Raw genomic sequence first — 56,024 nt, 5'->3', positions numbered from 1 at the left:
GAGTCGTACGTCGTGGGCCCGTCCGTGCCGAGCCAGTCCTTGTCCGTGATCAGCGTGGTGGCGGAACCGTCGGTGTAGGTCACGACGAGCTTCGCGCGCAGGCGCGGCTGGCCGGCGTAGGGCGCGAGCTGCCAGTACCACTCCTGGGGCGTGGTCACGCCGTACCAGCCGCGGCCGAGTTCCGCGGCGACGACGTTCTCCTGTCCGGAGTGGAGCAGTTCGGTCACGTCGAAGGTGTCGTAGAGGACCGTGCGGTCGTAGGTGCTCTGGTCGGTGAGCAGTCTGGGCACGTTGGTCCGGCTCGTGGTCGCCCGCTCGCCGTCGACGGTGATCGGGTCGCCGTTGACGGTGAACGTGACGTTGCCCGCCGCGCTCAGGTGCAGCCGGGCCTTGGCTATGCGGCGGCCCTTGGGAAGGGCGAACGCTCGGCGCAGGACAGGTGCCGGGTTGGCGATGGGCAGCACGCTGTTCTTGGACGGGATGAACGGGTTCTTCGGGGGGAAGGTGAGGCCGGCGAGAGTGCCGATGCCGTTCTCGAACGGGTTCGTGCCCGTGGTGAGGTCGACGGAGAAGTCGGCGGCTCCGGTGCCGGTCACCTCGACGCTGCGGACGGTGGCGCTGGTGCCGCCGGCGAAGCCGAAGCTGCCGTGACGGCGGATCTGGTCGCCGGTGAGGGTGCGGCTGTCGACCTCGACGCCGTTGACGGTGGTGGTCACGGTGAGGCCGGTCACGGCGACCACCACCGTGTGGTCACGCGTGGCCCAGGTGTCCTTGGTCAGTCCGGTGGAGGCGGGGAGGGTGACCGTGCCGACCGGGACGCTGCGGGTGCCCGCGGTGGTGGGGTTGGTCTCGCTCTGCGGGTCGTAGTGGTTGACGCCCCAGTCCGGCTCCGAAGTGCCGTCGTCCACCCAGGTGTTGCCGGCGTAGTGGCTGGTCCTCATGACCAGCTGCATGTCGTCGCCGCTCTGCCGGACGGTCCAGTTGAGACCCTCGCCCCAGGTCTTGCCGATGGGTTCGGCGCGCAGGAGCAGGGACAGCCCGCCGGCGGGGTCGGGGCCGCCTCGGAAGACGACGGTTCCGGTCAGGTCCTTCCAGTCGTGGTCCCGGGTCTCGCGTCCGCCAATCCACCGTGCGCCCGACCAGTCCTTCTCGCCTCTCAGCAGGCCGGTCTCCCACGTCGCCGGCTCACTCCACGGGCCGGGGGCGCCCTTCTCGTCCCAGGCCCGCACCCGCCAGAAGTAGGCCCGCCCCGAGTCCAGCGGCCCGCCCTGGTAGGCCACCTCGACGCTGTTCGAACTCGCCACCTTGCCGCTGCGCCAGACGTCGGCCCTGCCCGGCCCGGTTCCGACCTGGATCTCGTACGCCGTCTGCCCGGCCACCGGAGGCAGCCAGCTGAACGCCGGCGGGGTCTCCGTTCCCACGGGAGCGACCCGCGAGTTGACCTGCAACTCCGCCGGTGCGGCACGGTGCCCGCGCGCTGCCGTCGTGCTCGCCGCCTCGGCGTCGGGCGCGGCGGCGAGCGGGAGCGAGGCCCCGGCCGCCGCGGCCGTCATGATGCCGAGCATGTGTCGGCGGCTCAGCGCACGTCTGTTCTCCTCGGTCACGGCTCAGATTCCCTTCGTAAGCACACAGCGCTGGAAGCAGGGGTGTCCCTCCCCCCGAAGGCATTGAAACGTTTCAATACCTTCCATGTGGAAAGCTTACGAACAGGTTCGGACAAAACACAATGGTCTGGAGCGACGGCTCACGGCGCGGAAGCCGGTCAGAGCGTCTGCCGGGCCATGTCGGCCTCGCCCTTGGACGCCCACGCTGTCTCCACCGCGTCCGCGAGGGCCTCCCCCTTGGCGAAGCCGTAGTACGCGGCGAACTGCAGCACGATCTCGTCCATCTCCTCCTTGCCGAGGTCTCCGGAGTGGAGCGCGGCCCTGACATGCGTCTGGAGGGGGACGGGCGAGTCATCGAGGGCGACACTGGCGACCGTGACGATCCGGCGCTCGCGCCGGGTCAGCCCGGGGCGCTGCCAGACGTGCCCGAACACGAAGTTGAGAATGCCGGCGTGCCGGTACGGCGAGTTCGGGGGCGGTGCGGGCGTGAGGTTGACGTCGATGAACTCCTCCACGCCGCGTGCGAGCCGTTCGTCCCAGGCTGCGGGGCCGAGGGTGTCGTCGCCCAACTGCGGCCAGGGAGGGGTCTGTTCGCCGCGTTCGCGGTGGATGCGGTCCCACTGCCGAGCGATGGCCCCCTCCACGTGGGACGCCTTGGGCCAGCCGCAGTACACCGCGAAGTGCAGGACGAACTCCAGCATGGCCTCGAGGCCGATGTCGCCGCTCGCGAGTGCCGCGTGGACGTGGTCCTCGATGGGCTGAGGCGAGTCGGCAGCGGCCACGCACGTCAGGGTGACCCAGCGGCGGTCCCGGCGGCTCAGGCCGGGGCGTGACCAGACCTCGCCGTAGAGGAAGTCCCGTGCGGCGCGGCCGAACGGGGTGGCAACCGAGGGTGGTTCGTGGGCGGGCAGGACCTCTGCCAGGGTGCGGTCCGCCTGGGTGTAATCCATGAGGCCTCCGTAGGTTGTGGGGTGGCCCGGGCGGGCCGGGTGTGGCTCGGGAACACATCACGCCAGAACGACGAGTCGGCGATCCTGGCCTCCTGCGGCCGGATGGCGCACCGCCTTACGCGCGGATGAAGACGTTCTTGGTCTGGAGGAACTCGTAGAGGCCCTCCTTGCCGCCTTCACGCCCGTAGCCGCTCTGCTTGTAGCCGCCGAACGGGGCGCCCGGCGGCTGGCCCGAGGCGCCGTTGACGAGGACGGTGCCCGACTCGAGGTGCGGGACGATGCGCTGGACGCGGGACACGTCATGGGTGTGTACGGCGGTGCCCAGGCCGTAGGGCGTGGAGTTGGCCAGTTCGACCGCCTCGTCCTCGGTCGTGAAGGGGATCAGGGACAGCACGGGACCGAAGACCTCGTGCTGTCCGACCTCGCTGTGCGGGTCGACGTCGGCGAGGACCGTCGGGTCGATGAAGTAGCCGTCGCGGTTGTCCGGGGGCAGCGTGGAGGGGTCGGTGGCGTGGCCGCCGGCGATGACACGGCTGTCCTTGGCGGCGCGTTCGATCATGCCGAGGACGCGCTCGTGGGCTGCCTTGCCGACGACCGGGCCGAGGGCGGTCGACTGGTCGAAGGGGTCTCCGACGCGCAGGACGCCGGCCGCCTCAGCGGTGGCGGTGACCACCTGGTCGTACACCTCGCGGTGGACCAGCATGCGGGTGGTGAGGTTGCAGCCCTGGCCGGAGAGGGTGTAGCAGGAGCGGACGGTCTCGGCGACGGCCTCGTCGAGGTCGGCGTCGGGGAAGACGATGTCGGCCGTCTTGCCGCCGAGTTCGAGCAGGACGGGCTTGAGGGTGTGGCGGGCCGCGTCGAGGATCTTCTTCGCGGTCGGGATGCCGCCGGTGAAGGAGATCTTCGCGACGTCGGGGTGACGGACCAGTCGCTCTCCGGCCTCCGGGCCGCCGGGCAGGACGTGCAGCACGCCCGGGGGCAGCCCGGCCTCCAGGGCGATCTCGGCGAACCGGGCCACGGTGAAGGGGGCCAGGTCGGGGGACTTGACGACGACGCAGTTCCCGGCGGCGAGCGCGGGGGCGATCTTCATGCCGACCGACATGATCGGGCCGTTCCAGGTCAGGATGATGCCGATGACGCCGTACGGCTCGGGGACGGTGTAGTCGAGGCCCGGCACCATGCGCGGGCTGGCCGGGATGGTGGCGCCCTCCAGCTTGTCGGCCCAGCCGGCGTAGTAGCCGAACCAGCCGGCGGACAGGTGGGCCAGCCCCGCCGACGTACGGAAGGGGACGCCGAGTTCGAAGGTGTTGAGCCGGGCGAGTTCCGGCACGCGCTCCAGCATCAGATCCTCGACGCGCTGGAGGATGCGGCGGCGCCGGTCCGGGGACATCGCCCGCCACTCGGGGAAGGCGTTCTTCGCCGAAGCGACGGCCGCGTCGACCTCCTGCGGTCCGGCGAGCAGGACGGTGCCGTTGGCGCGGGCGGTCGCGGGGTTGATGTGGTCCTGTCGGCCGGCGGACGTGGTGTCGAGCCAGGTGCCGTCGACGAGGGGGCCGGTGGTGCCGAGGTCGTGGGACAGGGATGTGGTCATGTCGGTGCCGCCTTGGGGTCGTCCGGGTGGGGCGGTGGTCAGGGCGCCGGACTCCGGTCCAGCGTCGACAGGGTGTGCGTGGTGAGGTCCGCGAGCGTCCGGGGCCGGGGAGCGCGGGCCGTGTCGGCGACGTCGAGCAGGAGGCCGACGTCCTTGCGCAGCAGCGGCAGGGCCCGGCGCAGCCCGTCGGTGTTGAAGCCGGAAGCGGCGAGGATCGCGGCGGCGCGGCTGCCGCCGGTGCCGTGCGCGAGCACCTGTGCGACGGCGGTGCGGTCCATGCCGAGTCCGTCGGCGAGGGAGTAGGTGTCCAGCGCCAGGCCGACCTGGGCGGTGAACACGAAGTTGTTGAGCAGCTTGGCGAGTTGGCCGCTGCCCAGCGGTCCGAGGTGGATGACCGGGTCGGCGAACGTGTCGAACACCGGGCGGCAGCGGGCGACGTCCGCCTCCTGTCCGCCGGCCATGACCAGGAGCCTGCGTTCCGCGGCCGCTCCGCCTCCGCCGCTGACCGGAGCGTCCACCACGGCGACCTCCCGCTTGGCGGCCTCGTCGGCGACGCGTCGGCAGGTGTCGGGATGGATGGTGGAGTGGAGGACGACGACCCCGCCGGGAGCCATGCCGGTCAGTACGCCGTCGGGTCGCAGGAGGACGTCCTCGACGTCCGCGTCCGCCACGACGCACAGGCACACGATGTCGCTCGCCGCCCCCAGCTCGGCCGGGGTCGCCGCCACCGTGGCGGCCGTATCGGCGAAGGCGTCCGTGGACGTACGGCGACGCGCCCACAGCGTCAGAGGGAACGACTCCTCGGCGATGCGGCGGGCCATCGGCGCGCCCTGGCTGCCCAGTCCGATGAAACCCACCCGTGTCCCGGCGCGCGTCACAGCCGGGTGACCCAGCCGCCGTCGACGCTGATGGCCTGGCCGTTGATCCATTCGCCGGCCGGGGAGGCGAGCAGCAGCAGCGTGCCGAGCAGGTCTTCGGCGGGCGCGGACTTCTTGCCCGGGATGGCGGCCGTAAGGGCGGCGCGTGCGGGGTGGTCGGCGGGGAGGCTGCGCAGGCCGGGTTCGTTCTCGACCAGGCCGGGGGCGATGGCGTTGACGTTGATGCCGAGCGGGCCGAGCGAGCGGGCGAGGCCGACGGTGATGTTGACCAGGGCAAGTTTGCTGACGCCGTAGATGCCGCCGCCCATGAAGGCGCCTGCGGAGACCTGGTTGATGATGCGTCCGCCGCCTCGCTCGACCATGGAGGCCTTCACCGCGCCCGCGCAGATGACGGCGCCGAGGACGTTGACGCGCATGACGCGGTCGAACCAGTCCGTGGGCAGGTCCAGGATGTCGACCTGGGGGATCTCGGCCATCAACGCGGCGTTGTTCACAAGGATGTCGATGCCGCCGAAGGCGTCGGTGGTCTTCGCTGCCAGGTCGGCCGCGGAGTCGCGGTCGGTGATGTCGACCTGCACGCCGCGCGCGCGCAGTCCGTCGGCGGCCAGTGTCTTGGCGGCCTGCTCGGCGCCTTCGCCGTTGAGGTCCGCGAGGACGACGGCGGCGCCGGCCTCGGCGAGTGCCCGGCCGTAGACCTGGCCGATGGCGCCGGCGCCCCCGGTGACGACGGCGACCTTGCCGTCCAGGCGGAGCCGGTCGAGTGTGCTGCTCATGGGGCTTCCTTCGTCAGACGGGACAGATAGGCGTCGACATCGGCACCGTGCTCGCGCAGCTCGTCGGCGGCCTGCGGTGCGGTGAGGATGAGGAAACGGTCGTGGGTGACGCCCTCGGCGACGAGTTCGCCGACCGAATCCGCGTCCAGGACCGGGAAGTCGGGGCCTCGGGGCGGTGCCGGTTCCCCATAGAAACTGATCTGCTCGACGATGTTGGTGGCGACACCGGCCGGGCACAGACAGGAGACGCCGATGCCGCGCGGGCGCAGGTACAGGGCGAGCGCCTCGGACAGACCGACCACCGCGTGCTTGGTCGCGGTGTACGGCAGTCGGTCGAATCCGTAGGGCAACAGGCCTGCCGTGGAAGCGGTGTTGACGACGTGACCGGATCCCTGCTCCAACAGGTGTGGCAGGAACACCAGGTTGCTGCGGACGACGCCCAACAGGTTGACGTCCACGACGCGTTGCCACGCGTCCAGGGGAATGTCCTCGACGGGGCCGACTGCCAGGATGCCGACGTTGTTCATGACCAGGTCGATGCGGCCGAAGCGGTCGAGGGCCAGTTTCCGCACCGCTTGCAGGTCGTCGAGGCTGGTGACGTCGCACTCCAAGGCGGCGCCCAGGTCGCCGAGTTCACCGGCCACGGTGTGTGCGCGCTCGCCGACGAGGTCGGTGACCACGACACGCGCGCCGCGCCGGGCGAAGGCGTGGGCGGCGGCACGGCCGATCCCGCTGCCGGCGCCGGTGATCACCGCCACGGCGTTGTGCAGATCGATACTCATCGGGACGTCGTTCCTCCGCTCGTGGGTGGGAGGGCGGCTGTTCAGGGATGAAGCGGCAGGACCGGTTCACTCGCTCCGGTCCCGGTCCCGGTCCCGGTCCCGGTCTCGGTCTCGCCGAGCACGGACGAGGTCGTCTGGGACACCGGGGCCTGGAGGAAGCCGACCAGGCCGTCCAGCAGGTCCCCGACATGGACGGCGAAGGACAGCACGTGCCCGCCGCGGGCCCGGGTGCGTTCACGTTCGGAGGCGGCATGCACGCCGAAGGCCAGGGCCTGCGAGATGCGGTGGCCGCGCAACGGCTCGGGAAGGTGCGGCAGCAGGGTGCCGATCCGCTCGACGAAGTCGTTGGTGGGCTTGCTCAGTTCGGCCGAAAGGCGTTCGAAGACGTCCCGGCGGCCGTGCTGCTGGAGCATCGCGACGAAGCTGAGGTAGTGACTGCCCTCCTGTTCGCCCTGTTCCAGGACGGGCAGGAGGTGGCACTCCACCCAGGTCCTGAGATCGTCCGGGCGCCGGCGCGCGACCAGCAGCCTGCGTCGTTCGTTCAGCTCCGGCAGCCGGTACTCGAAGATCTCCTGGACAAGGTGCTCCTTCGTGCCGAAGTGGTACTGCACCGCCGTGTTGTTGCCGTTCCCGGCCGCCGCGCTGATCTGACGCAGAGACACCCCGTCGAGGCCGTGCTCGGCGAAGAGCCGCTCGGCGGCCAGGACGATCTGTTCCTTCACGGACGGTTGAACCACGACACCAGACTCCTTGAAGAGCAGTGTTGCGCAGATTTGAGAACGTCATTTCCGCATGACAGGAATCTAGTTTCGCCATGGCGTGAAGTCAACTGCCTTAGCAGTCAGTCAGTTGGAGAAATGTTCAGGAGCCCGGCGGCGGGAAGACCTGCTCACCGGTGTCCGCGTCCCTGATACCGATGGCCTCGATCGGGCACGACTCGGCCACCTCCAGCACCTCTTCGGATGCCGGAAGGGTGGCGGACCTCGCATGCCCCTGGCCGTTCGCGTCGAGTTCGAAGTGCTCGGGCGCGGAGGCGGCGCACAGCCCGGTGCGGACGCACATCCGTGTGTCGACGGTGACGTTCCACCACTCGGTCGTCATCGGGCTCCTTCGACGACAAGCGGCAGGGTCTTCCAGCCGCGCACGGTCGAGGTCTGCGCCAGCTCGGCGTGGTCCCAGTCGACGTCCCAGCCGGGGAACCGCTCGAGGATCTCCTCCGCCGCGATCCGGCCCTCCAGCCGGGCCAGGGCCGCGCCCAGGCAGTAGTGGGCGCCGACGCCGAAGCTCATGTGCTGGGTGACGCGGTGGATGTCGAAGCGGTCGGGGTCGTCGAAGCGGCGGGGGTCACGGTTGGCGGCGGCCTGGATGAAGAGGACGGCGCTGCCGGCCGGCACCGTGCGGTCGTACAGCTCCACGTCCTTGGTGACGTACCGCCCGGTGAACGGGCCGGTCGGCTCGAAGCGCAGGATCTCCTCGATGGCGTTGGGGATGAGGGTGGGGTCGGCCGCCAACTCCCGGCGGGCTTGCGGGTATCGGGCCATGAGCGCGCCGAACCAGCCGATGAGGCGGCCCGTGGTCTCGTTGCCTGCGCCGGCAACCACGGAGCAGTAGGTCAGGACCTCGTCGTCGGTGAGTGTGCGCGTGATGCCGTTCTCGTCCTCGAACTCCGCGGTCATCAGCTCGGTCATGAGGTCATCGGAGGGGTGCCGCTTGCGCCACTCGATGTAGTCCTTGAAGGCGTCCGTACTGAGGATGTCCTCGTGATTGATCTTTCCGCCGCCCTCAGTGCCCAGCGTCTCGTCGGTAAGGTCGCGGATGGCGGGCTGGTCGGCCTCCGGGATCCCCAAGAGCATCCCGATCACCCGCATCGGCATCTCGGCGCCGACGGCCTCGACGAGGTCGAACCGCTCGGCACCGGTCACCGGCTCCAGTGCGCGTCGGCAGTAGGCCCGTACACGCGGCTCCAGGGTGGCGATGCGGCGGGGTGTGAACACCCGGGCGAGGAGCTTGCGGTGGATGTCGTGGACGGGCGGGTCCTCGAAGATGAGGGTGCCGGGCGGGAGTTCGATGTCCGCCTGGATGATTTCGAGGATGTCACCGCGGGACGAGGAGTAGGTCTGCCAGTCCGCGAGGCCGCGCTGGACGTCGGCGTGGCGGCTGACGGCGTAGAACTTGTGCTGCTCGTTGTAGTAGAGCGGCGCCTCCTCGCGCATCCGTGCGTAGAGGGGGTAGGGGTCGCGGGCGAGGGCCGGGTCGTAGGGGTCCCAGTAGACGGTGTCGACAGTGGTCATGGACGCATCTCCCTGTGGTGTGCGGCTCACTTGAGCAGGGCGCCGGCGTCGATCGGCAGGGTGACGCCGGTGACGAAGCGGGCCTCGTCGGAGGCGAGGAAGAGGACGGCGTTGCTGATGTCCAGCGGCTCCACCCACGGGGTGGGGAGCATGTGCATGCCCTGGGACACCGCCGCGAAGTCGTCGACGGTGGGGTTCTCCAGGTCGGGGCGGAACATGCGGTAGGTGGCCTCGTGCATCACCATCGGGGTGTTCACCTGGGTGGGGTGCACGGTGTTGACGCGGATGTTGTGTGCCCCCAGCTCCCCTGCCATCGTGCGCATCAGGCCCACCACGCCGTGCTTGGCGGCGATGTAGTGGCCGATGTTCGCGTAGCCCTTGAGGCCGCCGACGGAGCTGGTCAGGATGATGGAGCCGCCTCGTCCGCCCGCGACGATGTGCGGGATGGAGACCTTGGCGGACAACCAGACGCCGGTCAGGTTGACGTCGATCATGTCGCGCCAGGTCTTCTCCTCCATGGCGTCGAGCGTGGCGCCGTCGCTGCCGAGGCCGGCGTTGGCCGCGACGATGTCCAGCCGGCCGAATTCGGCGACGCCGTCGTCCACGGCTGCCTTGAGCGCGTCGTGGTCGCGGACGTCGGCCTGTACGGCGTGGATCCGGCGGCCCAGCTTCTGGACCTGGTTGACCGTCTCCTCCAGGTCTTCGGGGGTCGACATCGGGAACGTGACGCCGTCGAGCTGCTTGCACACGTCGACGGCGATGATGTCGGCGCCTTCCTCCGCCAGCCGTACGGCATGGCTGCGGCCCTGACCTCGGGCGGCGCCGGTGATGAAGGCGACCTTGCCTTCCACTCGTCCGGGCATGAGTGACCTCGTTTCGTGAGTAAGGGATGGGATGGGATGGGTCGGGGCGGGGCGGGGTGACGGCGGCGGGGAGGCCTGGTCACCGGTCGGTGCGTCGGCGGCCGCGTACCAGGAGCACGAGAAGGAGCAGCGCGGCGAGTGCGGTGGCCGGCGGTGCGATGCGCTTGAGGGCGCTCGCGCCGGCGGCGTCGATGAGGTCGATGGGTTCGGCTACGGCGGGATCGGAGGGACGTGTCACGGGATCCGGCTCGGCTACGGCGAGTTCGGCGGCCAGGTTCTCGGCGAACCGCCCGATGAGGGTGCCCGCGACCTCGGCGAGGGTGCCGCGGCCGAACTGGGCGGGCTTGCCCGTGATCGCGAGGTCGGTGTCCACGAGGACGTCGGTGGAGTTCGTGCCCGACGCGACCAGTCGGCACGTCACCCGCGCCTTGGCCGTCCCGTTGCCGCGGATCTCCCTTCCGCCGGCCTCCAGCACGACTGTCCTGTCCGCCTCGTTCCGCGAAAGGAAGGTGACGGTGCCGTGATAGGTCAGGCTGACGGGGCCGAGCTTGACCTTGATCCGGCCCTGGAAGCTGTCGCCGTCGCGGGAGGTGAGCGTCGCACCGGGGACGCACGGAGTGACGCGTTCGATGTCGAGCAGGACCCGCCAAGCCTCGTCCACGGACGCGGGAACGGTGAGCCTGTTCTCCAGTTTCATACGGAGTCCTCGCGGTCGGCGGCGGCCCGGACGGCGTTGACGATCCCCTGGTATCCCGTGCAGCGGCACAGATTGCCGGACAGGGCGGCGCGGATCTCCTCGTCGGTGGGTTTGGGGTTCTCGGCGAGGAAGGCGGTGACCGAGACGACGAAGCCCGGGGTGCAGAACCCGCACTGGAGCCCGTGGTGTTCACGGAACGCGGCCTGTACGACTGAGAGTTCACCGTCGGGCGAGGCGATCCCCTCGACGGTGGTGACGTCGCTTCCGTCGGCCTGTACGGCGAACACCAGGCAGGCGCGCACGGCTTCGCGGTCCAGCAGCACCGTGCAGGCGCCGCAGACACCGTGCTCACACCCCAAGTGCGTGCCGGTGAGGCCGCAGTTGACGCGCAGGAAGTCGGCGAGGGTGAGCCGGGGCGGAACGGTGGCACGACGTGGAAGGCCGTTGACCCGTATCCGGATGTCGATGTCGTCAGCCATGGACCGCCTCCCGTACGGCGCGCCGCCAGGCGCGGGCCACCATGGCCGCACCGACGCGTTTGCGATAGCCGGCCGATCCGTGCAGGTCGGACGGGATGGAGTCGAGGTCGGCCAGGGCCTGGCGCCCGATGTCGTCGGCCATGTCCTCGGCGGGTTCGCGTCCCATGGTCCCGGCCTCCGCGGTGTGGGCCCGGCATGCGCTCGGACCGAGTCCGAACAGGCCGATGGCACACCGGTCGACCCGTCCGCCGGCGTCCAGGCCGACGGCGACAGCGGCACCGGCGAGCGCGAAGTCCCCGCTTCTGCGGGCGAATTCCTCGATCGCGAAGCCGCGGGGCCGCCGCCAGACCGGGAAGGTGACGGCTGTGAGCAGCTCGTCCTCGGCCAGGGCGGTGGTCCAGGTCCCGGTGAGGAAGCGTGCGGCGGGGATGGTCCGGCGCCCCCGCACCGACAGCGCTTCGAGCTCGGCGTCCAGGGTGAGGGCCACCGCCGGGTACTCGGCCGCGGCGTCGGCGTGGGCGAGTGAGCCGCCGACGGTGCCGCGGCTACGGATCTGGAAATGGCCGATCAGCGGGGTGGCTCGGGCGAGCAGCGGCACCAAGTCCCTTATGTCCTCGGAGCGTTGGAGAGTGGCCTGGGTGGTCGTGGCACCGATGCGCACCGTCCCGTCGCGTTGTTCGATGCCTCGGAGTTCGTGCACGCGGCGCAGATCGACGAGGTGTCCGAAGGTGGCAAGGCGCAGCGCCAGCATGGGGACCAGGCTCTGGCCTCCGGCGATGGTCTTCCCTTCGTCGCCCAACTCGGCGAGCAGCGCGACCGTCTCTTCGGCGCTGGTGGGTGCGTGGTACTCGAATGCTGCCGGCTTCATGGGGTCATCACCCCTGCCTGCTCGACGAGTTCGACGATCGACGCCGGGGTCAGTGGCAGTCGGCCGATCTCCACACCGAGCGGTGCGAGGGCGTCGGCGACCGCGTTCACGATGGCTGGGGCGGAGCCGATCGCGCCGCCCTCCCCCACACCCTTGTGGCCACCGGGTCCCGGGCTCGGTGTCTCGATGTGCCCCAGTTCGATGACCGGCACCTCGGTGGCGGTGGGCAGGAGGTAGTCCATGAAGGTGGTGGCGAGGGGGTTGCCGTCCTCGTCGTAGGCGAGGTGCTCGTAGAGGGCACCACCGATCCCCTGGACGGTTCCGCCGTAGATCTGGCCCTCCACCACACTGGGGTTGATCATGGGGCCGCAGTCCTCGCTGACGATGTAGCGCAGGAGCTTCACGCCGCCGGTGACGATGTCCACCTCGCAGGTGCACAGGTGTGTGGCGTTGGCCCAGATCATGAGGTGCGGTGAGCGGTAGCGTCCGCTGGCTTCCAGGCCGGCCGGCACACCTGGCGGCATGGCGTGGGGCTGGAAATAGGCGATGTCCGCGATCTCGGCGAGGGTGAGGGACTTCTCGGGGTCACCCGTCACGGACGCCCGGCTGCCTGTCAACTCCAGCTTCTCCACGGCGACTTCGAGTCGGTGACCGGCGATCGCGAGGATCCGGTCACGTAATCCGGCCGCGGTCTCGGCGATTGCGCCTGCGGTCATGGGACCGGACCGGCTGCCGCCGGTCCCGGCGCCGTACGGAGTGAGTGCCGTGTCTCCCTGGATGGTGCTGACGTCCTCGATGGCCGCGCCGAGCGCGTCGGCGGTGAGCTGGACGACGGTCGTCTCCAGGCTGTTGCCGCACGATCCCCCGGCGACGTAGACGTTGACCTTGCCGGAGGGCTCGATGCGGATGGTCGCGCCCTCGGTGCCGTGGAACGGGGTGGCCCCGGCGGTCGGTTCGACGTAGGTGCAGGTGCCGAGGCCCAGGTAGCGGCCCTGGGCGCGGGCCTGCTCCTGCTCGCGCCGGAACGCCGGACAGTCGAGCATCTCCAGGGCCTGCTCAAAGGTCTCGTACGGGGTGATGTGGTCGTAGGGCATGCCGTTGAAGTTCGCTGTCGGCAGGTCCTCGCGGCGCAGCATGTTGCGGCGGCGCAGTTCGACCGGGTCCATGCCGATGCGGCGGGCGGCGGTGTCGAGGAGGACCTCGCGGGCCATCGACTCGAACTGCCAGGGGCCGCGATAGGCCACCCGTCCGCTGGTGTTGGAGAACACGAACCGGGAGCGGAAGGTGCCCTGGGGGATGCGGTAGGGGCCGGGGAAGAGCAGGCCGACGGCGAGGCCGCTCTGCACGGGGGATGGGGTCGGGTAGGCGCCGGCGTCCTGGACGTGGTCGAGGGTGGCGGCGAGGATCCGGCCTTCGTCGTCGAGGGCCAGTCTCGCCTCGCCGTGCTCGTGGCGGGCCTGGCCGGCCGCCATGAGATGTTCCTGGCGGTCCTCGATCCACTTGAGCGCGGCGGGCAGTTTGGCGGCGGCGAGCAGCACGCACATGTCCTCGCGCTGCGGCAGCACCTTCTGTCCGAACCCGCCGCCGGTGTCCCGCATCACCACCCGCACCCGGTGCTCGTCGACACCGAGCAGACGTGCGCAGAAGGAGCGGACCTCGTGCGGGGACTGGGTGGCCGCCCAGACGGTCATCTCCCCGGCGGGCGCGGACCACTCCGCGACGATGCCACGGGTCTCCAACGGCACAGGGCAGTACGCCTGTTGACGGATCGTCACGCCGACCACGTGCGGCGCGTCCTCGAAGACCGGGGCGAGTTCCTCCATCGGGCGTCCGGCGAGTTCACCCACCAGATTGCCCGGATGAGTGGCGTGGACCGACTCGGTCGACTCCAGGGCGGTGGCGTAGTCGACGACCGGCGGGAGCTCGTCGTAGTCCACGACCACCAACTCGGCGGCGTCCTCGGCCCGGTAGCGGTCCACGGCGACGACCATGGCCACCGGGTCGCCGACGAACCGCACCTCGTCCGCGGCCAGCGGCGGGCGTGGCGTGTCGGGATCCTCGGGCCCGTTCAACGTGTACCACTGCTCGTGTACGCCGGAGTTGAGGTCCTGGGCGACGAACACGGCGTGCACGCCGTCCAGTCGGAGCGCCTCGGACACGTCGATCGCGGCGATGCGGGCCCGCGCGACGGGGCTGCGGACGAAACAGGCGTGCAGCATTCCGGGCCGTACGACGTCGTCGACGTAGGTGCCGGTGCCGGTCAGCAGTCGCGGATCCTCGACGCGCGGAGTGCGGGTGCCCGTATAGGGAGCCATCAGCAGGTGCCCTCCGTTCGTTCATGTTGAACGAGTGTTTAACACGAGCGCTGAACACTTGTTTAACAGCGCCCCGGGGAGCCGTCAAGGACAATGAGCGGCATGACTGCGCCTCGCCGTATGGGCACCGAGAACTCGAAGACGCGCCAGGTCCTGCTCGACGTCACCGAGCGGCTGATGCTCGAGGAGGGGTACGCCTCCGTCGGCGTGCGCCGGGTGGCCCGCGAGGCCGAGGTGGCCCCGGCGCTGGTGCTGTACTACTTCCGCACCCTCGACGACCTCTTCCTCGCGGTGCTGCGACGACGGGGCGACGAGGAGCTGGAGCGGGTGGCCCGCCGACTGGACGGCCCCCAGCCGATACGCGCCCTGTGGCAGGTCACCAGTCACCCGGGGAACGCGCTGACCACGGAGTTCACCGCGCTGGCCAACCACCGCAAGGCGATCCGTGCCGAACTCGCCGCCCGCGCCGAGCGCTACCGCGAGGTAGAGCTGGAGGCACTCACGCGACGGCTCGCGGAGACAGGCGTCGAGCTGCCGCCGGGGGTGTCCCCCACCGTGCTGCTCATGCTGGCCAACGCCCTCGGGCGGATCCTCATGATGGAGAACACGATGGGCATGACTACCCGGCACGCCGAGGCCCTCGATTTCGTGGAAAAGTTCCTCCAACGCTACGAAAGCGCCCCCGCCGACGACTGAAGGGCATGGCCGGCCCCCCGACCGACTCGGCGGCCAACTCTTACCGCACGGTTGGTTTCCGGTCAGACGTTAGACCCGCGCGACAGACAGGGGAAGGGTGTGCGCAGACACGAATCTTGACCATGTGGGAAGCTTTGAGGTCTCAGCAGCCGCGCAGGACCGTCCCGGACCAGGCTTCGTCGAGGAGAGTGAGCGCACCGTGGGCCAGGCAAAAGCGCGTGGACCGTATGCCAAGACGCCTGCCCGCAGGACGGAGATCGTACGAGCGGCGCGCGACAGTTTCGCCGAGAACGGCTACGCCAAGGCCTCCCTGCGCGACATCGCGGAACGAGCAGGCATCACCCACGCCGGCCTCCTGCACCACTTCCGGAACAAGGACGAACTCCTCGCCGAGGTGCTCGCCGAACGCGACGCGGAGGAATGGCAGCAGGGCCTGGAGGCGGTGGACAGCCCGGACCAGCTCGCCCCCTATCTCGGCGAGCTCATCCGCCACCACCAGAAGGCGCCCGAACTGATGCGCCTGTGGATCGAGCTCGCCGCCGCGGCCGCACGGCCGGACCATCCCGCCCACGCCTACTTCGTGGAACGCTACGAACGCGGGCGCACGCAGTTCGCCGAGGGACTCGACAGCGAGGCCGCGCACAGCAGGCTGCGCGAGGGCGTCACCCCGGAGAACGCGGCGGTCCTCTTCCACGCCGTGCTCAACGGACTCCAGTTGCAGTGGGTGCTGGACCAGGACCTCGACATCGCCGGGCCCGTCACCGACTTCGTACGCCTGCTCTTCGAGAACGACCGCGGCGACCGGTGAACGTGTCGCCGAGCAGCGCATCGCGCACCCTCTGAAGGCACGCCCGCGCACGACCTCGCGGGCGGCCCGAGGGACCTCACTCACACCTGGCGGCCACGAAACGCGCTCCTCGCAGGAGCGACGGTGCCGCCATGGGTTGGACGTGTACCGCTTCCGTCCGCCCACTCCGGGCTGACGGCCACCCTCACCGGCCGAGACGTCGCCGCATAACGTTCTGATCACGAAGCCGAGCGGCAGCCTTCCCGCCCTTGTGATCCCGGTCTACCGTCCCAACGAAAACTAACCACACGGTAAGAGTTGGTCGGCCGGACACCGGCACTCACGAACCGACGAACCGGCAAGGCCGCAACCCGCTCTGCCGAGAGCTCGCTCAACCCCCAACGCCCCTCCGCACTCGGGCCGTTGCCCACCCGCGCCCGAACGGCCGGACCGTGGCCCAGGTGCCACGAGGCCCACACCACCGACACTCAGGAAAGCAGTCGACGATGACCGAATTCCCGCCCGCGTTCCTCTGGGGAGCCTCCACCGCACCGCACCAGATCGAGGGCAACAACCTCAACAGCGACTTCTGGGCGAACGAGGGACGCATCCCGGGCATGGAGCGCAGCGGCGACGCCTGCGACAGCTACCACCGGTACCGCGAGGACATGCGGTTGCTCGCGGACGCCGGGCTGAACGCCTACCGCTTCGGCGTCGAATGGGCCCGTATCGAGCCGCTCCCCGGCCTGGTCTCGCGCGCCGAACTGGCCCACTACCGGCGCATGATCGAAACAGCCCTCGAACTCGGCCTGACGCCGGTCGTCACCCTGCACCACTTCACCAGCCCGCTCTGGTTCGCGGAGGAAGGCGGCTGGCTCGGCAACCGTGCGGTGGACCGGTTCCGGACCTACGTCGAAACGGTCGCGCCGATCCTCGAAGGGGTCGAGTGGGTCGTCACCATGAACGAGCCGAACATGCTGGCCATCATGGTCGGTATGGCGCGGGCCTTCCAGAACCCGCAGGCCGGCGAGGAGTGGCAGAGCCCCACCCTCGACAACGAGGGCCCGCGCCCGCAACTGCCCGCCCCCGACGTGGTGATCGGTCAGCGGCTCGTCGAGGCACATCAGGCCGCGCGAACGGTGCTGCACGAGCGGACCGACGCCAAGGTCGGCTGGACGGTCGCCAACCGCGCCTTCGTGGCCCGTCCCGGAGCGGAGAACAACAAGCGGGATCTGGAGTACGTGTGGGAGGACCTCTACCTGGCGGGCTCGCGCGGCGACGACTTCGTGGGCGTGCAGTCCTACTCCAGCCAGTGGGTCGATCTGGACGGCATCGAGCCCCACCCGCAGCACCCGGACAACACGCTCGTGGGCACCGCCTACCGGCCCGACGCCCTGGGCATCGCGGTACGGCACACCGCCGAGGTCACCGGCGGCCTGCCGATCCTGGTCACCGAGAACGGCATCGCCACCGGCGACGACGCCCGTCGAATCGCCTACACGGGCGAGGCCCTTGAGCACCTCGGCAAGGCGATCGCCGACGGCGTGGACGTACGCGGCTATCTGCACTGGAGCCTGCTCGACAACTACGAGTGGGGTCACTGGGCGCCGACCTTCGGTCTGGTCGAGGTGGACCGCGAGACGTTCGAGCGCCGCCCCAAGCCCTCTCTCTTCTGGCTGGGCGAGACCGCCCGCCGCGGCCGGATCTGACCCGCACTTCCAACGGAGGGACACACCGTGCAGATATCCGTACCCGACGTCTCGTCCAAGTCCCTGACCGAACTCGTCTCCCTGGCCGGGCGGCGCGCCGTCGTGACCGGCGCGGGCCAGGGGCTCGGCCGGGCCGTCGCCGAGCGGCTGGCCGAGGCGGGAGCCGATGTGCTCGTCGCGGACATCCATGACGAGCTCGCCACCGCCGTCACCGAGGAACTCGGCGCCCGAGGCCCCGGCCGTGCCCTGGCCGCCCGTCTGGACGTCACCGACCCCGACAGCGTGGTGGCCGCCGCCGACCTCGCGGTCCGGGAGCTGGGCGGCATCGACATCTGGGTGAACAACGCCGGGATCTTCCCCAGCGTGCCCGCGCTGGAGATGTCCGCCAAGGCCTTCGACGAGGTGTTCGCGGTCAACACCCGCGGCGTCTTCCTCGGCTCCCGCGAGGCCGCGCGCCGGATGAGCGACGCCGGACACGGGGGCGTCATCGTCAACGTCGTCTCCACGGCCGGGTTCCGCGGGACGGCCCCCGGGCTCGCCGCGTACGTCGGCTCCAAGCACGCGGCACGCGGCCTCACCCGCCAACTCGCCCTGGAGTTCGCCCCGTTGGGCATCCGCGTACTGGGCGTCGCACCGACGTTCGTACCGACCGAGGGGAACATGGCGGCGGCCGCCGCGGCCGGAGTGGACGCCGACTCCTTCATGTCCGTGATGCAGCCGGGCCCGCTCGGCCGGCTCGGCGTGCCCGACGACATCGCCCGGGTGGTGCTGTTCTGCGCGAGCGATCTCTCGGCCTTCATGACGGGCAGCACGCTCCTCGCCGACGCCGGCGAGACCTCGTAACCGCGCGCCCCCCACCCCCACCGCTCCGACGACCCGGTAGGAACCCCATGCTCTCGCCCCGCACCACCCCCACCCGCGACCTCGTCGGTCTCGACGGCCTGTGGCGGTTCGCTCTCGGCACCCGGGCCGGCGCGACCCCGTGGGCGTCGCGTCTCGCCCCACCGCTCGAAGTCCCCGTGCCCGCCAGCTACAACGACCTGTTCGTGGACCCGGAGATCCGTGACCACGTCGGAGTCGTCTGGTACCAGCGCGACGTGCGCGTGCCGCGCGGCTGGACCGGCGAACGCGTGGTCCTGCGCTTCGGTTCCGTCACCCACGCCGCGCAGGTCTACGTCGACCAACGGCTCGTGGCCGAACACACCGGCGGCTACACACCGTTCGAGGCGGATCTCACCGGCGTCGTCGAGCCCGGCGCCGAGTTCCGGCTGACGGTCGGCGTCGACAACCGGCTGACGAACGTGACGATCCCGCCCGGCACCGTCACGACCGGCCCCGACGGCCGGGAACGGCAGTCGTATCTGCATGACTTCTACAACTACGCGGGCATCGCGCGCCCGGTCCGCCTGTACAGCACGCCGACGACCTTCGTCGAGGACGTCACCGTCGTCACCGGACGGGACGGCGCGGCCGGCACCGTCGAGTACCGCGTGGAGACCGTCGGCGAGCGCGCCGACACGGTCACCGTGCGGGTGCGTGCGGTGGACGAGTCCGGCCGGACCGTCGCGGAGGGCCACGGCCCCGAGGGCGTCCTGCGCATCGAGGACGTCACGCTCTGGCAGCCGGGCGCCGCCTATCTCTACGACCTCGTCGTGGAACTGGCCGTCGACGGCGAGACCGTGGACAGCTACGCCCAGCCCTTCGGCGTCCGTACCGTCGAGGTACGGGGCACCGACTTCCTCATCAACGGCGAGCCCTTCTACTTCACCGGCTTCGGCAAACACGAGGACACCCCGGTCCGCGGCAAGGGCCACGACGATGCCTACCTCGTGCACGACTTCCAGCTGATGCAGTGGACGGGCGCCAACTCCTTCCGCACCTCCCACTACCCCTACGCCGAAGAGGTCCTGGACTTCGCCGACCGGCACGGCATCGTCGTCATCGACGAGACCGCCGCCGTCGGCCTCAACCTGGGAGTCCAGGGCGGGCTCACCGGTGTTCCGCCGACCCCCACCTTCGCGCCGGAGAACTTCGGCGGAACGACACGGGACGTCCACGCCCAGCACCTGCGGGAGCTGATCGAGCGGGACAGGAACCACCCGAGCGTGGTGATGTGGTGCCTCGCCAACGAGCCGGCCTCCAACGAGGACGGCGCGCGCGACTACTTCGAGCCCTTGGTCGAACTGGCCCGCAAACTCGACCCGACCCGGCCCCTCACCTACGCCGCCGTCATGTTCGCGACCCCGCAGAACGACCAGATCGGCGACCTGTTCGACGTCCTGAGCATCAACCGCTACTACGGCTGGTACCTGTTCACGGGCGACCTCGCGACCGCCGAGGGGTATCTGGAACAGGACCTGCGCGGGTGGGTCCAGCGCTTCGGCAAGCCCGTCATGATGTCCGAGTACGGCGCCGACACCCAGCCCGGCCTGCACTCCGTCTGGGACACCCCGTGGAGCGAGGAGTACCAGAGCGACTTCCTCGCCATGTACCACCGCGTGTTCGACCGCATCCCCGAGTTCGTCGGCGAACACGTCTGGAACTTCGCCGACTTCCAGACCTCGCCCGGCATCCACCGCGTCGACGGCAACAAGAAGGGCGTGTTCACCCGCGACCGCAAGCCCAAGTCCGCCGCGTTCGCCCTGCGCCGACGCTGGCACGGCCTGGCCGGCCGCAAGCCCGGCGAGGCCACGGCCGACTGACAGCTCTGGGGGCGCGCGGCGTCGCGCTTTCGTTGCGCAGCAGGGGGCTTGCGTTGCGCAGCGCTGGGCTGCCGCTGCGCCGCGCGACCGAGAAGGCGGCCCATGTCTCGACCCCGGGACCGGTCGGCGGTACGGCATCGACCGTGCCGCCGGCATCCTCGCCCGCCGTCCCGGAGGCGGCCGTCCCTGGCGCCCGCCGGCTGCCGCCACCCCTCGTGACCATGTGACAAAGGAGTCCTCATGCCTCACGCCGACCGAGACGTCAGCGTGGTGGTGCCCCCGTTGACGGTGTCGCCGCAGGACGCCGCCGGGGTTCCCACCGAGCCGCCCGCCGAGCCCGAGATCGAGGCACCGCCGCTCCAGAAGGTCGGCAGGGACTACCTCCTCTGGCTGATGATCGCCAGTTTCGGCGCTTCCCTGGCCCTGATGGTGCCCCTCTCCTACTCGCTCGCGGTGCGGATCTCCGACCTGGCGCCCGGGCACGAGGAACAGCTCGGCTACGTCACCGGGTCCGCGCAGTTCGTCTACCTGGTCCTCAGCCCCATGATCGGCCTCTGGAGCGACCGGACCCGTTCCCGGCTCGGCCGCCGGACCCCCTTCATGATCGGCGGCGCCCTGCTCGGCACCGTCGCGCTCGTCGGAGTGGCCCTCGCCCCGTCGGTCCTCCTGCTGGGCCTGGCGTGGGTGGTCGGCATGATCGGCTGGTCCACGACCGGGCAGGCCGTCCAGAACGTCCAGGCGGACCGGGTGCCCGAGGAGCAGCGCGGCCGGGTCTCGGCGCTGACCAGTGTCATGGCCCAGATCGCCCCCGTGATCGGCATCGGCCTCGCGTACGGGGTGGCCTCCAGCACGTTTCTGGTGTTCCTGGTCCCGGGCGTGCTGGGCGCGGCCCTGGTGATCCTGTTCCCGGTGTTCAAGCCCGAGGGCGACTCCCGCGCGCTCGTGCGCGCCGGCGGCGTGACGGTGCGGAACGTGGTCGCCAGCTACGGCTTCAACCCGCGCAAGTACCCGGATTTCGGCTGGAACTGGCTCGGCCGGTTCGTCTTCTTCATGGGCCTGTACTTCAACACCACCTTCGGCACCTTCTTCTACGCGCAGCGGCTCGACCTGCCGGTCAAGGAGGTCGCCGGGATCGTGGCGGTCATCGGGACCGTGGGTGTGATGGCCGCCGCCGGCGGTGCCATCGGGGGCGGCTTCCTCTCCGACAAGCTCGGCCGGCGCAAGCTGTTCGCCCTGATCGGCTCCGCGGTGTTCGTCACCGGGGCGGTCACCGAGGCGTTCGCCCACTCGCTGGCCCAACTGGTCGTCGGCGCGGTGCTGATGCAGTTCGCCATCGCGTTGTTCAGCGCCGTCGACCAGGCGATCGTGTTCGCCGTCCTGCCGGACCGGGCCGAGGCGGGCCGCTATCTCGCCGTCGTCGCCTTCGCGCAGAAGATCCCCAGCGCCGTCGCCCCGCTGATAGCCCCGCTCGTCATCACCCTCGGCGTCAGCGACGGCGGCGAGAAGAACTACACCCAGCTCTACCTGATCGGCGCGGTCCTGGCCCTGGTCGGGGGCCTCATCGTCAAGTTCAAGATCAAGTCTGTCCGGTAGCGGCGCCCCGGCCGGCGTCCCAAGAACCGTCCTGTTCCACTGAGTTCCGAGAAGGCACAGCATGCACAACGCACCGTACGACCTGAGCATCGACAGCGGCGGGGACACCTTCCCCGTGTCGGGGCCCACGCCCCGGCTGTCGTGGAAGCCGCCGTCGGACGCGGCACGCCCGGTGGCGTACGAGGTGGAGTGCACCGTCGACGGCGAGGCGCGGCCCGCAGTGACCACTGCGGTGGGCGCGCACCGGTTCCTCCCCTGGCCGTGGGCGGTGCTGGACAGCGGCCGTCGGGTGGCCTGGCGGGTCCGGGCGCTCGGCGCCGACGGCGATTCGCCGTGGTCGCGGTGGCACACGTTCGAGAGCGGTCTGCAGGCCGCCGACTGGCGGGCGCGCTGGATCAGTCCCGCCGAGTCCGGCGACCGCGGATACGGCAGGCGGCCCGCATACGCGCTGTCGGCCCGGTTCTCGGTGCGGGCCGGGGTGCACTCGGCACGGCTGTACGCGACGGCACTCGGGCTCTACGAGGCGTACGTCAACGGCGAGCGGGCCGGCACCGCCGAACTCACCCCCGGGGCCACCTCGTACGACCGTACGCTCCACGCCCAGGCCTACGACGTCACGGACGCCGTCGTCACGGGCGACAACCGGATCGAGATCCTGCTGTCCGACGGCTGGTACCGGGGCCAGGTGGGCGCCTTCCGCCAACCGGCCGGCTGGGGCACGGTGCCCGGCGCGCGGGCCGAACTCCACCTCGTGCACGAGGACGGCACACGGCAGGTCGTCCGCACCGACGGGACGTGGACGAGCGCGGAGTCGGCCATCACCCGGGCCGACCTCATGGACGGGCAGACCACCGACTTCGGCGTCGGCCCCGGCACCGAACGGCCCGTCCTCGTGGACCGGGTCGAGGCACCCGCGATCACCTGGTCGCCGGCCCCGCCGGTGCGGGTCGTGGAATCGCGCCCCGCACAGTCGGTCCAGCGGATCGGGGACGGGCTCTGGATCGCCGACTTCGGTCAGAACGCCTCCGGCCGGATCACTCTGAGCGACCTCGGACCGGCCGGGACCCGTACCGTCATCGACTACGGCGAACACCTTGGCCCCGACGGCGACCTGACGACCCGTCACCTGGACGCGACCCGGCCGGGCCAGGCATCGATCCCCTTCGTCCAGCGCGACGAGGTGGTGTCCGCGGGCGGCGGTGAGACGTTCGAGCCGCGCCATACCGTGCACGGCTTCCGGTACGTCCGGGTCCGCCGCGACGGCGCCCCGCTCGACCCGGCGAGCCTCGTCATGCGGGTCGTCCACTCCGACCTGCGCCGTACCGGCACCTTCACCAGCGGCCACGAGGATCTCAACCGCCTCCACGAGATCGCCGAGTGGAGCTTCCGCGGCAACGCCGTCGACGTGCCCACCGACTGTCCGACCCGTGAACGGCTCGCCTGGACCGGCGACTACCAGGTCTTCGCCCCCACCGCGACACGTCTGTACGACGTCCTGGGCTTCAGCCGCAAATGGCTGTGCTCCGTCCGCGACGACCAGCTGCCCGACGGCCGGATCGCCAACTTCTCGCCCGACGGACGCCGTATCAAACACCACCTCGACGACCAGTTCGCCCTGATGACCGGCTCGGCCGGCTGGGGCGACGCCGTCGTCGCCGTCCCGTGGGAGCTGTACGAGTCGTACGGCGACCGGGAGGTGCTGGCGGAGAACTGGGAGGCGATGGTCGGCTGGGTGGAGTGGGCGCTCACGACCGCCCGTACGCTCCGTCACCCGTCCCGGACCGAGCGCTCGGCCGAACCGCGGCCGCACGAGCGGTACTTGTGGGACGGCTCCTTCCACTGGGGTGAGTGGACCGAGCCCCGGGTGAGGGCGGCCGACGGGAGCCGTGTCGACCCGGTCAAGGACGATCCCGTCGCCTGGTTCCTGGCCGACAAGGGCGAGATCGGCACGGCCTTCCTGTACCGCTCGACGGCGACCCTGGCCCGCGTGGCACGGGTGCTGGACCGTACCGAGGACGCGGACCGCTACGCCGAGATCGCCGAGCGGGTACGTGACGCGTGGCGCACCGAGTTCCTCTCCCCCGACGGACGCACGGTCGGCGACACCCAGGCCGGTTACGTGCGCGCGCTGTCGCTCGACCTCGTCCCCTGTGCACTGCGTGAGGCCGCCGCCGCGCGCCTGGTCGAGCTGATCCGCGCGGCCGGCACGCATCTCGGCACCGGCTTCCTCGCGACCGGCGACCTGCTTCCCGTCCTCGCCGATACGGGTCACCCCGACGTCGCCTACGAGTTGCTCCTCCAGCGCAGCGCGCCGTCCTGGCTGTACATGGTCGACCGCGGCGCGACGACCATCTGGGAGGACTGGGAGGGCGTCGACGACACCGGCACCGCGCACGATTCGCTGAACCACTACAGCAAGGGCGCGGTGGTCCGCTTCCTGCACACCCACGTCCTGGGTCTGCGGCAGACGCCGGGGTCGGTCGCCTGGGAGTCCTTCGAGGTCGCGCCCGTCCCGCACCCGTCCGTGCCGTGGGCCCGGGGCACGCACGAGTCCCCGCAGGGCACGATCGCCGTCGAGTGGCGGACGACCGGCGATCTACTCACGGTCACGCTCGACGTCCCCCCGGCCACCACCGCACGCGTCGTCTTCCCGGACGGCACCACGGTGGAACCCCTCCGTTGCGGCAACTTCAGCGCCACCCGCCGCGTGGGGAAGACGAGTTGAGCCGAGCGGCGGGCAGTCCCCGAGGACGGCAACCCTTCAGGACGTGGCGTCCGGCGGAGCCTCGCGCATCGCCACCACCCTGGACTGCCGCGAACCGGTAGTCCGGCACAGGCCTACGCCTCTCGAAGCGGTCGACGATGTCAGGGGACGGTCAGGCCGCCTGCCAGGAGCGTTTGCCGGTTGGCCGCGAGAAGTTCGAAGCGGTCGGCTTCGGTGCGGTCGATCTCCGTGATGTGCCAGCGCAGATGGGTCCCGGCGCGCAACGCGGCCGGAATGTCGATGTCACCGGTGCCGATGGGCGTCTGCGCGGTGTCCAATGTGGCGGGGCCGTCCTTGACGTGGGCGGCCACGGCGCGCTCTCCGAGACGTTTCAGGACCTCGGCCGGGTCCTGGCCGGCCACGGCGGCCCAGTAGACGTCGACCTCGGCGAGGACCTCGGGGTCGAGCAGATCCCACAGCACGTCGAAGGCGTGGGCGCCGCCCGGCAGCCGGGCCCACTCGAAGTGGTGGTTGTGGTAACCGAGCCGGATCCCCGCCCCTGCCAGCTCCCGTGCCGCCTCGTTGAGACGGCCGGCGAAGGCGCGCACCCCGTCGTGGCTCTCCAGGGACCGCTCGTCGAAACCGTCGACGAGCCACGGAATCGGCACGAAAGCGGTGTCCGTGCCGAGGATGCGGCAGACCTCGACCGCGGCTGCCTGGCCGTCGGCCGAGACGGCGATGTGCACCGAGCCGACACCGAGACCGGCCTCGTCCAGGTCCGCGCGCAACGCACGTGCGGTGGCGGCCAGTTCATCGGGAGGCGTGTTCCACAGGCCGAGCGCGAACGGCTCGACGTGACGGAAGCCGAGCGCGGCCAGGCGCGCGAGCGTGCCGGGGCGGTCGGCCTCCAGGGCGTCGATCACGCTGTACAGCTGGACGGCGAGAGTGCCACGTCTCATTCTGCGTCCTCCGGTGGTGCGGCCTGCGGGAAGGTCATCCTCATGAAGGCCCGGACCGGGCCGACGATGTCGAGATCCTGGTCGAGCAGCCATTGCAACTGCAGGCCGTTGAGCACGGCTTGGAGCAGGGTGGCGGCGTGTTCAGGGGCGAGCGCCTCGTGCAGTTCTCCGCGGTCGGCCTTGCCGCGCATGCCCCGCGCGAACTGATCGCTTCCCCAGGCGTAGCGCCGCACGAAGTAGCCGTGTGCGGGATGCTCCGGACGTGAGGCGGCCGCCGCGAGCTCGATCCACAGCCGCATCAGCTCGGGGGCCTTCTGGTGGTGGCGCAACATGTCGCCGAGGTACGGCGCCAGATGGTCCATGTCCGGGACCTTCGACTCGGCGTACCGCCGTTCCTCGGTGTCGCGTTCGGCGAGCACGGCGGCGAGCAGGTCGTCCTTGGTGCGGAAGTGGTGCAGCAGCCCGGCGTGGGTGATGCCGGCCCGCTCGGCGATGTCCCGCAGCGAAGCCTTCGTGAACCCGTGTTCCGCGAAGCTCTCGCGCGCCGCCCGGACGATCTCCGCCCGTCTCGCCGGGGTCTTGGTGTACGGGCCGCGGGCCTTGGCCGGGGTCACAGTGCGCTTCCTCTTCCCGCATCCCGCATCACCATTCCAAAAACCTTCCAAGCCTTAACATTTCGCGGTCTGCTCGGAGTGTGGGCGGCGGCGGCCCCGAGCGCAAGAGGCGGGACGCGGCGAGTTCCCGCCGGATAACGCTCTGATTACGAACGCGGTCCCCACTCTTCCCGCGCTTCCCGCCGGGGCTTACCTTCCGAATGAAATTCGACCACGTGGTAACTGTTCGCGTGACAGGGTGCGCCGGCGGAGCAACGACCGGCGCAGCGGGCCCTGTTCACCACCGCATGCCGACGTCACTCAGGGCTCCGCCGCACACCCCCACGCGTGTGTCGCCCCACTCGTGCACCCGTGCATGACCGCACCGGCCTACCGACACACCGACGAAGGCCTCGGCTCTCCAGGTTCCAGGACGAAGGAATCCACCCATGCGCATCCGCTTCTCGCCTTCCCGGCCCGGGCCACGGCCGCGACAGCGCTCCCAGGCACTGGCCGCCGTCGCCGCCGTCGCCCTGCTGGCGACGGCCACCTCGGCGTGCGACAGCAGCACCCCGACCTCCGCGTCGGACTCCGGCGCCGACCGGACCCTCGCGCTGTCCATCCTCGGCACACCCAACTCGTTCGACCCCGCCCAGCTCGTCGAGGGCCAGCAGACCTACGTCTGGGACTCGATCTTCGACACACTCCTTCTCCAGGACAACAAGGGCGAACTCCACCCCGGCGCCGCGCAGAGCTGGTCGTACTCGAAGGACGGCCGCACGCTGACCCTGAAGATCCGCCCGGGCATGAAGTTCAGCTCGGGCGACCCGGTGGACGCGAACGCGGTGAAGGCCACCCTGGAGCGGATCCGCTCGACGCCGGGGCAGAGCCAGCTGTCGTTGGCGTCCGTCGCTTCGGTCGAGGCCCCCGACGCCTCGACGGTCGTCATCAACCTCAAGCAGCCCGACGCCTCACTGCTCGCCGCGCTGTCGACGTCGCCCGGTGTGATCGGCGACCCGAAGACGATGGCGAACAAGAGCACCGCCCTGAACCCGGTCGGCTCGGGGCCGTACACCCTGGACCCGAAGACCACGGTCAACGGCTCGGTGTACGTCCTCAACCGGCGCGACGACTACTGGAACAAGAAGGCGTACCCCTTCAAGACGGTCAAGATCCGGGTGATCACCGACCCGACCGCGTCCGCCAACGCCCTCAAGGCGGGCGAGACCAACGCCGGCACCGCCGACGTCTCCCAGCTGCCCGCACTCAAGGCGGCCGGCTTCCGGATCACGCATGTGCAGGCGACCGCGGGCGCCTTCCTGGTCCTGGCCGACCGTGCGGGCACCAAGCTGAAGCCGCTCGGCGATCTGCGCGTCCGCAAGGCCATCAACATGGCCTTCGACCGGCAGAAGATGGTCACGCAGGTGCTGCGCGGCTCCGGCAAGGCCACCGACCAGCTGTTCAACCCGAAGAGCAAGGCCTACGACGAGGCGCTCAACCAGCTGTATCCCTACGACGTCGCCGGGGCCAAGAAACTGCTCGCCGAGGCCGGTTACCCGAACGGTTTCAAGGTCACCATGCCGAGCCTCGTCTTCACCAAGTCCTTCGAGCCGCTGTTCACCCAGGCGCTCGCCGACATCGGCATCAAGGTGACCTGGGAACCGGTGCCGGCCCAGCAGACCACCACCGCCGTCGCGTCCGGCAAGTACCCCATGTTCCTGCTCGTGGAGGGCCTCGCCTCCGACGCGGTCATGACCCGCAGCTTCTACACCCCGACCGGCTTCCGCAACGTCTTCCGCTCCACCGACCCGAAGCTGACCGAGCTCCTCGGCCAGGCCGCCCGGGAACTCGACCCGGCCAAGGCCGGCGGAATCTACCGGGAGATCAACAAGTTCGGCGTCGACAACGCGTGGCTGGCGCCCGTCTTCTACCTGGGCAGCGACTGGGCCACCAAGAAGGGCATCACCTACCTCGGCGACGGCTCCTCCACGATGTCCACCGTCCGGCAGTTCGGCGTCGCCGACTCGTCGCGGTCCGGAGGGTGAGCGGCCACCCATGACGGTCTATGTACTGCGTCGCCTGACCGCGGGCCTCGTGCTCGCGGTCCTGGTGACCATGATCACCTTCCTGCTGCTCAGCACGTCCTTCGACGACGTGGCGAGCAGTGTCCTCGGTAACGGCGCCAGCCCGGGCCAGATCGCCGCCCAGAAGGCGCAGATGGGCCTCGACCGACCCTTGGCCGTGCAGTACGGCGACTGGCTCTCACACGCGATCCGCGGAGATCTCGGCGCCTCGTACTTCACCAGCGAACCGGTCCGCTCCGCGATCACCGCCCGGCTCGGCGTCACCCTGTCGATCGTCGTCGTCGCGCTCCTGGCCACCTCGGTCATCAGCGTCGCCCTGGGGGTGGCCGCCGCCGCACGCGGCGGCGCCGTCGACCGGTTCGCGCAGGGCGCCGCGATGACCGGCTACCTCGTCCCGAGCCTGCTCGTCGCCATCGCGCTGGTCTATGTGTTCGCCGTCAAGCTGCACGTGTTCCCGGCCACCGGATACACGGACTTCAGCGAGAGCCCGGCCCGCTGGGCGAGTTCCATCGCCATTCCCGTGGTCGCCCTGATGATGGGCGGGGTCGCCAGTCTGACCTCGCAGATCCGCGGCGCCATGATCGGCGAACTGCGCAAGGACTACGTCCGCACCCTGCGCACCCGGGGCATCCCCACCCGCTCCATCGTGCTGCGGCACGCCCTGCGCAACGCCGCAGGACCGGCCCTCACGGTCCTGTCCCTGGAGTTCATCCAGATGCTCGGCGGGGCCCTGATCATCGAGCAGATCTTCGCCCTGCCGGGCTTCGGTCAGTACGCGTTCAACGCCTCCTTGCAGGGCGACGTGCCGATCATCATGGGCATCAGCCTCTTCGGTGTGCTGCTCGTCGTGGCCGTCAACCTCGTCGTCGATCTCCTCAACGGATGGCTCAACCCGAAGGCGAGGATCGTCAGTTGACCACACCCCATGCGGACACGCGGCGCCGCTCCACCCTGCGACGCCTGACCGCCGACCCCCAGGCCGTCGTCAGCGCGAGCCTGCTCGCCGTCATCGTCCTGCTCGGGCTGCTGGCCCCCGTCCTCACCTCCCACGGTGCCAACGAGGCGAACCTGGACGCGGTCAACGCCGGCGCCGGCGACCACGGCTATCTGCTCGGCGGCGACAAGAGCGGCCGCGACATCTTCGCCAGGCTCCTGTTCTCGATCAACACGAGCGTGGTCTCGGCGCTCATCGGCACGAGCATCGCCCTCGCGATCGGGATCACGTCCGGGCTGGTCGGCGGGTACTTCGGGCGGCGCGTGCGCGGAGTCGCCGAGTGGGTGTTCAGCCTGATCATGACGTTCCCCGGGCTGCTCCTGCTCATCGTGCTGATGCCGGTGACCAAGGGCGACTACAAGGCCACCATGGTCGTCTTCGGCGTGCTGCTCTCCCCGGGCATCTACCGGCTCGTACGCAATCTCGTCCTCGGCGTGAAGAACGAGCTGTACGTGGACGCCGCCCGGGTCTCCGGACTCCCCGACCGGCGCATCCTGCGCCGGCATGTCCTCACCGTGGTGCGCGGGCCGGTGATCATCGCCACCGCGTTCCTGGCCGGGTCGTCCATCGCCGTCCAGTCGGGCCTGGCCTTCCTCGGCGTCGGCTCGAACACGGTGCCCAGCTTCGGCGCGATGATCTCCGACGGATTCACCAACCTGTACGAGGAGCCCCTGCAGTTCCTGTGGCCGAGCCTCGCCCTCGGGATCATCACCGCCTCGCTCGTGCTCCTCGGCAACGCGCTGCGGGACGCCCTGGAGGGCGGGCGCCCGAAGCCGGCCCGGATCGTCACCGCCACCACGTACCGGGCGCCCGCCACAGAGGGCACCGTCTCCGGGCTGCTCACCGTCGACGACCTGGCGATCGCCTACCCGACACCGACCGGCGAACTGAAGGAGGTCGTCAGCGGCGTCACCCTGAGCGTGGCGGCCGGGGAGACCCTCGGCCTGGTCGGCGAATCCGGCTCCGGCAAGACCCAGACCGCGTTCGCCGCACTCGGCGTACTGCCCGCGGAGGCGGTGGTTACCCGCGGCTCGATCCGCCTCGACGGCCGCGAACTGCTCGGCCTGAGCGAACGCGAACTGCGGGCGGTACGGGGAACGTCCATCGCCTACGTCCCCCAGGAACCGATGTCCAACCTGGACCCGTCCTGCACGGTCGGCGCACAGCTCGTCGAGGGCGTGCGCGCGGCGACGCCCATGTCGAGGGGCGAGGCCCGCGACCGGGTCCTGGCACTCCTGGCCCGGGTCGGCATCCCCGAACCCGAACGCACCTTCCGCTCCTATCCGCACCAGATCTCCGGCGGCATGGCTCAACGCGTCCTCATCGCGGGCGCCGTCGCCAGCCGGCCCCTGCTGCTCATCGCCGACGAACCGACCACCGCCCTCGACGTCACCGTCCAGGCGGAGATCCTCGACCTGCTGCGCGACCTGCGCAGGGAACTGAACATGGCCGTACTGCTCGTGACGCACAACTTCGGTGTGGTCGCCGACATCTGCGACCGCGTGGCCGTGATGCGGGAGGGAACGGTCGTCGAAACCGGCACGACGGAAGAACTGTTCGCGACACCCCGGCACCCCTACACGCGCACGCTCCTCGACTCCATCCTCGACGAGACCACGCTGCGCACCGACCCGCCGGCCACCCCGGCGGGCGCGCTCGAAACGGAGAAGCGATGACCACACTGCTGGAGGTGAGCGATCTGCGCGTCACCTACCCGGGGCGGGGCTTCAGAGCCCGCTCCCACGAGGTCCTCCACGGCGTGTCGCTCACCGTGGGGCAGAGCGAGACCCTCGGCGTCGTCGGCGAGTCGGGCTCCGGGAAGACGACCATCGGCCGGGCCGTGCTCGGCCTGGTCGCGCCCAGCGGCGGCACGGTCCGCTTCCAGGGCAACGACATCACCCGCGCCGGGCGCGCGGAGCGCCGTGCCCTGGCCCGGGACATCCAGGTCGTCTTCCAGGACCCGTACTCCTCCCTCAACCCGGCCCTCACCATCGGTGACATCCTCGGCGAACCGCTCATCGTGCAGGGCAGCGGGACGAGTGAGGCCCGGCGCCGGGTGGCGGAGCTGCTCGACCAGGTGGGGCTGCCGAAGGACGCGTCGCAGCGACTGCCACGGGAGTTCAGCGGCGGCCAGCGGCAGCGCGTGGCGATAGCCCGCGCCCTCGCACCCGCCCCCCGGCTCATCGTCTGCGACGAACCCGTCTCCGCACTCGACCTCACCACCCAGGCCCGCGTCCTCGACCTGCTCGTCGACATCCAGCGCCGCACCGGCGTCGCGTACCTGTTCATCTCGCACGATCTGGCGGTCATCAGGCACGTCAGTCACCGCGTGAGCGTGATCCACCGCGGGGACATCGTCGAGACCGGGACGGCGGGCCAGGTCACCACGGCCCCCGAACACCCCTACACACAAAGGCTCTTGCTCGCGGCCCCGGTCGCGGACCCGGCCGAACAGCGTCGGCGGCGCGAGGCGCGACAACGCCTGTGACCTGTTCGCCGTACCGCGTCGGGCGGACACTTCAGAACCGCTAGCAGAAAGCCCCCCTTGGGCCACGGCTCTTTCAGGAGGACTGTGTCGCGGGCTACGAGGCAGCGTGATGCCGAGTCGTTCCGCGAGTTCGTCGGCGCCGATGCCGTACGTCTCCCGGATCCGTACGCCGTCGGGGCCGACGTCGAAGACGCCGTGGTCCGTATAGACGTGACTGACGCAGCCGACGCCGGTGAGTGGGTAGGTGCAGCGCGGCACGAGCTTGGGCTCACCCGAGCGTCATCATCACGTAGACGTCCTTGGCCCCGGTGGCGAGGTCCATGGCGCCCCCGACGGCGGAGATGTCGTCGGGCTTGGAAACGACCGGTATTTCTCCCCGCCTCACCTGATCCAGTTCTCAACGACCCGGGAGGGTTGGCCGGTATCACGCCGGCGACAAGCAGGTGCCGCGAGGCTGGTCAGGTGCAGCCGTGCCAGCGGCCCTGCCCAAGGCTGTACGAGGCTCCTCCGGGCGGACTTACGCCTCTTCCGCGGGAATGGTCGGCCGTGCCGCGTAGCGGCTGCGCATCGCGTCGCTGGCCGCGGGGCCCGCAGTGAAGACGTAGGCGGCGCTGTCGTCGAGTCGGCGGCCGGTTCTGGCGTCGACGACCACGGGCTCGACCTCCTCGCCGGTGTGCGCGTCGACGAGGATCATGCTGCGTTCCGACGGTGCGAGGCGGGAGTTGCCCCATGCGGCCAGGGCGACGATCACCGGGCGCAGCGAGCGCCCGAGTTCGGTGAGTACGTACTCGTGCCGTACGGGGCTGGTCTGGTAGGGCCGGCGCTCCAGCAGTCCGTCCGCGACCAGAGTCTTCAGCCGGGTGGTGAGCATGCTGGAGGAGATGCCCAGGCTCTCCTGGAACTGGTCGAAGCGGGTGTAGCCGTCGAAGGCGTCGTGGAGGATCAGCAGTGTCCACCACTCGCCGACGTGTTCCACCGTCGTGGACAGCGGGCACTCCCGGTCCTCCAGCCTGATCCGGCTTGCCACGGCGACCATCCCCTCAGTTACTGCTAAAGTCGAAGTTAGTAGCTTCTATTTTAGCAGTCGAGAAGGGAGCGGTGCCCTACGCGCCCGCACCCGGGTACGGAGCACAACGTGACCCCATCCATCAGCGAATCCCTCGAAGGCCGACGCGCTCTGGTCACCGGCGGCACCAAGGGCACCGGAGCCGCGATCGCCCGACGCCTCACCGAGGCCGGCGCGACCGTGCTGGTCACCGCCCGCAGCCGCCCCGACGACGTCGAGGAGAAGACGTTCATCACCGCCGACCTGTCCACCGCCCAGGGCGCCGCCCACGTCGCCTCCGAGGTGGACGCCCGCGTGGGAGGCGTCGACATCCTGGTCAACACGCTCGGCGGCTCCGAGGCACCGGCAGGAGGATTCGCCGCGCTCGGCGAGGACGACTGGGCCAGGGAGCTGAACACGAACCTGCTGGCCGCCGTCCGCCTGGACCGCGCGCTCCTTCCGCACATGATCGCCACGGGCAGGGGCGCGGTCGTGCACGTCACCTCGATCCAGCGCCGCATGCCACTGTGGAACGGCACCCTGGCCTACGCCGCCGCCAAGGCCGCCCTGACCACCTACAGCAAGGGCCTGGCCAACCAGGTCGCCCCGCACGGCGTCCGCGTCAACACCGTCTCGCCCGGCTTCGTCCAGACCTCGGCCGCCGACAATCTCGTCGCCCGGATCGCCCACGACGCCGGCATCAGCCAGGAAGCGGCGCTGGGCCAGCTCATGGACTCCCTGGGAGGCATCCCGCTCGGCCGCCCCAACCGGCCCGAGGAGGTCGCCGAACTCGTCGCCTTCCTCGTCTCCGACCGCGCCTCGGCCATCGTCGGCGCCGAACACGTCATCGACGGCGGCACCACCCCCACCGTCTGAACCCGCCACCACCATCAGGAGCGTCATGCACGACAACCAGCCCCGGACCATCGCCCCGGCCGACCTGCCCGAGGTGATCACCCGCTACCTCGCAGCGCACCGCGCCCACGACACCGCCACCGCGGTCACAACGTTCACCGACGACGCCACAGTGATCGACGACGGCAACACCTACCAGGGCAGCACCGCGATCAAGCGGTGGCTGGACCGATCCGCCACCGAATTCACCTACACCATCCACCTCACGAACGCCCAACAGACCGACACCGCCCACTACATCGCCACACACCACCTCGAAGGCAACTTCCCCGGCGGCACCATCGATCTCCACTATCGGTTCACGCTCCGCGACGACCTCATCGAACACCTCGCCATCGAACCCTGAACCCGCTCCCACACCACCTGCTCCCGCCCATGAAAGAGGCCCCACCCACCCCAGAACGCCCCGTCCCAGCCCCCGTGCCCACCCAGCCACCCGACCAAGAACCAGCCCTCAAGTTCGGCATCCACCCGCAGATCAGCACTTGCACACCTGAGGAATCAAGGCGAGCAACTCCGGGGCCATCCTCAGCACAGGGTGCGGGGAATCAAAGATCCCCATCACCCGATGAAGCAAAGGCGTCGGATAAGCGCCTTCGGGACACTCCCGACAGGCAGTACCAGCAGGCTCATCGGGCCCACGGCCCCCCGACGCTTGGCTCGAGGACAACCACTGTCCACCCCCGGAAGTGGGCATCAGCCAGTACTCCTCCTAGGGTGTCGCCGATTCACTCGGCGAGAACGCCGTCATCACCGGCCAGGTGGCGCGAGGTGCCCCAGTACACCGAGTCCGGCGAGGTGGGGTGACCAGGATCGATGAGGTGGTACGGATGCAGGGGCGCCTCCATGGGTTCCGGGGTGAATCACTGGTCGGCGTTCGGCCCGGTCGCGCCGCGACGGCGCGGGGGCGCCTCGACCGGATCCTCCCAGGTCAGAGCGACGGCCACTGCGGGCGGCAGCGGGAGGAACTGCTCGGCCTCCAGAGACTCGGCGATGTAGACCATCGGCCGGCCGTGCTCGTCCACCGCCTTCTCCACGCCGCCCAGACGGTGAACCATGGGGAAGAATGGGTTGATGGCAAGACGGACGGGTGTGTCGCGGTCACAGGTGGACAGCAGGTCGAGGATGTCGCCAACCGTCATCTCGGGCGAGTGCGGCTCCGAGGCGTTCTCCTAGCGGTAGCGGCCAAGGCCGCGCCTGCAGGGGCAGGGTACGGCGTCGCATACACGTATATAAGGAAGAAAAGGAAGAAGAGGATGCGCCCGTCACAGGGGCCGGGAGTTGACAGGATCCGGGCCACTACGTCGGCGACGATCTCCGCAGGCGTGTCCGTACCGAAGGTCTCGCCGGGGCAGTACGAGATCGCTTCCGGCCTGTTCGGCCACCTCGCACCACGGCTGCGCATCGTGTCGTGCGACGCCGCGTCGCATCTGAAGGCGACACCCGGCGCATACGACGTGCTCTACAGCGTCTTCGGCGCGCTCGACTTCACCGACCCCCGTGAGTTGCTGCCGGTGGCGGTCACCGCTCTCAGGCCGGGCGGACAGCTGGCGTTCTCTCCCCCCCCTTGCGCACTACGGAGACGGCGCTCCCGCGCAGCCCGATGTCGTGGCCGCCTCTGTACCGGCAAGGACTCCCGAGGGGAAGCAACCACGATGAACCGGTGGGTGCTCCAGGAGCACGTCTGGGTGAAGGTCTTGGACGAGGCCGGATTCACCGGGATCAGCGTGGACATACTGCCGTCCGGGGGCCGCGCACCACGGGCACACTGCTGGTGACCGCAACACGCCGACCTTGACCGTTCGCCCGACCCCGGGGTGGGATGGCGGCACAGCCCGCCTGACTAGTAGTGATCAGTCGTCCTTGGCCTGCCGGCGGCCGGCGGGGCCGTAGAGGACATCACGCAGGGCCTCGTGGACCGGAAGGCATCATCCCCTGCCACCTCCCGGCGGTGCCGCGACGGCGCGGCGGCGTGCTCCGGTTCGAGGTCGACGGGCACTTGATGTTCACCCGGCTGGTACGGCACCCGGGCACGAGGCCGAACAACTTCAGGGCGAGGGTGATCCGCCTGGGGCGCTGAGAACCTGTGCAGACGTCCTCGTTGATCTCTTGCTCGGCTGCCCCTCTGCCCGAACCGGGGACGTCCGACGCGACTCCGAACCAGGCTGTCGAGCCGGACGAACCCCGGTCACGGGCCTCCCTCGCCTGCCTCACTGGCACTGCGCAGGGCGAAAGAGGGGCCATGTCCGATGTGCAGGTGCGCCCCTATTCGGAGGGCCGTTGACGCCACTCAGCAGTTCTTCACCCAGTGGACCCAGTACCAGGGCGCGTCGTCGTCCCAGCTGAGGGCACCTTCGTCGTGCCAGCGCGAGACGCCACTGTCGTCCAGGAAGTTGGCAACGGTACCCGTGGTTTGGTTGTTGATCCACGACCCGTCAGCCGTCCACGGGATCCTGTAGCGGGCGCAGCTGTACATGGGGATCGACGAGCCCGTGAAGTTGATGCCGCTGTAGGCGCAGAAGTATCCGTAGGAGACAGACGCGCCGCAGTGGTCGACCAGTGCCCCCTTGGTCATGTCGCGGGGGTGAGCTTCGCCAGGGACAGCCACGAACATCAGGCTCTTGTCGCCCAGGTCGATCACGTTGGCGGCCACCTGCTTTCCGCCTGTCTGGGCGAGATACCGGTCCACTTCGTTCTGGAGTGCCGAAGTCTGAGAGGCGGTGAGTCCCGCCTGCTTGGCCTGGGAGACGTAGGGACTGGTGGCGCCTTCAGCACCGGCTGATGCGACGCCGGCGCCGAAGGTCAGCGCCAGAGTGGCCACGGCAACCGCGAACATCGCCCTGATCTTTGACAATCTGCTTTGCACTGGTACCCCCTTATGAAGCGTGCCAAGGATTGCTGCTCGGAGGTGGATCGCAGGACGCCTCAACTTAGGTGTCGCCGAATGAGGGGCACCAAGCTTTCGACGGTCGTCGAAACGTGTTTGACGGCGAAGCGACCGCCAGTCGCGCGGTGTGCGACGTCTCCGACCGCGAGACCTCCCTGACCCGGTCAGGCGTGCGGCTCCCCTCTGTGGTGGCTATGACGTTGGTTCATCGGCCCCGACATGTTGGCTTCGAGCGGCCCCAGTTGGTGGGTCGCGTGGGCGCATTGAGGGGCGGTGACGGGGCGAAGTGGCCCCACCTCGGCTCGTGCGATGAGACGGTTCCTGTGGTGTACGGCAGGGGCGGTGCGGCTCGTACCCCCGCTCGTAGACGGGTACCTGCTGGCCTGGTCGCTTACGGGCTCCTCGCTGGGACCGGGGCCCTGGTGGACGAGCACCCGAGCGCGGGGCACTGGATCGGCACCGGGGTCTTCCTGGTCGATCGTGTCAATGCCGATCCCCACCGGTTCTGTGGGTCGCCGGCCTGGGCCGGCGCGGCAGCGCGGCGTTCCCGTAACTCCCGTGCTGGGGACCAGGGTTACGGTGCGACGTGCGTGCGCGAGAGCCGTGAAGAGTTCCCGCATGGTTCTGGTGATTCGGTCACGGGAACGGAAAGATCCGGGGGGCTCACTCGGCGCTCGCGAACAGGGCGGGCGCCGCTCCATGCGATGGGAGACCGATCAACGATGTTCACTCCGGTGCGGAGCAGAATACGGACGGCCGCGCTCGCGCTCTCGGCCATGACGGCCCTCGCCTTAGGCGCGACCGCCACGACCGGCGCGGCAGCGGCCCCCACTCCCGCGAAACAGGGACCGACCTCGGTCGCGTACGTCGAGGTGAACAACAACAGCATGCTGAACGTCGGCAAGTACACCCTCTCCAACGGCGGCGCCAACGTCTTCGACGTCGCCGTGATCTTCGCGGCGAACATCAACTACGACGCGGGCACGAAGGCGGGGACCCTGTACTTCAACCCGAACGTGCAGCGCGTTCTCGACAACGCCGCCACGCAGATACGGCCGTTGCAGCAGAAGGGCATCAAGGTCGTCCTCTCGGTGCTCGGCAACCACCAGGGCTCGGGCTTCGCCAACTTCCCGTCCCAGCAGACGGCTTCCACGTTCGCGAAGCAGCTGTCGGACACCGTGACCAAGTACGGCCTCGACGGCATCGACTTCGACGACGAGTACGCCGACTACGGCAACAACGGCACCACCCAGCCCAACGCCAGCTCGTTCGTGTACCTGGTGTCGGCACTGCGCGCCAGCATGCCGGGCAAGATCATCAGCCTCTACAACATCGGACCGTCCGCGTCGCGCCTGTCCTACGGCGGCGTCGACGTCTCGTCCAAGTTCGACTACGCCTGGAACCCGTACTACGGCTCCTGGCAGGTTCCCGGCATCGCACTGCCCAAGTCGAAGCTGTCGCCGGCGGCCGTCCAGATCGGCGGGACCTCGCAGAGTACGGCCGCCGCCCTCGCCGCCCGCACGGTCAGTGAGGGATACGGCGTCTATCTGACCTACAACCTCGACGGCGCCGACCGCAGCGCCGATGTCTCCGCGTTCACCAGGGAGTTGTACGGCAGTGACGCCCGCTACACGCCGTAGGCCGCCTGTGTTCCCCGGCGTCGGGTGCCCCCTCGGGGTGTGCTGCATCCCGTAGGTCCGCGCCCCTGGCAGGCCGCGTTTTCGACAACGATGTCGGAGGCGCGGCGCCGCAGGTACCGTGACCTGCGCTGTACCAAAGTGCCAATTGTCTCTCTGGTTCTGTGCCTCCGGCCGCTGGAGCTGGTTGGCATCAGCGCAGGTCACGAACGTCGCCCGACCAGCAGTCTTCGTCACACCCGCGCGACATGCTCGACGCCCGGCAGTCGGAGATGAAGGCCGTGGCCGACCTCCTCCGAGAGCGCGGATCAACGCCCCGACTTCACCGGTGGAGCCGCCCCCGGACGGCTCACCTGTGGGGTCAGGGCAGTACGTCGTACGCGTAGATTGCGGAGATGTCCAGAACCCCTCGGGGCGTAGCGCCCGCGCCGAGCGGGGAGACGATCGGGTCGTCGATGCGCTCGCCCTTGTAGGTGGCTGCGGGGGCTGTCATGTCGGGGGCGTAGAGACGGCCGTAGCGGTTCATCCAGCCCTCCCAGATCCGGTCCACGTTGCAGTGGTGCAGGAAGAACACCGGGTCGTTGGGTGAGGTGGCGGGTGCCATGTCGCCGCCGATCCACAGATGGACCTGGTTGTGGAGATGGACCGGCTGGGTCGGCGTGCGCGGTATGAAGCCTTCGAGTCGGTTGCGGAAGCCCTGCGAGGAGGAGTTGAAGGAGAGTGTGTCGTACCGGTCCACCGGATTGCCGCCGAGCGGTGTGAAGGCGAGGGCGCTCTTCACGTCCGAACTCGTCGGCAGGGTCGGCCAGCCGACCGGGAATGTCCGGGCGAAGTTCCGGTTCAGGCCCCGTTCGGTCTGGGCGAGCATCCCGTTGAGGTCACTCTCAATGCGGACCGTGAAGCTGGTCGGATCGGCCGGGTCGAACGCGAAGGGGCCGTCGGCGACCGGGGTGCCCTGCCCGCCCAGGTATGCGGGTGTCCAGATCGGGGCGCCCGTCGGCGAGCCCAGGTCCCCGTCGGCCGACCAGTCCCAGTAGGGCAGCGCGAAGCCGGCTCTGCCGAGCACCCGTTGGAGGTTGGCCTCCAGGACGGCCAGCATCACCCTGTGCCACGGCAGGAAGATCGGCCCGCGGTGAGCCGCGTTCCGCGCGAGCGCGTTTCCGCCCGGTGGGATGGGGGTCATCATCGTCAGGCCGTGCCAGATCACGAACAGGTCGTAGGTGTGCACCACAGCGGTCGGGCCCGGGATGTTGAAGTCGGCGGTGGTGAACTGGCTCGCCTCCTGCTTCAGCAGGCCGACGCCACGAACGTAGTCGTCTCGCGAGGCCTGGTCGGTCACGATGCTCTTGCGGACCACGGGCATCTCAGGCACCTCCCCGGAAGCGGTCGGGGTAGTTGGCGATCAGCGCCCGGACGGTGTCCAGTGCCGAGACGAACTGGTAGTTGGGCAGGCCGTGGCAGTACAGCGTGCCGTTGTCGTCCACCTGGAGGTCGGCCTTGACCGGCTCCTCGTCCACGGTGACCTCGTAGGTGGTGGTGACCACGATCCGATGCCCCTCATACTCCGTCGTGCGGACGGTCTTGGCCGGGCCGTGCTGGTGGTGCATGGGAAGCATGGGCAACCCGGCCAGATACCTTCCGAGCCCGTCAGGCGCGGCGGCAGCGGCCAGTTCGGCCGGGTCGAGGGCTGGATCCATGGCGCTCTCCCTTGCGGTGGCGACTCCTGCGGAACCGGCTGCGGGCATCCCTGTTTCCACCATCACGCCGGAACCCGGCCGCCGCATCCGCACCTCGTCGGGGCCGCCCCGGACGCCCGTCATCGCCGTCCCTCGCGGCCTTCGACGCACCAGGCAGACACCGGTGGCAAGCAGGGCTCCCGCCCCCTGCGCTTTTGAGCCCTCTGATTCTGTGATGTGCTGGAGGTGTCTTCGGAGTGCCCGTCGCGGCCACCGGAGCGGCGGGCTTCCACGGGAGGCACGCCATGCCCCATCTCCCTGTCGCCCCGCCAGTGTCCACTCGGCCGGGGGTCCTGTTGCCGAGGCGCGATCTCGCCCTCGGCTGGCTGTTCCTGGTGCTGATCGCCGCTCTGGCCTGGGTGCTCACCACCGCCCAGGCCCGCGACATGGGGATGGAGCCGGGCACCATGGGCCTGGCCCTCCCGCTCTTCTGCTCCTGTGGGTGATCATGATGGCGGCGATGATGCTGCCGTCGCTGGCCCCCGTCGCCCTGACCTGGGTCCAGGCGATCAACCGCAGCACTGCGGGCCGCGTCCGCGCACTGCGCATCACGGAGTTCATCGGCGGCTATCTACTGGCCTGGGCCGGATTCGGAGTGCTCGTGTACGCCGCCCTGGCCGCGAGCGGGCACCTGGTCAACAGCCACCCAGACGCGGGCCGTTGGATCGGCGCGGGCGCGTTCCTGCTCGCGGGAGTACAGCAGTTCGGGCCCCTGAAACGGGTCTGCCTGCGGCACTGCCGCAGCCCGATGTTCCAGCTGCTGCGCTACGCCCGCTTCCGGCCGTGGGCGAAGGACCTGCGCGTGGGCGCACACCACGGGCTCTACTGAGTCGGCTGCTGCTGGGGCCTGATGCTCGTCCTGATCCCGCTCGGAGTGATGAACGTGGCCGCGATGGCGGGACTGGCGGCCGTGATCTTCCTGGAGAAGCTGTGGCGCGGCGGCCCCTGGCTCAGCTGGGCGGTCGGCATCGCCTTCCTCGTGCTGGCCGTGCTCGCCCCGTTCCAGGACTGGCTGCTGCCCGGCCTGCAGATGTCCAGCCCGTCGATGGACCGAATGCTGGGTCCGGCGCTCTGAGCCGGGGCCGCCGCCCGCTCTGTGACACGACAGCAGGTGAAGCGGCCGATGCTCGACGTGCGGAATGGCACAGCGAAGCTCCCGCCTACGCGGGAGAAGGATTCGCGTCCTCCTACCGCCCGGTGGGCGCGCCTTCGAGTTGTTCGCTGGAGAACGCGTACTCGGATGCTTCGCCGTAGGACGGCTCAAAAGTCAGGCCGAACGCCTGCGAACTGCCGCTGGTGGTGCCGATGGTGAACTCGGGCGCGAACCCGAACATCGCGTTCTTCACCGTCGTCGGTCCCCCGTCGGGCCCGCGCAGCGGCTCGAATTCGAGCTGCGTCTTCCCGTTGACGCTGAGCCGGGGCTTCTCGCCGACTCACTCAACGGGCCGACACTTCAGCCCCTGTGAGCCCCTTCTTCTTCAAGCGTAGGCGCGCCTACAGAAGGTGTACAGATCACCTTCCAGTTGCCCGCAGTCAGATGGGAGGGGAACTGGTTGTACAGGGCGAAGTCCACGCCGGACAGGTCCACCTCGTCCAAGTGCCCCTCGGACACGTGGAAGGCGGCGCACCCGAGGCATTCCTCGCGTCCTTGAGGGTCGTGCGGCATCGCGTCGACCGCGCACCCGCAGACCAATGCACATGAGCAACCAACCAGGTAGTTGCCCGAAAGACTCCACGTCATGACTGCTCCTGAGTGCTGGACGGTGATCGTCGTCCGAATGCGCGGACGACGCCGGCATCAGGAGTGGTAGGTGGAGAGCGAGCACCCGGCGGTGAGCGTACACACGACGTCCCGGCCCCGAGCATGCCCATAACGTCTGCCGTTAGCGCCACCCTCCAGGAGAAGCACCTCGAGAAAGGGCGGGTCGTCCCGACGTCGCTCGCGGACTCGCAGCGCAGGAAGTCGCCGGCCGCGGCGAGCCGGGCCTCGGGACTGATCTCGGCGACCTCGCCGCCGGGAGAGTCGACCGGGCAGCCGACGTGGGACCACAGTCTGAGCGGTTTCCTCAACGAGGGTGTCCCGCCTGTGCAGTGGGCTGTCCGCTGCGTCCAGTCCGCGGATCGCTCCATGCCAAACGCGGGTGCCGGACCGGTCCATCCACCGACGCGCTCATCGGAGGCCGTGGCAGCGGCCTCCGTGGAGTATTTTCAGGCGCCAGCGACTGGGGCGGTGTCCGAGGCGGCCCTGGTCAAGCGCGGCAGTGCGGCCACACCGACGGCGAGCAGGGCGACGATGCCCATCTGCACGTACTCGACGCCGGCGAACGCGTGGGCGATGTTGTGCGGGGCCAGGGTCAGGTAGAGGGTGCCGAGGGCGGCCACACCGAGGGCGAGGCCGCTCTGCTGAAGGGTGATCAGCGCGCCGCTGCCGATGCCGCCGAGATGGGTGGGGACGTCGGCGAGCACACTGCGGAACAGGCCGGCGAACAGCATCGACTGTCCAGCACCGACCAGCGCGAGTGGCAGGGCCATGGCCCACAGGCTGACGTGCGGCCAGTTGGCAAGCAGGACCGTCACCAGGGAGGCCAGTCCGGCGAGCTGAACGACCGCACCGACAGAGAGGGCGGCCCGGCCGAATCGTATGAGAATGCGGGGTGCGAGCAGGGAGCCGGCGAGGAACAGCAGGGCCATCGGCAGGATCGCCAGACCGCTGTGCAGGGCGTCGGCGTGCAGGCCGTTCTGGACGGTGAGGGCGAAGACGAACATGAACGCGCCGAATCCGATACTGAAGGCGAACACCATGGCCAGCCCGCGGGACATCGACGGCAGGCGCAGCAGGGAGGGCGGCAGCAACGGAACCTCGCCGCGCCGCTCGGTGCGCTTCTCCACGACGTAGGTGGCGGCGCCGAGGATCACCGCGACGGCGAGCATCATCCAGGTCCACCACGGCCAGCCCAGGGAGTGCCCCTCGGTCAGCGGGACGAGCAGGGCGGTCAGGGTGGCGGCGAACAACACGGTGCCGGGCAGGTCGATGCCGACCGGGTGGGGCGAGCGGGTGCTGGGCACGATCCGTGCCGCCACCACCAGCACGACCATGCCGATGGGCACGTTGACCAGGAAGATCGGGCGCCAGGAGGTGCCGGCGACGTCGGCGCTGACCAGCAGTCCGCCCACCAACTGCCCGACCACGGCGGCAATTCCGGAGGTCGCTCCGTACAGGGCCACGGCACGGGTCTTGCGCTCTCCTTCGAGGACGTGGTGGAAGGTCGCCAGCACCTGCGGGATGAGGAGGGCGGCGGTGGCGCCCTGAATGATGCGGGCGGCGATCAGCGCGCCCACGCCCGGGGCGATTCCGCAGGCCAGGGAGGCCAGCACGAAGCCCACCAGGGCGCCGAGGAAGATCCGGCGGCGGCCGTAGCGGTCGCCCAGCCGTCCACCGAGGACGAGCAGGGTCGCGTACGCGACGCCGTACCCGGCGATCACCAGCTCCAGCGACGACGCCGAGGCGTGCAGGGAGGCGTCGATGCTGGGCAGGGCCACGTTGGTGATGAAGAAGTCCATGATCGGCAGGAACGCGCCGGCCAGCAGGATGAAGACCCCGATCGGGTGCAGCCTGCCCGCCCGGGCCATGCCCCGGGGAGAAGCCGTCGCAGTCCCGGCGCGCCGGGAGGAAGTGGTTGTTGTCATGACACTCCAAAGAAGTTATGACCTCATAACTATGAAGCCATCACGAGTATGGGGTCATAATCAGTTCCCGGCAACCCGCACTCGGGGAGATGTGATGCACGACGAAACGCACCAAACCGGCTCGACGACGGCACCGGCCGGATCGACCGCACCTGCCGACGATCGACGGTGGGCCGACCTGGCCGACCTCGTACTGATCATCAGCCGGGAGATCCAGTTCCGCGGCTACACCGACGAGCAGGCCATCCCCCTGTCACCGTCCGAGGGCATGGTGATGCGCCACCTGCAGCACGACCCCACCGCCATGCCCAGCCACATCGCCGCCGCCACCGGGCTGCAGCGCACCAACCTCTCCGCTGTACTGCGCGGACTCGAACAGAAGGGCCTCGTGGAGCGACACGCCAGCCCCGGCGACGGGCGCGGGGTGACCGTCCACCTCACCGAACTCGGACGCGCCAACTACACCCTCGTCCGGCGGGAGTGGGCCACCGCCGTCTCCGCCGCCGCCGGCCACGACACCGGCAACCTCGCCGCGGCCCTCGCGCTCCTCACCACCGTGGAGAACGGGCTCACCGCAACACGGCCGCAGACCCGCGGCACACGCCCCGCGCGATAGTCGGCCTCCCTCTATGTGTGGCTCGCGTACCACCAGCGAACCAGCCCTCCGAAGCACCAAGACCGTCTACATTCGCGAGGCCCCCCGCTGGGCGCGCTCGGCGCCGAATCAAACGGCGGCCCCGGTACGGAACCCGGACACCACGGGCTCCTTATTGCACCTGCCAGCCCGGCATGTGAGCCCGCATCGGTCAGCGTCTGAGCAACTGAAACCACCGTGTCCACCGGCACTGCCCGGTCGCACCCCGGAGGCGTGTAGGGATCTCCGACTCAGGGAAGACACCCGCCAACGGAGACAACGCATAGGGGGATGCACATGCCAGGGGCGACGCCAACGGCGTCACCGGCATGCCGAACCCGGTGACCGGCCGCCCCACCTGGAAACTACGCGCCATCGGCCAGGGCTGGGCAGACGGCCTCAACGGCCTTGCCCGCGCCTACGGAGTCGACGTCGATTGATGATCAGGGTCCAGCGCGACACCTCCGACGCCTCAGTCCGCCTGGCGGGCGCGACCGATGGCAGACCCCAGTTCGCGAACGTGACCGTGGCGTGGCGGCGGTCCGGCATCTCCGACACCAGTGGCCTGAGCAGGCGCCTTCTTAACGTGGTACCTGATCAGGCAGTTGCTGACGAGCAGTGAAGTGGCCGAAGTTCCGGTTCGTGATCCGCCACCGTCACCGTGTGTCGCGCCTGACCAAAACCTTGCTTGCTCGTTCCGTCCACGGCTTGCCGAGACAGCGGGATGTCCGGTCTGCCTGGATCACGGCGCGACCACGATCGAACGCGCAGCTTCGAGCCTGCCGGCTTGGTGGCGAGCGCCCGCCATCAACCACGTCCCGGACCCCAACACGCAGGTCGGCCAAAGAACCTGCTCGCCCCCGAGGTACCTCCACCGCCGGTGCCGACGAAGACCGTTCAACCGAACGATTGAATCCGGTGACAGCCTTTGGCCGACGCGGAACAGCGCAGTTCATCGGCATGATGGGCGCGCCGCCGCCTACAGAACGTGGCGGTGGATCCAGCAGGAGGACCCCCACGATGCCCAGGAACTTCAGCAGGCGCCGGCTGCTCACCACCGGAGCCGGTGTCGCCCTCGGCGGCGCCGCCGCTGCCGTCGCGACCAATGCGCAGGCGGCCACCCCCGTCGGCGCCTCGCTCACCGGTGTTCGCGAGGAGACCCGCTCCCTCGACGAGCTCTACGAGGCGGCCATCGCCGAGGGCGGCAAGCTCGTCCTCTACCAGGGCGGGGACGTCGACGGCCAGGCAGCGGGGGTACGGGCCGCCTGGGCAGCGCGCTTCCCGAAGGTCCCGCTGACGGTGTCCGTGGACTACAGCAAGTACCACGACGTCCGCGTGGACAACCAGCTCGCGACGGACACCCTGGTCCCCGACGTCGTCCAGTTGCAGACGCTCCAGGACTTCACCCGCTGGAAGCAGGAGGGCAAGCTGCTGCGCTACAAGCCCGCCGGCTTCTCCAAGGTCCACAAGGGCTTCAAGGACCCGGACGGGGCGTGGACGGCGCTCTTCGTGATCGCCTTCAGCTTCATGTACGACATCCAGGCCGCCGGGGCGAACGCTCCCAAGACACCGCTGGACCTGCTCGACGAACGGTGGAAGGGCGCCATCGCCTCCTCGTACCCGAACGACGACGACGCGGTGCTGTACCTCTACTCCCTCTACCAGCAGAAGTACGGCTGGGACTGGGTGGCGCAGTTCGCCGCGCAGCAGCCCCAGTTCGCCCGGGGTACGAACACCCCGGGTGCGGCGGTCAGCGGCGGGGGGAAGACCATCGGAGTGGGCGGCGCGGGCAGCGCGGTCTCCACGTCGACCACCGTGAAGTGGGTCGTACCGGCCGGCGACCACCCCTTCATGGCCTGGGGGCAGCGGGCCGCGATCCTGAAGAAGGCGGCGCACCCGGCCGCCGCGAAGCTGTACCTGAACTGGGTGCTCTCGCAGGAGCGCCAGATGGCCAGCTTCAACGGCTGGTCGGTGCGTACGGACGTCACGCCGAACGCCGGCCTGAAGCCGGTGTGGGAGTTCCCCAACGCCCATGTCGACGGCTTCCCCCGGTTCATGGAGGACCGCGCCGCGGCCGAACGGTTGCGGCAGACGTTCTCCCTCTACTTCGGCGAGGTCAAGGGCGACCCTTCGCCGGGCTGGCTCGGTCTGCACCCGGGGAGCTGACATCAGCACGGGCACGGCCCCACCTGGGCGTTTACAGCGTTCAAACAGGTCACGGCTTACACTTCTGGCCCTGTTGTCGCCTCCGCCCGGCCCGCCCCAGGGAGCCGCAGCCGTGCCCGTCGCCCCTCTCGCCGTACGCCGGCCCTCCGCCTCCGCACGGTATCTCCCGCACCTGGTGTTCCTGGTCGCCGTCGTCGGCACCCTGGTGCGGCTCTTCGAGCTGAACCACGAGCTGTGCTGGCGCATCGCGCCGCCCACGGCCGCGCTGGCCCTGCTGTACGCGGCCGGACTGGCTCGGTGGGACCGGCTGGGCTCCTGGGCCCAGCCGGCCTGGCTCGGCCTTCTCCTGCTGCTGTGGTCCTGGGTGGCCTGGAACCTCCCCGCCCAACTCACCCTCGGCTACGCGTGGCTGGCCGTACCACTCGCCGTCCTGGCACTGCGCATGCCCACCCGCGCGGCACGGGCCACGGGGCTCGGCATCCTCACGGCGCTGCTGGTCGCGTCCCTGCTGCGGGCCGCCGACGGATTCGATCCCGATGTGCTGGCACCACCGGTCGCCGCTCTGTGGGCGACCGTGTTCCTCTACCGTGCCCAGCAGCGACTTACCCGCGAACTCGCCGCCACGAGGGGCGAGTTGGCGCGGCAACAGCAAGAAGCCGGGCGACTCGCCGAGCGCGCCCGCATCGCACGGGACTTGCACGACACCCTCGCCCAGGAACTCTCGGGCAGCCGCATGCTGCTCCAGGCCGCCGAACGGGCCTGGGACCGCCGGCCGGACGTCGCCCGGCGGCAGGTGCGGGCGGTGACCGGAGCTCTCGGCGAGCATCTCGCGCAGACGCGCGGCATCATCGACGACCTCACCCCACCCCTGCTCGCGCGGGACGGCCTGGAGGCGGCACTGCGCGACCTGTGCGCCCGAACCGGCTCCGCCGCCGGGGCGCCCCAGATCACCTTCCGCACCGAGCACGAGCCCTGCTCGCTGCGCACGGATCAGGCCGTGGCCCTGCTGCGAGTCACCCAGGGAGCCCTGGCCAACGCCTGCGAACACGCGCGAGCCCGGCACGTACACGTCACCCTGACTTACGGGGACAGGACGACGGCCGCCGTCGAGGTCCTGGACGACGGAGTGGGATTCGACATGACGGCCCCACTGCTGACCGGCAGCGGACGCGGATTCGGACTGGCCGCGGCGCGTGACCGACTGGCCGTGCTCGAAGGCACCCTCCACATCGACAGCGAACCCGGACAGGGCACCCGCGTGCACGCGGCTCTGCGGGCCGAGGACCGCGTTCCCGTGGGCACCCGATGAGCGAGAGTCCCGGTCCCGCGCTGCGGATTCTGATCGTGGACGACCACACCGTCGTACGAGCCGGTCTGCGTGCTCTGCTTGAGAGCGAGCCCGGCTTCGCCGTAATCGGCGAGACCGGCGACGGCATCGACGCGGTGAATCAGGTAGCTGATCTGCGTCCCGATGTGGTGCTGATGGACCTCCGGCTGTCGGACACCGGCGCGACGGGCAGCGTCATCGACGGCATCGAGGCGACCCGCCGGATCCTGGCCACCTCCACCGCTGCCCGGGTCGTCGTACTCACCAGCCACGGCCACCAGGTCGATGTCCTACGAGCCGTGGAGGCCGGCGCGCGTGGCTACGTCCTCAAGGCGGGCCCTCCCGAGGAACTGTTCCGCGCCGTACGCGCCGCGGCGGCCGGCGGCATGACGCTGGCACCGGAAGCCGCAGCACAGTTCGCCGGGTCGGCCTCCGACTCCGTTCCAGTACTGAGCGCGCGGGAGATCGAGGTCGTCCGGCTCCTGGCTCACGGCCACACCAACCGTACGATCGCCGGCACGCTCCACCTGGCCGAGGCAACGATCAAGACCCACCTCGTCCGCATCTACCGCAAGCTCGGTACCGAGAACCGCGCCGGCACGGTCACAGAGGCCGTCCGACTCGGCCTGATCGAACTCAACTGAGCCTGCCCCGGGCACGAGCGCTCGGCCGATCCCCGCGATCGAAACGACTTCACGGAACCCGTCACCATGGTCGCCAAGTCGCCATAGGCCATCACAGGGGCCTCGTGCACGGTTGGCCGTGACACGTCGAGGTCAGCGGCCCGCCTGGTGGAAATGCCTGGCGTCCTCCGGCCGCCCTCGGCGAAAAGACCGGACCACCCCGAGGGAGTCGGTGCCGGTCGGGTGGCGTCCGAGGCCCAGTGGCGGTTCTGGCGCCGCCCTTCGCGGCGGGGCCGAGTTCACCGTCGCCGAAGAAGGCATTGCGGCCAGCGAGGTGTCACTGCGATCCACCGGGTTCATGGGAGCGAGTTCCCCTTGGGTATGGAGTTCAGGGTTCGAGCCCAAAGTTATTTCGTAAATAATGAATTGAGCCAGCGTGACGCCGTCGAGCCGCCGAAGGCGTCCCACCGCACGCGAACGAGGGGTGACCCCATGACCGCACCGCAGCAACCCACCACGCCCGCAGCCACGGACCGACTGGCCATCACCTTGTGGGACTTCAGCTGGTACACGCAGGCAGGACCCGGCGAGCCCTTCGCCGACCTCGACCGCGCCTTCGCCGAGGCGGTGGAGCGCGGCTTCAACACCGTGCGGATCTGCGCCATGCCCTTCCTGCTGTTCTCCGGACGCGTCCCCGCCCCGGAGAGCCTCCAAGTCCGCGGCCTGGGTCAGCAGTTCGGCCAGCGCACTCGCTGGTACAACGTCCGCGGCGGCTACCCGCTGGACGGCCGCCGAAGGCTCGTCGAGCTGTTCGAGGCCGCCGCCCGCCACGACTGCAAGGTCATCGTGTCCTCGTGGGAGTACCAGCAGTCCCCCAGCTTCGCCGACACCGACGCCTGGCACCGTGCCCTGGCCGCCGTCCCCGGCCCGGACCGCGCCGAGGCCGTGGCCGAAGCCCTCGCCGGCCTGCTGGACTTCCTCGACGAGCGCGGTCTGGCCGACCGGGTCGCCTACGTCGAAGTCCACAACGAGGTCGACAACTGCTCCCTCGTGCCGCCCGACGGCACCCCCGGCCACTACGCCCGGTTGCGCGGCCCCCTCGAACGCGCGGTGAAGCTGTTGCAGGCTCGCCACCCCGCCGTCCCCGTGACCTACTCCCTGGGCGAGCCCTGGCCCGGTGAACTCGACGACCTGCCCGAGCAGGCACAGATCGCGCACTTCCACTTCTACGTCTACGGCGTGCTCGGCGCCCTGTACGAAGTGGTCGGGCTCGGGCACGGCACGGAAGCAGCACCCGAGACGACCAACTGGCCCACTCCCGAACTGGCCGCCATGCTGCGCCCTGAGGCGCCCGCTTTCGCCGACTACCTGCCGGACGAACCCTGGCGACTGGCCGCCACCGGGATACCGCGCGAACTGTTCTACGCGCACGACTGGGTGGACCCCGACCGCTGGGACCTGTGGCTCTACGAGAACTATCCGGCACACCGGCAGGCCATGCGGGAGACCTTGGCTCAATGGGTGGACTCCGTCGCCGAGTTCGCCCACCTGCGCGGCATCCCCGCGGTCCTCGGTGAAGGCGTGGTCGGCTACACCCCGCTCCTGACCCGCTTCGAGGAGGACGCCGTCGGCAAGGACATCGCGGAGTTCGTCGTCGACCGCTGCCTCGCGGCCGGCTTCCTCGGCGTCGTCCTCACCTCCAACGCGGCCCCACACCACCCCATGTGGCACACAGACCGGGACTGGATGCGGCAGGTCAACGCCCGTATCACCGCCGGCCGAAGCTGAGTGTCCTCGGAGCGCCGCCGTGGGCGAGAGCTCACGGGGCGCTTGTCTGGCCAGGCGCTCTCCGAAAGTCCGGTCGGTACGGCCATGGGGACAGCTCCTGGGGCGACGAGGCGCCGGGCAACAGCTCCTGGCGAAGCGCCCAAGGCGCCTCCTGCCAGTCGGCCGTTGGCGAGATCCAGCATCAGCGGCTCCTCGTCGACGGCCGACCGGTGGGGCCCCGGCCGGCTCCCGGTAGGGCGCGCCCTGACCACGCGGGACGGCAATCGACAGGTTCGACGAGTCAGTCCGCGCGAGGGAAAAGGCTCGCGACGGCGGCCACCACGGCGGCTCGGCGGGCGGTGAGGGAGGGATCTCTGGCGTGTTCGGCCGCGGCCTCGGTGAATTCGGGCTGCGACGCCCACGTCATGGCAATCTGATTGACCAGCGCGAGGATGTCGACCGGGTCCCAGGCGGAATCCAGCTGTCCGGCCTCCTGGGCGCGGCGCAGTTGCTCCAGTTTGCGGCTGATGGTCGCCCGCGTGGGGTCGTCGGCGACGGTCCGGGGACCCGACAGTTCGAGGCGGCCCCAGCTGATCAGGCGATGGTGGTCGGGGCGGGCGACGAAGTAGTCGAACAAGCGGCCCGCGTAGCCGGGAAGGTCTGTCGGGTCCATCTGGGTGGCCTCCGCGATGACGGCCAGCTCACGTTCACTGATGTGCGCGTAGAGCGCTTCCTTGCCGCGGAAGTAGGTGTAGACGCGGTCCTTGCTGGTCCTGGCGAGTTTGGCGATGCGGTCCACCCGGGCGCCGGCGATGCCATGAAGCGCGAACTCCTCCATCGCGGCGGCGATGATCCGCTCGCGCGTGCTCTCGCCGCCGTCGGAAGCACCTGTGGGTCCGGTGGTCCGGCCGTGATCGAGGGAGCGAGGCATGACCCCACGATAAGCGACGGAACTATTCGGTTTGGCGTTCGCCTCCCCCGCGGCTAGGCTCAGTACCGAACAGTTCGGTACTGGCCGCTGTGGGTGGCAGGACCGACGGGCGAGCAACCGAGGAAGTGAACTCATGCAGCACCGGATTCTGGGCTCGCAGGGCCTGCGCGTCTCCGCACTCGGCCTGGGCACCATGGGAATGACCATGGCCTACGGCGCCTCGAACGACGACGAAGGCATCGCGACCATCCGCCGCGCCCATGAACTGGGCATCGACTTCTTCGACACCGCCGAGCTGTACGGCCTCGGCACCGGCAGCAACGAGATCCTGCTCGGCACGGCGGTGCGGGACTTCCGCGACGAGGTGGTCCTGGCCACCAAGTTCGGCTTCGACGTGACCGCCGAGCCTGTCGGGTCCGGTTTCGACAGCCGTCCCGAGAACATCCGCAAGGTCGCCGAGAACAGCCTGCGTTACCTGCAGACCGACCGGATCGACCTCTTCTACCAGCACATCTCCGACCCCGAGGTGCCCGCGGAGGAGGTCGCCGGTGTCGTCGGCCAACTGATCGCGGAGGGCAAGGTGAAGTACTTCGGCCTGAGCAACGTCGGCCCCCAGTACATCCGCCGCGCCCACGCGGTCACGCCCGTCACGGCACTTCAGTACGAGTACTCGCTCTTCGAGCGGGAGGTGGAGGAGAAGATCCTGCCGGTCCTGCGGGAACTCGGCATCGGGCTGGTGCCCTACTCCCCGCTCGGCCGCGGCTTCCTGACCGGCACGGTCAAGCCCGCCGACCAGTACCCCGCCGACGACATGCGCAGTTGGGACGAGCGCTGGCAGGGCGAGAACTACGTCTACAACCTGCGCGCCACCGAGCAGCTCAAGGAGTTCGCCACCACCAAGGGCGTCACCACCGCCCAACTCGCGCTGGCCTGGCTGCTCCACCAGGGCCAGGACGTCGTCCCGATCCCCGGCACGCGCAGCGCCCTTCGCCTGGAGGAGAACGCCGGCGCCGCCGAGGTCGACCTCACCGACGCCGACCTCGCCCACATCGCCGAGATCCTGCCGCACGGCTCGGCCGGCAGCCGCTACCCCGCCGAGATGCTGGTGGGCTTCACGACCGACTGACCCCACCTCCCCGGCCCGCTGCGCAGCGTGTTGAGCCAGCAGGTTGTCGGCTTGCCCGATCGGCTCGCGACTATGAAGGCCCCCACCGGCGTCCCCCGTTATCGGCGAGGAGGCGGGGACCCTCTCCCGGGGCGCTCCATGCGGAGACGGAAGCGACCGAGCTGCACGGGGGCCGCCGTACGTTGCGTGACGGCGGCTCCCCCCTCTCCCCATCATCGGGCGACGTAACCGCCGTCGACGGGCAGGGCGACGCCGACGACGAAGCTCGCTCCGGCGCTGCACAGCCACAGGACGGCCTGTGCGATCTCCTCGGCGGTGCCGAGCCGGTTGATGGGCTGGTTGGCCTCGGCCTCGGCGCGGTCGAGGTCCCCCTTGGCGATCATGTCGCTGACTATCAGGGTGTCGATGGTGCCGGGGCAGACGGCGTTGATCCGGACGCCGCGCGGGGCGTATTCGAGGGCCGCGCTGGTGGTCAGGCCGATAACGCCGTGCTTGGAGGCGTGGTAGGAGGCGCGGCCGGGAAGGCCCACCAGGCCCCCGAGGGAGGAGCAGTTGACGATGGCGCCGCTGCCCTGGGCGCGCATGTGCCGCAGCTCGTGCTGGAGAGCGTGTCGTCTTCTCTCGGCAGTACGCCTGCTACTTGCCATGAACGTGCCGCGAGAGGACTTCGTCCGGCGTTGATGGCGGAGAGGTGGCGGCTTGTCGAGGACACAGGGACAACTGGCGCCGCCTTCGGGCCCGATGGCCGCTCGCTGTCGGTTGACGAACGCGAAGTGGGCTCCGGCTGTACATCCGCTTGGCGATCGAGGTCAGTCCGAATCGTCTCGACGTCGACGTGATCGACCTGTGCGCCATGCGCCCTTGCCGCTTCGACCTGTGCGTGACCCCTTCCGAAACTTTCTCCGGAGTGCACGGTTCTGCCGGCCGATGTGCGTGAGCCAGGCCTTCTCGTCGGTCCCGCAGGCAACGACCCGCCGACAGGTCATAGCGGTCGGAATCATCCTGAACTACCGCACGACGTCAGTGTTCGACGCCCCCTTGGCGTATTCCAGAGCGATCCCCGTCAGCTGGGCCCACCCCTGAGCAGTCATGGGGTGGTTCGCCCATCGTCCAGGCATCCGACGCTACTGCTCTGACCGCATACGTTCGCCGGATCCGGTGACGCGGCGGTCGGCGTCCGTGGTATCAGGATCTGTGGATGTCGTCTGGCGGCGGTAGGCCCCGGGGGTCAGACCGTGCTCCCGCTTGAAGGCCGTGCTGAACGCGAACTCGGATGTGTATCCGATCCGGCTGGCCACGGTCTTCAGCGGAGCATCGGAGTTGCGGAGGAGCCGGGCTGCGGTGGTCATGCGCCACCAGGTCAGGTACGACAGCGGTGGCTGACCCACCAAGGTCGTGAACCGCCGCGCGAACGCCGCTCGGGACAGCCCCGCCAGTGCTCCCAGCTCTTCCACCGTCCACGGCCGATGCGGGGCGCCGTGAATGCCTTGGAGTGCGGCGTGGATGGCCGGGTCGTGCAGGGCCGCGGTCCAGCCGGTGGTTGCATCGTGCCGGGGCCGCTCATCGAGCCAGGCTCGCATGACGTACAGCAACAGGGCGTCGAGCAGTGCGGGCAGCAGGGCGTCACTTCCGAGACGGGGCTCTGCCAGTTCGGTCGCGAGGAGTTCGGTGGCTCCGCGCAGTGACGAGTGCTGTCCGAGGCGGGCCGGCAGGTGAACGAACTCCGGGAACTCCCGTAGTAGTGGGTGGGGCCGGGCCCGGTCCATGAGGTAGGCGCCGCAGAGCATCACGGTCCGGGACCCCGCCCCGGCGCCGTCGGAGTGATCGTCTTGGAAGGGATCGGCGAGCGGCGCGGAGAGGAGGCCAGCCAACTGAACGGCGGGATCACCGGCCACGGAGTGGGCACTGCCGTGGGGGAGGAAGGCAACATCTCCGGCCTGGAGTTCGATCGGTTCGCCGTCCGGAGGGATCAGCCAGCTCTTCCCCTCCAGGACGAGGTGGAAGCCAGCACCAGCGAAGGGCCGGTGGCGTACCGCCCACGGCGCGTGCCGCTCGCTGCACGCATAGTGCGGCCGCCCCATGCGCATGGCGGCGATCACGTCACTGAGCAGGTCCATTCGGCCAGCGTATTCGGATCCTCGGTGCCCGAGACGATCACGTATGCAGAGGAGACGTTGACGAATTAACCGTCTCGTCCAAGAGCCATACGCTGCCTTCGGAGGTCGTCGAAAGGACATCGGACATGCGGATCGCGGTATACGGCGCCGGTGGTTACACCGGCAAGCTCGTCGTCGCCGAGTTGGTCCGGCGGGGCATCGAGACGGTGCTGGTCGGCCGGAACGTCGAACGCCTCGGCGAGGCAGCCGCCCGAGCTGGACTCGCCGCAGTCGACGGCGCCGCAATACGGCGCGCCGCGTCCGGGGACCACGCCGCACTCGTCCGTGCCTTCCAGGACTGCGCCGCGGTCATCAACTGCGCGGGGCCATTCGTTCTGTCCGGCGAAGCGGTCGTGCGGGCCGCCATCGCCGCCAGGTGTCATTACGTCGACATCGCTGGTGAACAGCGCCACCTCGATCGGATCTTCAGCGCCTTCGCCGCGCCGGCCGAGGCGGCCGGGGTGACAGTGGTCCCGGGCACCAACGACGACGGCCTGCCCAGCGACCTACTCGCTCACCTCGTCGCCGAACGTGTCCGTCCTGTACGGGAACTCGTCATCGGCCTGGAGCTGGTCCGCAGTGGCGCGATGCCGTCCCGCGGCACTCTCCGGTCGGCGCTGGAGAACATCGACACGTTCACCGGCGGCGGCCTCGGCTACGAAGACGGCCGCTGGCATCCCGATATCGCCGCACGGCGCACGGCACTCACTTTTCCCGACGACTCCGACGCGGTGCCGGTGGTGAAGTTCCCTCTTCCGGCGGTGGTCACGGTTCCCCACCACGTCGCGGCGCGCACGGTCGAGGGTGTGGTCCGTGCGGAACTGGCGACCGCATTCGCCGACATCACCCCCGCGCTCGTCGACAGCGTTCCCGAAGGACCGCCCGTGGACAGCCGCCGCACTGCGCGTTGGATCATCGTGGTCGAGGCGACCAGCGAGGACGGCCGGCACGCTCGCGGCATCGTCCAGGGCACCGACATGCAGGGGAGCACAGCAGTCATCGCGGTCGAAAGCGCGCGCCGGCTCGTTGCCGACGGCGCCAAGCCTGGTGTCCTCGCCCCGGCCCAGGTCTACCCACCCGCCGACTTCCTGGAGTTCCTCGTCCAGCACGGCGTGCACTGGAGTGTCGATGCCACGGGCGGCGCTGTCGATGTCCGCCAGGTGCTGTGACCGCATCGGCTCGCTGAGTTGGGTCAGGCTGCGGCTTTGAGCGGGCGTCCGCCCCAGCGGATGCCCTTCCCACTGCGGATGCGGGCGCGATCCCTGCGTTCGGCGGTCAGGACGTCGCGATGGCGGGCGTTGGCGTTTCGCCACCGCAGGTAGGCGTGCAGGGCCCGGGTCTGCACGGTGTGGTTGGCGTGGTTCGAGTTGGCGATGGTCAACTGCCTCAGCGGCCCGAAGTGCGCCTCGATCGGGTTCGCCCACGAGGCGTGAGTCGGGGTGAAGCACAACTCGACCTTGTGCTTCTTCGCCCAGCGGCGGATGTCGGCGCCTTTGTGGGCGGACAGGTTATCCAGGATCACGTAGATGGGTGCGTCCGGGACCGTTCGCCAGGCCGCGACCGTAGCAGCTCGGCAAACCCACCACCGGCCCCCTCACATCCTTCTGCCGGCCGCCGAGGAAACCCGTTGCGAGTGGGCCGTATCGGATGTCTGATTGATCGGCCACCGATCACGGGATGGAACATGAATACGCCGCTGCCCGCCCCCTCGTTGCACACTCCTCGCCTTCGACTGCGTGCCTTCGAAGACGCGGACGCGAACGACCTGTTCGCGCTGCAGAGCAACGCCTACGTGCTGCGCTACTGGGACGATCCACCGTGGACCGAACGCGCGCGTGCCGAGAAGTTCATCGCCCGTTGCCGAGAGATGGAAAAGGAAGGCACCGGGGCGCGGCTGGCCGTGGATCGTGTCTCCGACGGGGCGTTCATCGGCTGGTGCACCCTGAACAGGTGGAATCCGGACTTCCGCAGCGCGTCGCTGGGCTAC

Annotated in this window: 52 protein-coding genes and 4 pseudogenes (1 of these 56 running past the window's edge); 27 read left to right on the top strand and 29 right to left on the bottom strand. The window is 69.7% G+C overall.

Annotation, left to right across the window (positions count from 1 at the left end):
* From SSP08S_RS47710 to SSP08S_RS47645, 14 genes are all read right to left on the bottom strand, one after another.
* Positions 1-1,604: the beginning of a family 78 glycoside hydrolase catalytic domain gene (locus SSP08S_RS47710; RefSeq protein WP_245608108.1), read on the bottom strand. The gene continues 2,089 nt to the left of window position 1, outside the view; the window shows 1,604 of its 3,693 coding nt (coding positions 1-1,604); it begins with the start codon at positions 1,602-1,604; the stop codon falls past the left edge of the window.
* Positions 1,605-1,762: 158 nt separating this feature from the next.
* The gene (locus SSP08S_RS47705; RefSeq protein ID WP_019074746.1) at positions 1,763-2,554 is read right to left on the bottom strand and encodes a carboxymuconolactone decarboxylase family protein; all 792 of its coding nucleotides are present in this window, start codon (positions 2,552-2,554) and stop codon (positions 1,763-1,765) included.
* Between the two features lie 115 nt (positions 2,555-2,669).
* Complete coding sequence (locus SSP08S_RS47700; protein ID WP_019074745.1) at positions 2,670-4,145, bottom strand: aldehyde dehydrogenase family protein; 1,476 nt, start codon at positions 4,143-4,145, stop codon at positions 2,670-2,672.
* 38 nt (positions 4,146-4,183) lie between these two features.
* Positions 4,184-5,002 carry an NAD(P)-dependent oxidoreductase gene (locus tag SSP08S_RS47695; RefSeq protein ID WP_019074744.1) on the bottom strand — a complete coding sequence of 273 codons (819 nt, stop codon included), beginning with the start codon at positions 5,000-5,002 and terminating at the stop codon, positions 4,184-4,186.
* A 17-nt stretch (positions 5,003-5,019) separates the two neighbouring features.
* Positions 5,020-5,796, bottom strand: a complete 777-nt coding sequence (locus tag SSP08S_RS47690; protein WP_019074743.1) for an SDR family oxidoreductase — start codon at positions 5,794-5,796, stop codon at positions 5,020-5,022.
* Positions 5,793-6,578, bottom strand: a complete 786-nt coding sequence (locus SSP08S_RS47685) for an SDR family oxidoreductase (protein ID WP_019074742.1) — start codon at positions 6,576-6,578, stop codon at positions 5,793-5,795. The genes SSP08S_RS47690 and SSP08S_RS47685 overlap by 4 nt, the downstream gene beginning before the upstream one ends.
* A 41-nt stretch (positions 6,579-6,619) precedes the next feature.
* Entirely contained in the window at positions 6,620-7,315 is a 696-nt protein-coding gene (locus SSP08S_RS57505) for a TetR/AcrR family transcriptional regulator (protein WP_019074741.1), read from the bottom strand.
* Between the two features lie 124 nt (positions 7,316-7,439).
* Positions 7,440-7,679: a ferredoxin gene (locus SSP08S_RS47675; RefSeq protein WP_019074740.1), complete on the bottom strand. Its 240-nt coding sequence runs from the start codon at positions 7,677-7,679 to the stop codon at positions 7,440-7,442.
* Positions 7,676-8,869 carry a cytochrome P450 gene (locus SSP08S_RS47670; protein WP_019074739.1) on the bottom strand — a complete coding sequence of 398 codons (1,194 nt, stop codon included), beginning with the start codon at positions 8,867-8,869 and terminating at the stop codon, positions 7,676-7,678. Before SSP08S_RS47670 ends, SSP08S_RS47675 begins: the two co-directional genes overlap by 4 nt.
* A gap of 26 nt (positions 8,870-8,895) precedes the next feature.
* Entirely contained in the window at positions 8,896-9,732 is an 837-nt protein-coding gene (locus SSP08S_RS47665) for a mycofactocin-coupled SDR family oxidoreductase (protein ID WP_019074738.1), read from the bottom strand.
* 79 nt (positions 9,733-9,811) lie between these two features.
* Positions 9,812-10,429: an SRPBCC family protein gene (locus SSP08S_RS47660; protein WP_019074737.1), complete on the bottom strand. Its 618-nt coding sequence runs from the start codon at positions 10,427-10,429 to the stop codon at positions 9,812-9,814.
* The gene (locus SSP08S_RS47655) at positions 10,426-10,908 is read right to left on the bottom strand and encodes a (2Fe-2S)-binding protein (protein WP_019074736.1); all 483 of its coding nucleotides are present in this window, start codon (positions 10,906-10,908) and stop codon (positions 10,426-10,428) included. The genes SSP08S_RS47660 and SSP08S_RS47655 overlap by 4 nt, the downstream gene beginning before the upstream one ends.
* Entirely contained in the window at positions 10,901-11,776 is an 876-nt protein-coding gene (locus SSP08S_RS47650) for an FAD binding domain-containing protein (protein WP_019074735.1), read from the bottom strand. The genes SSP08S_RS47655 and SSP08S_RS47650 overlap by 8 nt, the downstream gene beginning before the upstream one ends.
* Positions 11,773-14,091 carry a xanthine dehydrogenase family protein molybdopterin-binding subunit gene (locus SSP08S_RS47645; protein WP_019074734.1) on the bottom strand — a complete coding sequence of 773 codons (2,319 nt, stop codon included), beginning with the start codon at positions 14,089-14,091 and terminating at the stop codon, positions 11,773-11,775. The genes SSP08S_RS47650 and SSP08S_RS47645 overlap by 4 nt, the downstream gene beginning before the upstream one ends.
* A 102-nt stretch (positions 14,092-14,193) precedes the next feature.
* On the opposite strand from SSP08S_RS47645, the gene SSP08S_RS47640 reads away from it, so the two are divergent.
* The 8 genes from SSP08S_RS47640 to SSP08S_RS47610 all read left to right on the top strand — a co-directional run bounded on the left by SSP08S_RS47640 (position 14,194) and on the right by SSP08S_RS47610 (position 24,303).
* Complete coding sequence (locus SSP08S_RS47640) at positions 14,194-14,787, top strand: TetR/AcrR family transcriptional regulator (RefSeq protein ID WP_026179442.1); 594 nt, start codon at positions 14,194-14,196, stop codon at positions 14,785-14,787.
* Positions 14,788-14,986: 199 nt separating this feature from the next.
* Complete coding sequence (locus SSP08S_RS47635) at positions 14,987-15,595, top strand: TetR/AcrR family transcriptional regulator (protein WP_019074732.1); 609 nt, start codon at positions 14,987-14,989, stop codon at positions 15,593-15,595.
* 485 nt (positions 15,596-16,080) lie between these two features.
* Positions 16,081-17,283 (top strand): glycoside hydrolase family 1 protein, encoded by a 1,203-nt coding sequence (locus tag SSP08S_RS47630; RefSeq protein WP_019074731.1) that lies wholly within the window; start codon positions 16,081-16,083, stop codon positions 17,281-17,283.
* A 27-nt stretch (positions 17,284-17,310) separates the two neighbouring features.
* Positions 17,311-18,126 carry an SDR family NAD(P)-dependent oxidoreductase gene (locus SSP08S_RS47625; protein ID WP_019074730.1) on the top strand — a complete coding sequence of 272 codons (816 nt, stop codon included), beginning with the start codon at positions 17,311-17,313 and terminating at the stop codon, positions 18,124-18,126.
* Positions 18,127-18,173: 47 nt separating this feature from the next.
* Entirely contained in the window at positions 18,174-19,985 is a 1,812-nt protein-coding gene (gene uidA, locus SSP08S_RS47620; RefSeq protein WP_019074729.1) for a beta-glucuronidase, read from the top strand.
* Between the two features lie 53 nt (positions 19,986-20,038).
* Positions 20,039-20,212 carry a hypothetical protein gene (locus SSP08S_RS62235; protein ID WP_158697322.1) on the top strand — a complete coding sequence of 58 codons (174 nt, stop codon included), beginning with the start codon at positions 20,039-20,041 and terminating at the stop codon, positions 20,210-20,212.
* A 13-nt stretch (positions 20,213-20,225) separates the two neighbouring features.
* Positions 20,226-21,578 carry an MFS transporter gene (locus SSP08S_RS47615; protein ID WP_019074728.1) on the top strand — a complete coding sequence of 451 codons (1,353 nt, stop codon included), beginning with the start codon at positions 20,226-20,228 and terminating at the stop codon, positions 21,576-21,578.
* Between the two features lie 61 nt (positions 21,579-21,639).
* Positions 21,640-24,303: a family 78 glycoside hydrolase catalytic domain gene (locus SSP08S_RS47610; RefSeq protein ID WP_019074727.1), complete on the top strand. Its 2,664-nt coding sequence runs from the start codon at positions 21,640-21,642 to the stop codon at positions 24,301-24,303.
* A gap of 140 nt (positions 24,304-24,443) precedes the next feature.
* Here the strand turns inward: SSP08S_RS47610 and SSP08S_RS47605 are convergent, their stop codons facing one another.
* The gene (locus SSP08S_RS47605) at positions 24,444-25,241 is read right to left on the bottom strand and encodes a sugar phosphate isomerase/epimerase family protein (RefSeq protein ID WP_019074726.1); all 798 of its coding nucleotides are present in this window, start codon (positions 25,239-25,241) and stop codon (positions 24,444-24,446) included.
* Positions 25,238-25,855 (bottom strand): TetR/AcrR family transcriptional regulator, encoded by a 618-nt coding sequence (locus SSP08S_RS57500; protein ID WP_019074725.1) that lies wholly within the window; start codon positions 25,853-25,855, stop codon positions 25,238-25,240. The genes SSP08S_RS47605 and SSP08S_RS57500 overlap by 4 nt, the downstream gene beginning before the upstream one ends.
* Positions 25,856-26,283: 428 nt before the next feature.
* On the opposite strand from SSP08S_RS57500, the gene SSP08S_RS47595 reads away from it, so the two are divergent.
* The 4 genes from SSP08S_RS47595 to SSP08S_RS47580 are packed head-to-tail and all read left to right on the top strand — an operon-like array spanning position 26,284 to position 31,400.
* Positions 26,284-27,879, top strand: coding sequence for an ABC transporter substrate-binding protein (locus tag SSP08S_RS47595; protein ID WP_019074724.1), 1,596 nt, complete (start codon positions 26,284-26,286; stop codon positions 27,877-27,879).
* Between the two features lie 10 nt (positions 27,880-27,889).
* Positions 27,890-28,834, top strand: a complete 945-nt coding sequence (locus tag SSP08S_RS47590) for an ABC transporter permease (RefSeq protein ID WP_019074723.1) — start codon at positions 27,890-27,892, stop codon at positions 28,832-28,834.
* On the top strand, positions 28,831-30,588 hold the full coding sequence (locus tag SSP08S_RS47585) for an ATP-binding cassette domain-containing protein (protein WP_019074722.1): 1,758 nt from the start codon (positions 28,831-28,833) through the stop codon (positions 30,586-30,588). Before SSP08S_RS47590 ends, SSP08S_RS47585 begins: the two co-directional genes overlap by 4 nt.
* Complete coding sequence (locus SSP08S_RS47580) at positions 30,585-31,400, top strand: ATP-binding cassette domain-containing protein (protein WP_019074721.1); 816 nt, start codon at positions 30,585-30,587, stop codon at positions 31,398-31,400. The genes SSP08S_RS47585 and SSP08S_RS47580 overlap by 4 nt, the downstream gene beginning before the upstream one ends.
* Before the next feature lie 102 nt (positions 31,401-31,502).
* On the opposite strand, the pseudogene SSP08S_RS57495 reads toward SSP08S_RS47580, so the two are convergent.
* Together SSP08S_RS57495 and SSP08S_RS47570 are read right to left on the bottom strand one after the other, a co-directional pair.
* Positions 31,503-31,752, bottom strand: a pseudogene (locus SSP08S_RS57495) (3-oxoadipate CoA-transferase); the annotation flags it as partial.
* A 165-nt stretch (positions 31,753-31,917) separates the two neighbouring features.
* A complete protein-coding gene (locus tag SSP08S_RS47570) occupies positions 31,918-32,436 on the bottom strand; it encodes a winged helix-turn-helix transcriptional regulator (RefSeq protein ID WP_019074719.1) in 519 nt (172 codons plus the stop codon).
* A gap of 99 nt (positions 32,437-32,535) precedes the next feature.
* On the opposite strand from SSP08S_RS47570, the gene SSP08S_RS47565 reads away from it, so the two are divergent.
* A complete protein-coding gene (locus SSP08S_RS47565) occupies positions 32,536-33,321 on the top strand; it encodes an SDR family oxidoreductase (protein WP_019074718.1) in 786 nt (261 codons plus the stop codon).
* 25 nt (positions 33,322-33,346) lie between these two features.
* Positions 33,347-33,706 carry a nuclear transport factor 2 family protein gene (locus SSP08S_RS47560; protein ID WP_019074717.1) on the top strand — a complete coding sequence of 120 codons (360 nt, stop codon included), beginning with the start codon at positions 33,347-33,349 and terminating at the stop codon, positions 33,704-33,706.
* Positions 33,707-34,223: 517 nt separating this feature from the next.
* Here the strand turns inward: SSP08S_RS47560 and SSP08S_RS47550 are convergent.
* Positions 34,224-34,502: a hypothetical protein gene (locus tag SSP08S_RS47550; RefSeq protein ID WP_019074715.1), complete on the bottom strand. Its 279-nt coding sequence runs from the start codon at positions 34,500-34,502 to the stop codon at positions 34,224-34,226.
* A gap of 183 nt (positions 34,503-34,685) precedes the next feature.
* On the opposite strand from SSP08S_RS47550, the gene SSP08S_RS57490 reads away from it, so the two are divergent.
* Positions 34,686-35,138, top strand: coding sequence for a class I SAM-dependent methyltransferase (locus SSP08S_RS57490; RefSeq protein WP_051106121.1), 453 nt, complete (start codon positions 34,686-34,688; stop codon positions 35,136-35,138).
* 512 nt (positions 35,139-35,650) lie between these two features.
* On the opposite strand, the gene SSP08S_RS57485 is transcribed toward SSP08S_RS57490, so the two are convergent.
* A complete protein-coding gene (locus SSP08S_RS57485; RefSeq protein ID WP_019074713.1) occupies positions 35,651-36,196 on the bottom strand; it encodes a hypothetical protein in 546 nt (181 codons plus the stop codon).
* Between the two features lie 773 nt (positions 36,197-36,969).
* Here SSP08S_RS57485 and SSP08S_RS47530 point away from each other — a divergent pair.
* Positions 36,970-37,887 (top strand): endo-beta-N-acetylglucosaminidase H, encoded by a 918-nt coding sequence (locus SSP08S_RS47530; RefSeq protein ID WP_019074712.1) that lies wholly within the window; start codon positions 36,970-36,972, stop codon positions 37,885-37,887.
* A 358-nt stretch (positions 37,888-38,245) separates the two neighbouring features.
* Here SSP08S_RS47530 and SSP08S_RS47525 read toward each other — a convergent pair whose 3' ends face one another.
* Together SSP08S_RS47525 and SSP08S_RS57480 are read right to left on the bottom strand one after the other, a co-directional pair.
* Positions 38,246-39,247, bottom strand: a complete 1,002-nt coding sequence (locus SSP08S_RS47525; RefSeq protein ID WP_019074711.1) for a tyrosinase family protein — start codon at positions 39,245-39,247, stop codon at positions 38,246-38,248.
* 1 nt (position 39,248) lies between these two features.
* A complete protein-coding gene (locus tag SSP08S_RS57480) occupies positions 39,249-39,704 on the bottom strand; it encodes a hypothetical protein (protein WP_158697321.1) in 456 nt (151 codons plus the stop codon).
* Between the two features lie 161 nt (positions 39,705-39,865).
* On the opposite strand from SSP08S_RS57480, the gene SSP08S_RS64680 reads away from it, so the two are divergent.
* Entirely contained in the window at positions 39,866-40,066 is a 201-nt protein-coding gene (locus SSP08S_RS64680) for a hypothetical protein (protein ID WP_369407120.1), read from the top strand.
* Positions 40,067-40,068: 2 nt separating this feature from the next.
* Positions 40,069-40,695, top strand: a pseudogene (locus SSP08S_RS57475) (DUF2182 domain-containing protein).
* 112 nt (positions 40,696-40,807) lie between these two features.
* Here SSP08S_RS57475 and SSP08S_RS63150 read toward each other — a convergent pair.
* The 3 genes from SSP08S_RS63150 to SSP08S_RS57465 all read right to left on the bottom strand — a co-directional run bounded on the left by SSP08S_RS63150 (position 40,808) and on the right by SSP08S_RS57465 (position 43,307).
* Positions 40,808-40,966, bottom strand: coding sequence for a hypothetical protein (locus SSP08S_RS63150; RefSeq protein WP_218006695.1), 159 nt, complete (start codon positions 40,964-40,966; stop codon positions 40,808-40,810).
* 107 nt (positions 40,967-41,073) lie between these two features.
* Entirely contained in the window at positions 41,074-41,286 is a 213-nt protein-coding gene (locus SSP08S_RS64675; protein WP_369407121.1) for a DUF1326 domain-containing protein, read from the bottom strand.
* A gap of 542 nt (positions 41,287-41,828) precedes the next feature.
* A complete protein-coding gene (locus tag SSP08S_RS57465) occupies positions 41,829-43,307 on the bottom strand; it encodes an MFS transporter (RefSeq protein ID WP_218006694.1) in 1,479 nt (492 codons plus the stop codon).
* A gap of 94 nt (positions 43,308-43,401) precedes the next feature.
* On the opposite strand from SSP08S_RS57465, the gene SSP08S_RS47500 reads away from it, so the two are divergent.
* The 6 genes from SSP08S_RS47500 to SSP08S_RS47475 all read left to right on the top strand — a co-directional run bounded on the left by SSP08S_RS47500 (position 43,402) and on the right by SSP08S_RS47475 (position 49,845).
* Positions 43,402-43,923 (top strand): MarR family winged helix-turn-helix transcriptional regulator, encoded by a 522-nt coding sequence (locus SSP08S_RS47500; protein WP_019074708.1) that lies wholly within the window; start codon positions 43,402-43,404, stop codon positions 43,921-43,923.
* Positions 43,924-44,270: 347 nt separating this feature from the next.
* Complete coding sequence (locus SSP08S_RS63140) at positions 44,271-44,381, top strand: TerD family protein (RefSeq protein WP_245608107.1); 111 nt, start codon at positions 44,271-44,273, stop codon at positions 44,379-44,381.
* Between the two features lie 580 nt (positions 44,382-44,961).
* The gene (locus SSP08S_RS47490) at positions 44,962-46,107 is read left to right on the top strand and encodes an ABC transporter substrate-binding protein (protein WP_019074706.1); all 1,146 of its coding nucleotides are present in this window, start codon (positions 44,962-44,964) and stop codon (positions 46,105-46,107) included.
* A 112-nt stretch (positions 46,108-46,219) separates the two neighbouring features.
* Positions 46,220-47,416, top strand: coding sequence for a sensor histidine kinase (locus SSP08S_RS47485; protein WP_019074705.1), 1,197 nt, complete (start codon positions 46,220-46,222; stop codon positions 47,414-47,416).
* Entirely contained in the window at positions 47,413-48,078 is a 666-nt protein-coding gene (locus tag SSP08S_RS47480) for a response regulator transcription factor (protein ID WP_019074704.1), read from the top strand. Before SSP08S_RS47485 ends, SSP08S_RS47480 begins: the two co-directional genes overlap by 4 nt.
* A gap of 471 nt (positions 48,079-48,549) precedes the next feature.
* Positions 48,550-49,845 carry a cellulase-like family protein gene (locus tag SSP08S_RS47475; protein ID WP_019074703.1) on the top strand — a complete coding sequence of 432 codons (1,296 nt, stop codon included), beginning with the start codon at positions 48,550-48,552 and terminating at the stop codon, positions 49,843-49,845.
* Between the two features lie 280 nt (positions 49,846-50,125).
* On the opposite strand, the gene SSP08S_RS47470 is transcribed toward SSP08S_RS47475, so the two are convergent.
* Entirely contained in the window at positions 50,126-50,755 is a 630-nt protein-coding gene (locus SSP08S_RS47470) for a TetR/AcrR family transcriptional regulator (protein ID WP_019074702.1), read from the bottom strand.
* 133 nt (positions 50,756-50,888) lie between these two features.
* Between SSP08S_RS47470 and SSP08S_RS47465 the strand changes: the two genes are divergently transcribed.
* On the top strand, positions 50,889-51,881 hold the full coding sequence (locus SSP08S_RS47465) for an aldo/keto reductase (protein ID WP_019074701.1): 993 nt from the start codon (positions 50,889-50,891) through the stop codon (positions 51,879-51,881).
* A 212-nt stretch (positions 51,882-52,093) separates the two neighbouring features.
* On the opposite strand, the pseudogene SSP08S_RS57460 reads toward SSP08S_RS47465, so the two are convergent.
* Positions 52,094-52,489 (bottom strand): annotated as a pseudogene (locus SSP08S_RS57460) (SDR family oxidoreductase); the annotation flags it as partial.
* Positions 52,490-53,005: 516 nt separating this feature from the next.
* A complete protein-coding gene (locus tag SSP08S_RS57455) occupies positions 53,006-53,998 on the bottom strand; it encodes an AraC family transcriptional regulator (protein ID WP_019074698.1) in 993 nt (330 codons plus the stop codon).
* Positions 53,999-54,123: 125 nt separating this feature from the next.
* Between SSP08S_RS57455 and SSP08S_RS47445 the strand changes: the two genes are divergently transcribed.
* Entirely contained in the window at positions 54,124-55,206 is a 1,083-nt protein-coding gene (locus tag SSP08S_RS47445) for a saccharopine dehydrogenase family protein (protein WP_019074697.1), read from the top strand.
* 23 nt (positions 55,207-55,229) lie between these two features.
* Here the strand turns inward: SSP08S_RS47445 and SSP08S_RS47440 are convergent.
* Positions 55,230-55,577, bottom strand: a pseudogene (locus SSP08S_RS47440) (transposase); the annotation flags it as partial.
* Positions 55,578-55,721: 144 nt separating this feature from the next.
* Between SSP08S_RS47440 and SSP08S_RS47435 the strand changes: the two are divergent.
* Positions 55,722-56,024: GNAT family N-acetyltransferase (locus tag SSP08S_RS47435; RefSeq protein ID WP_026179447.1), on the top strand; the 303-nt coding region annotated here is incomplete at its 3' end.

It is taken from the genome of Streptomyces hokutonensis, assembly GCF_000376565.1.
Taxonomy (GTDB): domain Bacteria; phylum Actinomycetota; class Actinomycetes; order Streptomycetales; family Streptomycetaceae; genus Streptomyces; species Streptomyces hokutonensis.
The sequence above is the reverse complement of the archived record's forward strand: the minus strand, read 5'-3'. Positions and strand labels throughout refer to the sequence as shown.

Bases quoted from the DNA above. Each gene is read 5' to 3' on its own strand.
- SSP08S_RS47705 (WP_019074746.1), bottom strand. From the start codon at position 2,554: ATGGATTACACCCAGGCGGACCGCACCCTGGCAGAGGTCCTGCCCGCC.
- SSP08S_RS47700 (WP_019074745.1), bottom strand. From the start codon at position 4,145: ATGACCACATCCCTGTCCCACGACCTCGGCACCACCGGCCCCCTCGTC.
- SSP08S_RS47690 (WP_019074743.1), bottom strand. From the start codon at position 5,796: ATGAGCAGCACACTCGACCGGCTCCGCCTGGACGGCAAGGTCGCCGTC.
- SSP08S_RS47685 (WP_019074742.1), bottom strand. From the start codon at position 6,578: ATGAGTATCGATCTGCACAACGCCGTGGCGGTGATCACCGGCGCCGGC.
- SSP08S_RS47675 (WP_019074740.1), bottom strand. From the start codon at position 7,679: ATGACGACCGAGTGGTGGAACGTCACCGTCGACACACGGATGTGCGTC.
- SSP08S_RS47670 (WP_019074739.1), bottom strand. From the start codon at position 8,869: ATGACCACTGTCGACACCGTCTACTGGGACCCCTACGACCCGGCCCTC.
- SSP08S_RS47665 (WP_019074738.1), bottom strand. From the start codon at position 9,732: ATGCCCGGACGAGTGGAAGGCAAGGTCGCCTTCATCACCGGCGCCGCC.
- SSP08S_RS47660 (WP_019074737.1), bottom strand. From the start codon at position 10,429: ATGAAACTGGAGAACAGGCTCACCGTTCCCGCGTCCGTGGACGAGGCT.
- SSP08S_RS47655 (WP_019074736.1), bottom strand. From the start codon at position 10,908: ATGGCTGACGACATCGACATCCGGATACGGGTCAACGGCCTTCCACGT.
- SSP08S_RS47650 (WP_019074735.1), bottom strand. From the start codon at position 11,776: ATGAAGCCGGCAGCATTCGAGTACCACGCACCCACCAGCGCCGAAGAG.
- SSP08S_RS47645 (WP_019074734.1), bottom strand. From the start codon at position 14,091: ATGGCTCCCTATACGGGCACCCGCACTCCGCGCGTCGAGGATCCGCGA.
- SSP08S_RS47640 (WP_026179442.1), top strand. From the start codon at position 14,194: ATGACTGCGCCTCGCCGTATGGGCACCGAGAACTCGAAGACGCGCCAG.
- SSP08S_RS47630 (WP_019074731.1), top strand. From the start codon at position 16,081: ATGACCGAATTCCCGCCCGCGTTCCTCTGGGGAGCCTCCACCGCACCG.
- uidA (WP_019074729.1), top strand. From the start codon at position 18,174: ATGCTCTCGCCCCGCACCACCCCCACCCGCGACCTCGTCGGTCTCGAC.
- SSP08S_RS47615 (WP_019074728.1), top strand. From the start codon at position 20,226: ATGCCTCACGCCGACCGAGACGTCAGCGTGGTGGTGCCCCCGTTGACG.
- SSP08S_RS47610 (WP_019074727.1), top strand. From the start codon at position 21,640: ATGCACAACGCACCGTACGACCTGAGCATCGACAGCGGCGGGGACACC.
- SSP08S_RS47605 (WP_019074726.1), bottom strand. From the start codon at position 25,241: ATGAGACGTGGCACTCTCGCCGTCCAGCTGTACAGCGTGATCGACGCC.
- SSP08S_RS47595 (WP_019074724.1), top strand. From the start codon at position 26,284: ATGCGCATCCGCTTCTCGCCTTCCCGGCCCGGGCCACGGCCGCGACAG.
- SSP08S_RS47590 (WP_019074723.1), top strand. From the start codon at position 27,890: ATGACGGTCTATGTACTGCGTCGCCTGACCGCGGGCCTCGTGCTCGCG.
- SSP08S_RS47580 (WP_019074721.1), top strand. From the start codon at position 30,585: ATGACCACACTGCTGGAGGTGAGCGATCTGCGCGTCACCTACCCGGGG.
- SSP08S_RS47570 (WP_019074719.1), bottom strand. From the start codon at position 32,436: ATGGTCGCCGTGGCAAGCCGGATCAGGCTGGAGGACCGGGAGTGCCCG.
- SSP08S_RS47560 (WP_019074717.1), top strand. From the start codon at position 33,347: ATGCACGACAACCAGCCCCGGACCATCGCCCCGGCCGACCTGCCCGAG.
- SSP08S_RS47550 (WP_019074715.1), bottom strand. From the start codon at position 34,502: ATGACGGTTGGCGACATCCTCGACCTGCTGTCCACCTGTGACCGCGAC.
- SSP08S_RS57485 (WP_019074713.1), bottom strand. From the start codon at position 36,196: ATGTTCGCGGTTGCCGTGGCCACTCTGGCGCTGACCTTCGGCGCCGGC.
- SSP08S_RS47530 (WP_019074712.1), top strand. From the start codon at position 36,970: ATGTTCACTCCGGTGCGGAGCAGAATACGGACGGCCGCGCTCGCGCTC.
- SSP08S_RS47525 (WP_019074711.1), bottom strand. From the start codon at position 39,247: ATGCCCGTGGTCCGCAAGAGCATCGTGACCGACCAGGCCTCGCGAGAC.
- SSP08S_RS57480 (WP_158697321.1), bottom strand. From the start codon at position 39,704: ATGACGGGCGTCCGGGGCGGCCCCGACGAGGTGCGGATGCGGCGGCCG.
- SSP08S_RS64680 (WP_369407120.1), top strand. From the start codon at position 39,866: ATGCCCCATCTCCCTGTCGCCCCGCCAGTGTCCACTCGGCCGGGGGTC.
- SSP08S_RS64675 (WP_369407121.1), bottom strand. From the start codon at position 41,286: ATGCCGCACGACCCTCAAGGACGCGAGGAATGCCTCGGGTGCGCCGCC.
- SSP08S_RS57465 (WP_218006694.1), bottom strand. From the start codon at position 43,307: ATGACAACAACCACTTCCTCCCGGCGCGCCGGGACTGCGACGGCTTCT.
- SSP08S_RS47500 (WP_019074708.1), top strand. From the start codon at position 43,402: ATGCACGACGAAACGCACCAAACCGGCTCGACGACGGCACCGGCCGGA.
- SSP08S_RS63140 (WP_245608107.1), top strand. From the start codon at position 44,271: ATGCCGAACCCGGTGACCGGCCGCCCCACCTGGAAACTACGCGCCATC.
- SSP08S_RS47490 (WP_019074706.1), top strand. From the start codon at position 44,962: ATGCCCAGGAACTTCAGCAGGCGCCGGCTGCTCACCACCGGAGCCGGT.
- SSP08S_RS47480 (WP_019074704.1), top strand. From the start codon at position 47,413: ATGAGCGAGAGTCCCGGTCCCGCGCTGCGGATTCTGATCGTGGACGAC.
- SSP08S_RS47475 (WP_019074703.1), top strand. From the start codon at position 48,550: ATGACCGCACCGCAGCAACCCACCACGCCCGCAGCCACGGACCGACTG.
- SSP08S_RS47470 (WP_019074702.1), bottom strand. From the start codon at position 50,755: ATGCCTCGCTCCCTCGATCACGGCCGGACCACCGGACCCACAGGTGCT.
- SSP08S_RS47465 (WP_019074701.1), top strand. From the start codon at position 50,889: ATGCAGCACCGGATTCTGGGCTCGCAGGGCCTGCGCGTCTCCGCACTC.
- SSP08S_RS57455 (WP_019074698.1), bottom strand. From the start codon at position 53,998: ATGGACCTGCTCAGTGACGTGATCGCCGCCATGCGCATGGGGCGGCCG.
- SSP08S_RS47445 (WP_019074697.1), top strand. From the start codon at position 54,124: ATGCGGATCGCGGTATACGGCGCCGGTGGTTACACCGGCAAGCTCGTC.